This window comes from Pseudomonas sp. NBRC 111138 (genome assembly GCF_001320835.1).
Lineage (GTDB): Bacteria > Pseudomonadota > Gammaproteobacteria > Pseudomonadales > Pseudomonadaceae > Aquipseudomonas > Aquipseudomonas paracarnis.
On the sequence record NZ_BCBO01000031.1, the window covers coordinates 1 to 57671 of the forward strand.

49 protein-coding genes and 2 tRNA genes (1 of these 51 running past the window's edge) are annotated in these 57671 nt (G+C 59.3%); 18 read left to right on the forward strand and 33 right to left on the reverse strand.

Annotation, left to right across the window (positions count from 1 at the left end):
• Positions 1 to 7 precede the first annotated feature (7 nt).
• The 9 genes from msrQ to mrcB form a co-directional block, all read right to left on the reverse strand.
• The gene (gene msrQ / locus APH41_RS05755) at positions 8 to 628 is read right to left on the reverse strand and encodes a protein-methionine-sulfoxide reductase heme-binding subunit MsrQ (RefSeq protein ID WP_034127029.1); all 621 of its coding nucleotides are present in this window, start codon (positions 626 to 628) and stop codon (positions 8 to 10) included.
• Positions 628 to 1641 (reverse strand): protein-methionine-sulfoxide reductase catalytic subunit MsrP, encoded by a 1014-nt coding sequence (gene msrP, locus APH41_RS05760; protein ID WP_054917937.1) that lies wholly within the window; start codon positions 1639 to 1641, stop codon positions 628 to 630. Before msrP ends, msrQ begins: the two co-directional genes overlap by 1 nt.
• Positions 1642 to 1704: 63 nt before the next feature.
• Positions 1705 to 2562, reverse strand: a complete 858-nt coding sequence (gene pssA, locus APH41_RS05765) for a CDP-diacylglycerol--serine O-phosphatidyltransferase (RefSeq protein WP_014719927.1) — start codon at positions 2560 to 2562, stop codon at positions 1705 to 1707.
• A gap of 144 nt (positions 2563 to 2706) precedes the next feature.
• Positions 2707 to 3723 (reverse strand): ketol-acid reductoisomerase, encoded by a 1017-nt coding sequence (gene ilvC / locus APH41_RS05770; protein ID WP_054917939.1) that lies wholly within the window; start codon positions 3721 to 3723, stop codon positions 2707 to 2709.
• A gap of 46 nt (positions 3724 to 3769) precedes the next feature.
• The gene (ilvN, locus tag APH41_RS05775; RefSeq protein ID WP_003176102.1) at positions 3770 to 4261 is read right to left on the reverse strand and encodes an acetolactate synthase small subunit; all 492 of its coding nucleotides are present in this window, start codon (positions 4259 to 4261) and stop codon (positions 3770 to 3772) included.
• A 2-nt stretch (positions 4262 to 4263) separates the two neighbouring features.
• Positions 4264 to 5988, reverse strand: a complete 1725-nt coding sequence (locus APH41_RS05780; RefSeq protein ID WP_014719928.1) for an acetolactate synthase 3 large subunit — start codon at positions 5986 to 5988, stop codon at positions 4264 to 4266.
• 432 nt (positions 5989 to 6420) lie between these two features.
• Positions 6421 to 6750: a YqcC family protein gene (locus APH41_RS05785; RefSeq protein WP_034127027.1), complete on the reverse strand. Its 330-nt coding sequence runs from the start codon at positions 6748 to 6750 to the stop codon at positions 6421 to 6423.
• A complete protein-coding gene (locus tag APH41_RS05790) occupies positions 6750 to 7484 on the reverse strand; it encodes a M48 family metallopeptidase (RefSeq protein WP_054917942.1) in 735 nt (244 codons plus the stop codon). Before APH41_RS05790 ends, APH41_RS05785 begins: the two co-directional genes overlap by 1 nt.
• A 16-nt stretch (positions 7485 to 7500) precedes the next feature.
• A complete protein-coding gene (mrcB, locus tag APH41_RS05795; protein WP_054917944.1) occupies positions 7501 to 9825 on the reverse strand; it encodes a penicillin-binding protein 1B in 2325 nt (774 codons plus the stop codon).
• 118 nt (positions 9826 to 9943) lie between these two features.
• On the opposite strand from mrcB, the gene APH41_RS05800 reads away from it, so the two are divergent.
• The 3 genes from APH41_RS05800 to APH41_RS05810 all read left to right on the forward strand — a co-directional run bounded on the left by APH41_RS05800 (position 9944) and on the right by APH41_RS05810 (position 12414).
• Positions 9944 to 11500: a bifunctional aminoglycoside phosphotransferase/ATP-binding protein gene (locus tag APH41_RS05800; RefSeq protein WP_054917947.1), complete on the forward strand. Its 1557-nt coding sequence runs from the start codon at positions 9944 to 9946 to the stop codon at positions 11498 to 11500.
• A 92-nt stretch (positions 11501 to 11592) separates the two neighbouring features.
• Positions 11593 to 11937, forward strand: coding sequence for a pentapeptide repeat-containing protein (locus APH41_RS05805; RefSeq protein ID WP_034127023.1), 345 nt, complete (start codon positions 11593 to 11595; stop codon positions 11935 to 11937).
• 204 nt (positions 11938 to 12141) lie between these two features.
• On the forward strand, positions 12142 to 12414 hold the full coding sequence (locus tag APH41_RS05810) for a TfoX/Sxy family protein (RefSeq protein WP_003194139.1): 273 nt from the start codon (positions 12142 to 12144) through the stop codon (positions 12412 to 12414).
• Between the two features lie 243 nt (positions 12415 to 12657).
• On the opposite strand, the gene APH41_RS05815 is transcribed toward APH41_RS05810, so the two are convergent.
• From APH41_RS05815 to APH41_RS05825, 3 genes are read right to left on the reverse strand one after another with little or no spacing between them, the layout of a single operon-like run.
• Positions 12658 to 13425, reverse strand: coding sequence for a heme ABC transporter ATP-binding protein (locus APH41_RS05815; RefSeq protein WP_054917949.1), 768 nt, complete (start codon positions 13423 to 13425; stop codon positions 12658 to 12660).
• Positions 13425 to 14462, reverse strand: a complete 1038-nt coding sequence (locus tag APH41_RS05820; RefSeq protein ID WP_054917951.1) for an iron ABC transporter permease — start codon at positions 14460 to 14462, stop codon at positions 13425 to 13427. The genes APH41_RS05815 and APH41_RS05820 overlap by 1 nt, the downstream gene beginning before the upstream one ends.
• Complete coding sequence (locus APH41_RS05825; protein WP_054917953.1) at positions 14459 to 15337, reverse strand: hemin ABC transporter substrate-binding protein; 879 nt, start codon at positions 15335 to 15337, stop codon at positions 14459 to 14461. The genes APH41_RS05820 and APH41_RS05825 overlap by 4 nt, the downstream gene beginning before the upstream one ends.
• A gap of 156 nt (positions 15338 to 15493) precedes the next feature.
• On the opposite strand from APH41_RS05825, the gene APH41_RS05830 reads away from it, so the two are divergent.
• Positions 15494 to 15811, forward strand: coding sequence for a Rieske (2Fe-2S) protein (locus APH41_RS05830; protein WP_054917955.1), 318 nt, complete (start codon positions 15494 to 15496; stop codon positions 15809 to 15811).
• On the opposite strand, the gene sfsA is transcribed toward APH41_RS05830, so the two are convergent.
• Together sfsA and APH41_RS05840 are read right to left on the reverse strand one after the other, a co-directional pair.
• Positions 15808 to 16521: a DNA/RNA nuclease SfsA gene (gene sfsA / locus APH41_RS05835; protein WP_014719939.1), complete on the reverse strand. Its 714-nt coding sequence runs from the start codon at positions 16519 to 16521 to the stop codon at positions 15808 to 15810. The two genes, APH41_RS05830 and sfsA, sit on opposite strands and share 4 nt — an antisense overlap.
• On the reverse strand, positions 16521 to 17693 hold the full coding sequence (locus APH41_RS05840) for a pyridoxal phosphate-dependent aminotransferase (protein ID WP_054898029.1): 1173 nt from the start codon (positions 17691 to 17693) through the stop codon (positions 16521 to 16523). The genes sfsA and APH41_RS05840 overlap by 1 nt, the downstream gene beginning before the upstream one ends.
• A 320-nt stretch (positions 17694 to 18013) precedes the next feature.
• Between APH41_RS05840 and dksA the strand changes: the two genes are divergently transcribed.
• The 13 genes from dksA (at position 18014) to APH41_RS05905 (ending at position 36713) form a co-directional block, all read left to right on the forward strand.
• Entirely contained in the window at positions 18014 to 18457 is a 444-nt protein-coding gene (gene dksA / locus APH41_RS05845) for an RNA polymerase-binding protein DksA (RefSeq protein ID WP_003194150.1), read from the forward strand.
• Between the two features lie 83 nt (positions 18458 to 18540).
• Entirely contained in the window at positions 18541 to 19428 is an 888-nt protein-coding gene (gene gluQRS / locus APH41_RS05850; protein WP_054917957.1) for a tRNA glutamyl-Q(34) synthetase GluQRS, read from the forward strand.
• A 62-nt stretch (positions 19429 to 19490) separates the two neighbouring features.
• Positions 19491 to 19667 (forward strand): hypothetical protein, encoded by a 177-nt coding sequence (locus tag APH41_RS28725; RefSeq protein WP_003176118.1) that lies wholly within the window; start codon positions 19491 to 19493, stop codon positions 19665 to 19667.
• Positions 19651 to 22605, forward strand: coding sequence for a sensor histidine kinase (locus tag APH41_RS05860; RefSeq protein WP_177333552.1), 2955 nt, complete (start codon positions 19651 to 19653; stop codon positions 22603 to 22605). Before APH41_RS28725 ends, APH41_RS05860 begins: the two co-directional genes overlap by 17 nt.
• A gap of 22 nt (positions 22606 to 22627) precedes the next feature.
• A complete protein-coding gene (locus APH41_RS05865) occupies positions 22628 to 24064 on the forward strand; it encodes a sigma-54 dependent transcriptional regulator (RefSeq protein WP_054917962.1) in 1437 nt (478 codons plus the stop codon).
• Positions 24065 to 24759: 695 nt separating this feature from the next.
• Positions 24760 to 26163 (forward strand): polynucleotide adenylyltransferase PcnB, encoded by a 1404-nt coding sequence (locus tag APH41_RS05870; RefSeq protein WP_003194157.1) that lies wholly within the window; start codon positions 24760 to 24762, stop codon positions 26161 to 26163.
• 2 nt (positions 26164 to 26165) lie between these two features.
• Positions 26166 to 26651 (forward strand): 2-amino-4-hydroxy-6-hydroxymethyldihydropteridine diphosphokinase, encoded by a 486-nt coding sequence (folK, locus tag APH41_RS05875; protein WP_054917964.1) that lies wholly within the window; start codon positions 26166 to 26168, stop codon positions 26649 to 26651.
• 362 nt (positions 26652 to 27013) lie between these two features.
• Complete coding sequence (gene panB / locus APH41_RS05880) at positions 27014 to 27814, forward strand: 3-methyl-2-oxobutanoate hydroxymethyltransferase (protein WP_034127012.1); 801 nt, start codon at positions 27014 to 27016, stop codon at positions 27812 to 27814.
• Positions 27811 to 28662, forward strand: a complete 852-nt coding sequence (gene panC, locus APH41_RS05885) for a pantoate--beta-alanine ligase (RefSeq protein WP_014719945.1) — start codon at positions 27811 to 27813, stop codon at positions 28660 to 28662. Before panB ends, panC begins: the two co-directional genes overlap by 4 nt.
• 224 nt (positions 28663 to 28886) lie before the next feature.
• Positions 28887 to 30551, forward strand: a complete 1665-nt coding sequence (gene pgi / locus APH41_RS05890; protein ID WP_054917966.1) for a glucose-6-phosphate isomerase — start codon at positions 28887 to 28889, stop codon at positions 30549 to 30551.
• A 105-nt stretch (positions 30552 to 30656) separates the two neighbouring features.
• A complete protein-coding gene (acs, locus tag APH41_RS05895) occupies positions 30657 to 32594 on the forward strand; it encodes an acetate--CoA ligase (protein WP_054917969.1) in 1938 nt (645 codons plus the stop codon).
• Between the two features lie 92 nt (positions 32595 to 32686).
• Complete coding sequence (locus tag APH41_RS05900) at positions 32687 to 33703, forward strand: class I SAM-dependent rRNA methyltransferase (protein ID WP_054917971.1); 1017 nt, start codon at positions 32687 to 32689, stop codon at positions 33701 to 33703.
• Positions 33704 to 33791: 88 nt separating this feature from the next.
• Positions 33792 to 36713 carry a DUF748 domain-containing protein gene (locus APH41_RS05905; RefSeq protein ID WP_054917974.1) on the forward strand — a complete coding sequence of 974 codons (2922 nt, stop codon included), beginning with the start codon at positions 33792 to 33794 and terminating at the stop codon, positions 36711 to 36713.
• A 284-nt stretch (positions 36714 to 36997) separates the two neighbouring features.
• Here the strand turns inward: APH41_RS05905 and APH41_RS05910 are convergent, their stop codons facing one another.
• From APH41_RS05910 to rlmE, 16 genes are all read right to left on the reverse strand, one after another.
• Positions 36998 to 37618 (reverse strand): BON domain-containing protein, encoded by a 621-nt coding sequence (locus tag APH41_RS05910; RefSeq protein WP_054898021.1) that lies wholly within the window; start codon positions 37616 to 37618, stop codon positions 36998 to 37000.
• 294 nt (positions 37619 to 37912) lie between these two features.
• Positions 37913 to 40018 carry a polyribonucleotide nucleotidyltransferase gene (gene pnp, locus APH41_RS05915; protein ID WP_003194180.1) on the reverse strand — a complete coding sequence of 702 codons (2106 nt, stop codon included), beginning with the start codon at positions 40016 to 40018 and terminating at the stop codon, positions 37913 to 37915.
• A 195-nt stretch (positions 40019 to 40213) separates the two neighbouring features.
• Entirely contained in the window at positions 40214 to 40483 is a 270-nt protein-coding gene (rpsO, locus tag APH41_RS05920; RefSeq protein ID WP_003177875.1) for a 30S ribosomal protein S15, read from the reverse strand.
• Positions 40484 to 40598: 115 nt separating this feature from the next.
• The gene (truB, locus tag APH41_RS05925) at positions 40599 to 41516 is read right to left on the reverse strand and encodes a tRNA pseudouridine(55) synthase TruB (RefSeq protein ID WP_003176136.1); all 918 of its coding nucleotides are present in this window, start codon (positions 41514 to 41516) and stop codon (positions 40599 to 40601) included.
• A gap of 3 nt (positions 41517 to 41519) precedes the next feature.
• Positions 41520 to 41915, reverse strand: a complete 396-nt coding sequence (rbfA, locus tag APH41_RS05930) for a 30S ribosome-binding factor RbfA (RefSeq protein ID WP_003176137.1) — start codon at positions 41913 to 41915, stop codon at positions 41520 to 41522.
• Positions 41916 to 42074: 159 nt separating this feature from the next.
• Positions 42075 to 44591, reverse strand: coding sequence for a translation initiation factor IF-2 (gene infB, locus APH41_RS05935; RefSeq protein WP_003194185.1), 2517 nt, complete (start codon positions 44589 to 44591; stop codon positions 42075 to 42077).
• 27 nt (positions 44592 to 44618) lie between these two features.
• The gene (gene nusA, locus APH41_RS05940) at positions 44619 to 46100 is read right to left on the reverse strand and encodes a transcription termination factor NusA (protein ID WP_003194187.1); all 1482 of its coding nucleotides are present in this window, start codon (positions 46098 to 46100) and stop codon (positions 44619 to 44621) included.
• 47 nt (positions 46101 to 46147) lie between these two features.
• Positions 46148 to 46606 carry a ribosome maturation factor RimP gene (gene rimP, locus APH41_RS05945; protein WP_032873230.1) on the reverse strand — a complete coding sequence of 153 codons (459 nt, stop codon included), beginning with the start codon at positions 46604 to 46606 and terminating at the stop codon, positions 46148 to 46150.
• 140 nt (positions 46607 to 46746) lie between these two features.
• Positions 46747 to 46823: transfer RNA gene (locus tag APH41_RS05950), tRNA-Met, on the reverse strand.
• A gap of 96 nt (positions 46824 to 46919) precedes the next feature.
• Positions 46920 to 47005 (reverse strand) — tRNA-Leu (locus tag APH41_RS05955).
• Positions 47006 to 47027: 22 nt separating this feature from the next.
• Positions 47028 to 47411, reverse strand: a complete 384-nt coding sequence (gene secG / locus APH41_RS27920; RefSeq protein ID WP_003194191.1) for a preprotein translocase subunit SecG — start codon at positions 47409 to 47411, stop codon at positions 47028 to 47030.
• A gap of 4 nt (positions 47412 to 47415) precedes the next feature.
• Positions 47416 to 48171, reverse strand: coding sequence for a triose-phosphate isomerase (gene tpiA / locus APH41_RS05960; protein ID WP_003194193.1), 756 nt, complete (start codon positions 48169 to 48171; stop codon positions 47416 to 47418).
• A gap of 66 nt (positions 48172 to 48237) precedes the next feature.
• Positions 48238 to 49575, reverse strand: coding sequence for a phosphoglucosamine mutase (glmM, locus tag APH41_RS05965; RefSeq protein ID WP_054917976.1), 1338 nt, complete (start codon positions 49573 to 49575; stop codon positions 48238 to 48240).
• Positions 49576 to 49591: 16 nt separating this feature from the next.
• The gene (folP, locus tag APH41_RS05970; protein ID WP_054917978.1) at positions 49592 to 50443 is read right to left on the reverse strand and encodes a dihydropteroate synthase; all 852 of its coding nucleotides are present in this window, start codon (positions 50441 to 50443) and stop codon (positions 49592 to 49594) included.
• An 8-nt stretch (positions 50444 to 50451) separates the two neighbouring features.
• Positions 50452 to 52362, reverse strand: a complete 1911-nt coding sequence (ftsH, locus tag APH41_RS05975) for an ATP-dependent zinc metalloprotease FtsH (protein WP_034127004.1) — start codon at positions 52360 to 52362, stop codon at positions 50452 to 50454.
• A 200-nt stretch (positions 52363 to 52562) separates the two neighbouring features.
• Positions 52563 to 53213: a 23S rRNA (uridine(2552)-2'-O)-methyltransferase RlmE gene (gene rlmE / locus APH41_RS05980; protein ID WP_014719954.1), complete on the reverse strand. Its 651-nt coding sequence runs from the start codon at positions 53211 to 53213 to the stop codon at positions 52563 to 52565.
• Positions 53214 to 53320: 107 nt separating this feature from the next.
• On the opposite strand from rlmE, the gene APH41_RS05985 reads away from it, so the two are divergent.
• Positions 53321 to 53629 (forward strand): YhbY family RNA-binding protein, encoded by a 309-nt coding sequence (locus tag APH41_RS05985; RefSeq protein WP_003176146.1) that lies wholly within the window; start codon positions 53321 to 53323, stop codon positions 53627 to 53629.
• A 9-nt stretch (positions 53630 to 53638) separates the two neighbouring features.
• Here the strand turns inward: APH41_RS05985 and APH41_RS05990 are convergent, their stop codons facing one another.
• The 3 genes in view from APH41_RS05990 to carB are tightly spaced (at most 28 nt apart) and all read right to left on the reverse strand, a layout consistent with a single transcriptional unit that may run on beyond the window.
• Positions 53639 to 54043 (reverse strand): hypothetical protein, encoded by a 405-nt coding sequence (locus APH41_RS05990; RefSeq protein ID WP_054898019.1) that lies wholly within the window; start codon positions 54041 to 54043, stop codon positions 53639 to 53641.
• 28 nt (positions 54044 to 54071) lie between these two features.
• Positions 54072 to 54548 carry a transcription elongation factor GreA gene (gene greA / locus APH41_RS05995; RefSeq protein ID WP_032873232.1) on the reverse strand — a complete coding sequence of 159 codons (477 nt, stop codon included), beginning with the start codon at positions 54546 to 54548 and terminating at the stop codon, positions 54072 to 54074.
• Between the two features lie 2 nt (positions 54549 to 54550).
• Positions 54551 to 57671, reverse strand: partial view of a carbamoyl-phosphate synthase large subunit gene (carB, locus tag APH41_RS06000; protein WP_003194205.1) — the 3' portion only. The gene runs 101 nt beyond the window's last position; only the last 3121 of its 3222 coding nucleotides appear in the window; its start codon lies beyond the right edge, outside the window; the stop codon is at positions 54551 to 54553.

Sequence of the window (57671 nt, forward strand, 5' to 3'; positions counted from 1 at the left end):
GGCTTAATTACGCTTTTGTGGCAGAAGGCGCTTTTTTAGCAATAAGGCGAGGGATTCGACGCATTACCGGCGGCACCCGCATCAACAGAAGTAGCGCACCTATAGAAGCGTAGATAGCCCACTCCTTCAGATCCGCCCGCACTATCCATAGCATGTGCAGCAAACCGAGCCCAAGAATCACATAGACCAGACGATGCAGCTTCTTCCAGCGACTACCCAACCGACGCTGGCTATAGCGGTTCGACGTAACGGCCAACATAAGGAGAGCAACAAACCCCAGCGCCCCCACAATGATGTAGGGCCGCTTGCTCAACTCTACGCCGAGCTGCGACCAATCCAGCCCCAGGACAAACACACAATAGGCCGCCAGGTGCAGCACAACATAAGCAAAGCACCACAGCCCCAACTGTCGTCGCACTGCTATCCACCCCGCCCAACCGCTCAACTTCTGCAGCGGCGTCATAGCAAGCGTGATCAGCAATAAAATGAGCGTCCCCAAACCCAGGCGATCAACGAGCACCTTGCCTGGATCTGGCCCCAGCGCAGAACTCCATGCTTCATACAGCCAGAGCAATGGCCACACTGCTGCGGCTACAAACACGCCGATGCGCCAGATGGGATAGCGCATCAGTAGTTCTTCCGCAGATCGAGGCCTGTATATAAAGAAGCGACCTCATCCGAATAGCCATTGAACATCTGCGTCTCGCGCACATTCGGACTAAACAGGCCGCTCGGCAGACGGCGCTCCCGCGCCTGGGTCCAGCGCGGGTGATCGACCGTAGGATTCACATTCGCATAAAACCCATACTCATCAGATGCAATACTCTGCCAGGTCGTTTTCGGCTGCTCACTGACCAGACTGATACGCACGATGGACTTCACACTCTTGAAGCCATACTTCCACGGCACCACCAAGCGCAACGGTGCACCGTTCTGGTTAGGCAACTCCCGCCCGTACATGCCCACAGCGAGGATCGCCAACGGATTCATCGCCTCATCCAGGCGCAGCCCTTCCACATAAGGCCAATCGATCAAGCCGAAACTTGAGCGTTGCCCAGGCATGCTCTTGGGATCCTGAAGGGTTTCAAAACGGATGTACTTGGCTTTGGAGGTTGGCTCGACCTGCTTGAGCAACGCCGAGATGGGAAAGCCTATCCACGGAATCACCATGGACCATGCCTCGACGCAACGCAGGCGGTAGATGCGCTCTTCCAGCGCATAGGGTTTCATGAAGTCCTCCAGGGCATAGCGCCCAGGTTTTGCGACTTCACCATCAATCACCACACTCCAGGGCTGCGTCTTGAGCGAGCCCGCATTCGTTGCCGGGTCGCCCTTGCCTGTCCCGAACTCATAGAAGTTGTTGTAGTGAGTTGCATCCTTGAATGGCGTGATGGCCTCATCTTTGACCGTCACCGACTGCCACTTCGCATTCGGAAGTTTTTCCGTAAACCAGTTGGGCGCACTGCCCGGCTCGACGTCGGCATACCGCGAAGCATCGCCGGCACTGGCCCAACGCGGCAAGCTGCTGGCGGCAACACCGGCAAGCGCACCACCGAGCAGGCTGCGGCGAGAGAGATAGAAAGATTCAGGCGTGACATCCGATTCGTGACAATCGGACGCTTTGGGTAATTTGATTAACATGGTAACTCCGCAGCGTTGGAGAACTGATGCACCAATAGACTGCGGAGTATGGGGGAAATTACATTAAGACAATGTTTTGTCCCGACGCAGACGCAACAAGTACTGAATCGGGCCAGAAGCCGCATAGGCCAGGAACGCCAGCAGCAGGATACGCGGTGGATCACTGAACACGACCGCGAACACCAGCACCACCACAAGGATGGCCACGAAAGGCACGCGCCCCTTGAGGTCAAATTCCTTGAAGCTGTTGTACTTGATGTTGCTGACCATCAGCATGCCGGCCGCTGCCACCATCAGGGCAACCAGGAACGACATCTTCGATCCCTGAATCCCGTAGTCACTGAACGCCCATACAATCCCCGCGACAACACCCGCCGCTGCCGGGCTGGCAAGGCCGATGAAGTAGCGCTTGTCGGCAGTCCCTACCTGGGTGTTGAAGCGCGCCAGGCGCAAAGCGGCACCCGCGACATAGATGAAGGCAACCATCCAGCCGACCTTGCCCATGTCACCCAATGCCCAGGCAAACGCCAGCAGTGCGGGGGCAACACCAAAGGCAACCATGTCCGACAACGAGTCGTACTCGGCGCCAAAAGCACTTTGAGTATTGGTCATACGCGCCACGCGACCATCCAGGCCGTCGAGCACCATGGCCACGAAAATTGCGATAGCAGCAAAGCCAAAGTATTTGCTGGCACTCGCCGCATCACCCGCCGCCAGCGCGCTCTGGGCACTCATGGAGTTGATGATGGAGTAGAAGCCGGCGAACAGATTCGCCGTGGTGAACAGGTTGGGCAGCAGATAGATGCCACGATGCCGGACCTTGCGGCCTTCGGCGTCATGCCCTTCTTCGACATGTTCATCAATCGGCAGCATGCTTTCGGCGTCGGAAGCCTGGTTTGGCTCTTCGGGACGTTCGCTCATGGACTTTACCTTGCAACGGTGTGAAAAAATTCGACAGATACTTGCAGCGAGTGTTCGCCTGCAAACGATGCAGCTTTATACCAGAACCAACCCCTCAAACGAAAAAACGCGGCCTAAGCCGCGTTTTCCCTTGATGCGTACGACTTAGTTCTTGGCTTTGTCGACGATCTTGTTGGCACCGATCCACGGCATCATGGAGCGCAGTTGCTCGCCGATGACTTCGATACCGTGAGCGGCGTTATTACGACGCTTGGCGGTCATCGAAGGGTAGCCGGTAGCGCCTTCGCTGATGAACATTTTGGCGTATTCGCCGTCCTGAATACGTTTCAGGGCGTTGCGCATGGCCTGACGGGACTCGGCGTTGATCACTTCCGGACCGGTCACGTACTCGCCGTACTCGGCGTTGTTGGAGATCGAGTAGTTCATGTTGGCGATACCGCCTTCGTACATGAGGTCAACGATCAGCTTGAGTTCGTGCAGGCATTCGAAGTAGGCCATTTCCGGCGCGTAGCCAGCTTCAACCAGGGTTTCGAAACCAGCTTTTACCAGCTCAACGGTACCGCCGCACAGAACGGCTTGTTCGCCGAACAGGTCGGTTTCGGTCTCGTCCTTGAACGTGGTTTCGATGATGCCGGTACGACCGCCACCCACGCCAGCAGCGTAGGACAGTGCAACGTTCTTGGCATTGCCCGACGCATCCTGGTAGATCGCGATCAGGTCAGGGATACCGCCGCCTTTGATGAACTCGGAACGCACGGTGTGGCCCGGTGCTTTCGGCGCGATCATGATCACGTCGAGGTCAGCGCGCGGCACGACCTGGTTGTAGTGAATCGCGAAGCCGTGGGAGAAGGCCAGGGTAGCGCCCTTCTTGATGTTCGGCTCGATTTCGTTCTTGTACAGCGAGGACTGGAACTCGTCCGGGGTCAGGATCATGACCAGGTCGGCAGCCGCAACAGCAGAAGCAACGTCGGTCACTTTCAGGCCATGGGCTTCAGCCTTGGCGACAGTGGCCGAGCCTTTACGCAGGCCAACGGTCACGTCAACGCCGGAATCTTTCAGGTTGCACGCTTGAGCGTGACCCTGGGAACCGTAGCCGATGATGGCGACTTTCTTGCCCTGGATGATCGACAGGTCACAATCTTTATCGTAATAAACTTTCATGAGGTTCCTCTATATATCCAGGCCGTAAGGCCATTCGCTAATTGGGTTAGATGCTGAGTACTTTGTCGCCACGGGCAATCCCGGTGACACCACTGCGTACGGTTTCCAGAATCGAGGCCGTCCCGATCGACTGGATGAAGCTGTCCAGTTTGTCGCTGGTACCGGTCAGTTGAACGGTATAAACGCTGGCGCTCACATCGACGATCTGCCCGCGATAAATATCGGTAGTGCGCTTGATCTCGGCACGCTGGGCGCCAGTGGCCTTGACCTTGACCAGCATCAGTTCGCGCTCGATGTGAGCGCTTTCCGACAGGTCGACCAGCTTGACCACTTCGATCAGCTTGTTGAGGTTCTTGGTGATCTGCTCGATCACCTCATCGTGGCCTACGGTGGTCAACGTCAGGCGCGACAGGGTCGGGTCTTCGGTCGGGGCCACGGTCAGGCTTTCGATGTTGTAGTTGCGTTGCGAAAACAGGCCGACAACACGAGACAGAGCGCCGGGTTCGTTCTCCAGAAGCAGGGAGATAATATGCCGCATGATTAAGTACGCTCCGTCTTGTTCAGCCACATGTCGCGCATAGAGCCGTCTTTGATCTGCATCGGGTAGACGTGCTCGCTGGTATCCACCTGAATATCGATGAACACCAGGCGGTCCTTCATGGCGAACGCTTCTTCCATCTTCGGCTTCAGATCTTTCAAATCAGTGATGCGAATGCCGACGTGGCCATAGGCTTCAACCAACTTGATGAAATCCGGCAACGATTCCATGTAGGAATGGGAGTGACGGCTACCGTAGCTCATGTCCTGCCATTGACGAACCATGCCGAGCACGCCGTTGTTCAAGCAGACGATCTTCACGGGAAGACCGTATTGCAGGCACGTCGACAGCTCCTGGATGTTCATCTGGATGCTGCCTTCGCCGGTGACGCAGGCAACGTCGGCATCCGGGAAGCTCAGTTTCACCCCCATGGCCGCAGGGAAACCAAAGCCCATCGTGCCGAGGCCACCGGAGTTGATCCAGCGGTTAGGCTTGTCGAACTTGTAGTACTGCGCCGCGAACATCTGGTGCTGGCCCACGTCGGAGGTCACAAAGGCGTCGCCCTTGGTCACTTCGCACAGGGTTTCGATCACGGTTTGTGGCTTGATGATGCTGCCGTCGCCCTTGTCATAAGGGAACAGGCCACGATCACCGCGCCATTCGTCGATCTGCTTCCACCAGCTGGCAACGGACTCCTTGTTCGGCGTTTCGCCGATGTCCTTGAGTGCAGCGACCATTTCGGTCAGTACACTTTCTACAGGCCCCACGATTGGCACATCGGCCTTGATGGTCTTGGAGATGGACGCCGGGTCGATGTCGATGTGGATGATCTTGGCATTCGGGCAGAATTTGCTCGCGCCGTTGATCACTCGGTCATCGAACCGCGCGCCCACGGCGAGGATCACATCGGCGTGGTGCATGGTGAGGTTGGCGGTGTAGCTGCCGTGCATGCCGAGCATGCCGACAAACTGACGGTCCGAACCCGGGAATGCGCCGAGGCCCATCAGGGTGTTGGTCACCGGCAGGTTGAGCAGCTTGGCCAGTTCGGTGAGTGGCGCGGAACCGCCGCCCAGAATCACGCCACCGCCGGAGTACAACACGGGGCGCTTGGCCGCCAGGAGCATTTCTGCCGCCTTGCGGATCTGCCCCGAGTGCCCACGGACGGCCGGACTGTAGGAACGCAGCTTGGCTTTCTTGGGAAAAACGTATTCGAATTTTTCGGCCGGGTTGGTCATGTCTTTCGGGATATCGACCACCACAGGGCCCGGGCGACCGGACTGTGCGAGGTAAAACGCCTTTTTCATGACTTCCGGGATTTCCGACGCGTGCTTGATCATGAAGCTGTGTTTCACGATCGGGCGGGAAATACCGATCATGTCGGTTTCCTGGAAAGCGTCGGTGCCGACCATGGTGCTAGGCACCTGGCCAGAGATGATCACCATCGGGATGGAGTCCATATACGCAGTCGCGATGCCGGTGATGGCATTGGTTGCGCCTGGGCCGGAGGTTACCAGTACCACGCCGGCTTTACCGGTGGCACGGGCGTAACCGTCAGCCATATGGGTCGCGGCCTGTTCGTGGCGAACCAGGATGTGGGTAACAGCCGGTTCCTTGAACAGTGCGTCGTAGACATGCAGCAGAGCACCACCTGGGTACCCGTAGATATAGTCGACGCCTTCGTCACGCAAAAAGCGGACGAGCATCTCACCGCCAGATAAAAGCTCCACGTTGTTCACCTCTAAAACGCCAGAATACCGTCCGTTAAAAAACCGACGGGTCTTAATAGGTTTACTTCTCAACAGAGCATGAGCGACGGTGGTCGCCGACTACGTCAGCACTGACTGAGCAAGTATTGGGATCGTCCCAAGTGTTGCGGGCTTTTCCCACCCAGCGCGAGGTAACGCGTTGCGGGTGTTACAGGTCGGCGCGGATGTGCGCCTCATGATCTGCTGAGCGGGCCTGCTTCTGGCAGTCCCGATACAGCGGACTTTGGATTCTTCTGTTTCACGCCCTTCAAGTCAAGCAATAATTGCGCTTTTTTCCAACTAAGCGCATGAGAACGCAGAAGAAAGGGCTTTGAGGAGGGATAAAACTCGCCTGAATGTCGTCAAGCGGTAGAAATGTGCGCAAGACTGCCGGAAAAACCGGCAGTCAGGCAATTAACGAGCGTCGGCGATCAATTGATCGAACTTTTTCAGCGCGTTACGCAAGCCGAGGCTCTCCCGCGGCCGGTCGGCGTAGACCATCTCGGCCATTTCCAGGATCCCCGACGCATTCGGCAAGGGCAGGTCCTGTTCCAGGATCTGCTTCATACGCGCGAGGAAGATCCACTGCAGCCATTGGTGGAAATCAAGAGTATCGACGGAAAAGGGTTCGACGCTGCTGAGGGCTTCAACACCGGGGGATACTTCATCCCACCAGCCCTGCACGCGCAGTTCGCGCTCGATCAGCAATAACTGCTCGGCAATCGCGGGAAAACGCGCATCCATCAGAGGCTGACCTTGGCTTTTTGCCGCGCCTGGGCGGCACCCGCTGCATCGCCCTGGGCGGCACGCGCATCCCCGATCAAGGCCCACAGGCTGGCTTGCAGGTCTGGGCGCCCATTGGCCAGGCTCAGGCCACGGCGAGCGAATTGCTCCGCCTGGGGCGCATCGCCCTGGGCCATGCGCACCTGGGCCAGGCGATAGAGCACTTGTGGCTCACGCGGCGCCACGCGCTGGGCACGTTCAAGGCTCGACGAGGCGCCATTCAAATCGCCACCCGCCTGCTGCTGCTGAGCGGTGGTGAGCAACGCCAGCACCGGGCCATCGAGTTGTTCGTCCGCCGATAACCCGCCCGCACTGGACGATGAGGGAATACCGCTCGGCGTCGAAGGCATGTTGTAGGTGCCCTGATTGACCGGCGCGGTTTGAATCGGCGTGGAGTTCACCGGCCCGGAAGTGCTCGGGCCTGGGGTCCATGGCTCGGCACTGATAGGCGCCGAGGTTGCAGCCCCACTGCCGGGCACCATCACTACGACGCCGGAATCCTGGGGAATTGCCTGGGTTGCAGCTTGGGCTGGCCGTTTGACCACGGTCTGACGGAAGCCGCCATTGGCCGAAATGCGGTCGTTATTGGAAACGGACGTGCTTGAGTCCACCACAGGGATAGAGCCGCGCTGCACGCTGGAGCAACCGCCGAGCAAAGCCAGAGCCGTAATTGCTGGAATCCACAACTTGTTCACTTGAAACCCTCTTTGCTTAATTCATCCAGCCCTTGACCCAATCCATCACCGAATCCGCGTCAGCAGGAGCACTGCCACCGCACGCAGGGCCGGGTGGTGGTTCGCTGCCGCGAATATACGGCATCTGCACCGCGCCCGGACAGTTGGCATCGGAGCCTTGGCCGGTGTGCGGATCAATCCAGGCCTGCACAATATTGTCCGGCTGCGGCATGTTGAGCGGCAACGGGTCAGCCTTGCGCATGAAACTAGTCCATACCTGCAGCGCGCCGGTGGCACCGGTGAACGGCGTCTTGCCATTGTCGTCGCGCCCCAGCCATACCACGGCCAGTACATCCTGGCCGAAACCTGCGAACCAGCTGTCGCGGGAGTCGTTACTGGTACCGGTCTTGCCCGCCAGGGTCAGGTTCGACGGCAGCACGCTGTAGACCGAACGCCCCGTACCCTCGCGCATCACGCGCTGCATGGCGTTCTGGATCAGGTAGATGGAGCCCGCGTCGAAGCGCTGCTGAATCTGGAACGGGTAACGCTTGAGCGGTTCGCCATCGGCGGTCAGCACACTGCGAATACCGCGCATCGGCGTATTGAAGCCACCATTGGCCAGGGTCTGGTACATGGTGGTCACTTCCATCGGCGTCATGGCCGCAGCGCCCAGGAGCATGGACGGGAACGCCGGGAATTCGCGTTCGACTCCCAGTCGCGCCAGAGTCTTCAGCACGTTCGGCACACCCACTTCAAGCCCCAGACGCGAGGTCGAGATGTTGTAGGAATGCGCCAATCCTTGATACAGGAACACCGTGCCATGGGAACGGCGGTCGAAGTTCTTGGGCGTCCATACCTGGCCATCCGCGCCTTTGATCGACAGCGGGTCATCGGACAGCCAACTGGTCAGCGTGTACTTGCTGGGTTTTTCCAGTGCAGTGAGATAAACCGCAGGCTTGACCAGCGAGCCAATCGGCCGCACGGCATCCAGTGCGCGGTTGAAACCGGCGAAACTGGCCTGGCGGCTGCCGATCATGGCCTGGACCTCCCCGGTTTCCGGATTGGTCACGACCATGGCGGCCTCGACTTCATCCGAGCCCTTACGGCCAGTCAGGCGCTTGAAGGTGTCGTTGACCGACGCTTCGGCCTTCATCTGCAGGATGGGGTCGAAGCTGGTGAAGATCCGCAGCCCCTCTTCGGTCAAGTCTTCGTCGCGGTAGTCTTCGCGCAGTTGGCGCTTGACCAGGTCGATAAAGCCCGGGAACGAGCTATCCGCCAGCTTGCCGCGGGTTGTCACACCCAGTGGCATTTTTTTCGCAGCGGCCACTTGTTCAGCGGTGGCCACACCCTGCTGCTCCAGTACATCGAGCACCAGGTTGCGACGTTCAAGCGCACGCTCCGGGTTGCGGCGCGGGTTGTAATAGGACGGCCCCTTGACCATCCCCACCAGCAACGCAACCTGATGCAATTTCAATTCGGACAACGGCTGCCCGAAGAAGAACTGGCTGGCCAGGCCAAAACCGTGCACGGCGCGCTGGCCATCCTGACCGACGAATACCTCGTTGAGGTAAGCCTCGAGGATTTCCTGCTTGCTGTAATGCAGCTCCAGCAACATCGCCATCATGGCTTCGGTGAGTTTACGGGTCAGGCTGCGTTCGTTGGTCAGGTAGAAGTTCTTGACCAGTTGCTGGGTCAGCGTACTGCCGCCCTGGGTCATCTTGCCGCCGGACGTGTTGACCCAGATAGCACGGGCGATCGACTTCGGCGACACACCCCAGTGGCTATAGAAATCGCGGTCTTCGACAGCGACCAGGGTTTCGAGCAGATACGGCGGTACCTGATCGAGCTTGATCAGGATGCGATCTTCAAGATTTTTCGGGTAAATACCGCCGATCAGCAACGGTTCAAGACGCACCACCGGCAGCTTGGAGCCATTGAGCGACGACAGCTCAGCCACATAGTCGCCAGAGAAACGCACGCGCACCGGCTGGGCTTTTTCCAGGCCTTCGTAGAACTGGAAGCCACGGGTGTTCAGGTCGACGGTATTACCGCTGACCGCCGCAGCGCCAGGGCCATTGCTCACGGGTTCGCGGCGGTAGCCCAGCGCATCGAGCTCGGTAAGGAAGTCATCCTTGCTCAGCTTCTGGCCGGAGAACAGCTCCAGCGGGCGTGCATACACCTTGGCCGGAATCGTCCAGCGCTTGCCGGAGAATTTTTCCTGCACCACGGCATCGAGGTACACCGCAAGGCCGGCGACCGCCACAAGGCCCACCAGGCCAAGCTTGATCACCCAGCCCAGCCAAGGGCGCGGGCCGCGGGAAGGAGGTTTTTTACGGGAACGGGGAGATCGGGTTCGAGTCATGGCGGCGGATTATACGCACTTTATTGATGATCAACATGAGCCGGACAGCGGTTTGCACGACTGGCATCAGCAGCCATAATGCCCCCCATGATTTTCCCCCGACTTTGAAGGATCGCCCGTGAGCCAGACCCTGATCGCTGCCCTGCAAAACCCGGCCTTGTACCCTCATCCGGTTGACGCGTTTCAAGTCATCGAGACCCATATTTCCTGGGTAATACTGACGGGCCCCTATGCATATAAGCTGAAGAAACCGATGAACTTCGGCTTCCTGGACTTCACCAATCTGGACGACCGCGGGCATTTCTGCCACGAGGAACTGCGCCTCAACCAGCGCCTGACCGAAGATTTGTATCTTGAAGTGTTGCCGATTACCGGCACTGCCGAGGCGCCGCAACTGGGTGGCGATGGCCCGGCCATCGAGTACGCGCTGAAAATGCGCCAGTTCCCGCAAAGCCAGATGCTCAGCACCCTGCAAGCCAACGGCGAACTGACCAGCGCGCACATCGATGAGATGGCCAAGCAGATTGCGCAATTCCACCTCAGCGCCCCCAAAGTCCCGCAAGATCACCCCGCCGGCACGCCGGAAGAGGTGATGGCTCCGGTACGCCAGAACTTTGACCAGATCCGCCCGTTCCTCAGCGACAAGGCCGACCTGACTCAGCTGGAGGCTCTGCAAGCCTGGGCTGAAAGCAGCTTCGAACGCCTCAAGCCTTTGCTTGCGCAGCGCAAGCTCGATGGCTATACCCGCGAATGCCACGGCGACATTCACCTGGGCAACGCCACGCTGATTGATGGCCGCGTGGTGATCTTCGACTGCATCGAGTTCAACGAGCCTTTCCGCTTTACCGACGTGTACGCCGACACCGCTTTTTTGGCGATGGACCTGGAAGATCGTGGCCTGAAATGCCTGGCACGGCGCTTCATAAGTCAGTATCTGGAATTGACCGGCGACTACCAGGGCCTGGAGCTCCTGAACTTCTATAAAGCCTACCGTGCATTGGTGCGCGCCAAGGTCGCGCTGTTCAGCATGCCGAGCGAAGCCAACCCGGTGCAACGCGCTACCACCCTGCGCCAGTACCGCAACTACGCCAACCTGGCGGAAAACTACAGCACTATCCCTTCGCGCTTCCTGGCAATCACCCATGGCGTTTCAGCCGTGGGCAAGAGCCACGTGGCCATGCGCCTGGTCGAAGCCCTGGGCGCGGTACGCCTGCGTTCGGATGTAGAGCGCAAGCGCCTGTTTGGCGAACAACAGGTAGAGAACACCCTGCAGGCCGGTATCTACAATCAGGACGCCAGCGCTGCCACCTACGCACGCCTGAACGAGATTGCCGACACCGTGCTGCGCGCCGGCTACCCGGTGGTGCTGGATGCCACTTTCCTGAAACGCGCACAGCGTGAGGCCGCCGCTCAGGTTGCCGAAGCCACTGGGGCGCCGTTCCTGATCCTCGACTGCAACGCCCCGCAAGCCGTTATCACCAGTTGGCTGGCACAACGCCAGGCGGATAAAAACGATCCGTCTGACGCCACACTGGCCGTTATCGAAGAACAACAAGCCAGTCGTGACCCGCTGACGGCCGAGGAGCTGCTGCTCAGCAAGCGTGTGGAGACCAATGAAAGCGGGACGCTCGACGCGTTGGTCGGGCATATCCGTCAACACCTGCCGGGCCTGTAAGAAATATTTCTTGGTCGCGTCGTCGTCTTCGGCGCGCGACCCAGCGATAGTGGCACTATAATGGCTCTATAACGCCAACCAGAGTCGCGATCATGAGTCAGCCAAAGCTTCTTGATACCCCGCTCTACGCCTTCCTGCACAAGGACGACATCCGCGGCTTCAACCAGGAGCGCCCTGAAAATGGCCCCATCGACATGCGCGGTGGCGACTTTCGAGGGCTGGACCTGCGCGACCTGAACGCCACCGGTATTGACTTCACCGACGCCTATTTTCGCTCTGCCGACCTGCGCGGCCTGGACTTGCGTGGCTGCTCACTGGAAGGCGCCAGCCTGGCCCATGCGCAGATTTCGGGTGCTTATTTCCCGCCCGAACTCACGGCTGACGAAATACTCATGTCGGTCAATTTCGGCACTCGCCTGCGCTACCGCACCAAGTAACCCCACACACCGAGTACCGGCCAGCCCCCCTGCCTGCCGGGCACTTTGCGCCTGCCTGCGAGCAAGCGCCGTCGCGCCATCCTTATAAGCTTTTCAGCCCTTTCTGACCAAAGAACCACGCTTTTCCTACTGAGCGCTACACTCATTTTCAGGCTGCCTGGTCACGACACCCACCGCACCATTCGGCCAACGCAAGGAGGCTTGATGAACGATGAGCTGCAACACCTGAAAAACCTTGGCAAGACGTCAGCGCAGTGGCTGCATGCGGTGGGCATCCACAGCGCGTCCGACTTGCGCCGGCTAGGGGCGGTCGATGCCTACCGAGCCGTGCGCACGCGCGGGTTTCGAGCTTCGAAGGTTCTGCTGTATGCCATTGAAGGGGCATTGATGGATGTGCACTGGAACGACATACCCACGGAGCGCAAGGAGGCCTTGAACCGTCAGTTGGAAGCGATTTCAGTACATCAGAAGAACTAGAGCGGCACTCAAACCCAGTGTTGATGGGCATTGCAAACGAGCGTTTGAGAAAACTGGATGAAGCAGAAAAACAAATGTTGACTCTCAAATGAGAATCGTTATGATTATCACAACTGGTCGCGAGATCAGCCGATAACTGAAAGACCATTGGTTCGGACTCTCAGATTATCTCCTCATCAGGCTAATCACGGTTATTTGACCCGGCTCTTGCCGGGTCTTTTTTTGCCCGCGAATTAACCGGCCTTAACGCGCAATGATCAACGGATGCCCGCGCTCCGGATGCGGCTGTACCAACACATCCAGACCGAATACAGCCTTCAGTGGCTCTGGTTGCAGGACTTTAGAGGGCGTATCCAACGCGTGGGGGCGGCCGTTTTCCAGCAACAGGATCCGGTCGCAGTAGCGCGCCGCCAGGTTCAAATCATGCAGGATGACCAGCACCGCAGCGCCTCTGTCGGCAAAATGTCGGATAGCTTGCAAGGTTGTGTGTTGGTGCAGAGGGTCGAGCATTGATGTGGGCTCATCCAGCAGCAACGTCTGCCCTGCCTCACCCGGCCATAACTGCGCCAATACCCGTGCCAGGTGCACACGCTGCCGCTCGCCACCCGACAAATCCAGGTAACTGCGGCCACTCAGATGGCCTACATCAGCAGCCTGCAGCGCGGCGTTGATGATTTCGTCGTCGCGCACTCGCCCGGTCTGATGAGGCAAGCGGCCCATGCCCACCACCTCTTCGACACGAAAGGCAAAGTCCAGGGTGGAGGATTGTGGCAGCACCGCCAGGCGCTGAGCACGTTGCACACCTGTCATGTGCTTGAGCGCCTGCTGATCCAGCCACACCTTGCCCTGATCCGGCTGCAGCTCCCCGCACAGCGCCCCAAGCAAGGTACTTTTACCGGCGCCATTGGGGCCCAGCACGCCCAGCACTTCGCCCGGCAATAGGTCCAAGGTGACATCGGCCAGCACGGTCTTACCACCGCGCCGGATCTGCAACGCTTCTACCCGCAACATCAGGCGCGCCCTCGTAATAATAAATAGAGGAAAAACGGCGCACCGATAAACGCAGTGACAATACCGATCGGCAGCTCCGCCGGCGCCAACGCCAGACGCGCCACCAAATCAGCAAACAACAGCAGGCTCGCACCCGCCAGCACTGAAGCCGGCAACAATACCCGATGGTCCGGGCCCGCCAGCAGCCGCACCAGATGTGGCACCACCAACCCGACAAAACCAATCATGCCCGCCGCTGCTACTGCGGCGCCAACGCCCAGGGCCGTGCAGAACACCAACTCGCGCTTGAGCCCCTCGACATCAATACCCAGATGGTTGGCCTCGGACTCACCCAGCAACAACGCGTTCAGCGCCTTGGCCCGGCGCGGTAACCACAGCGCCACCCCTGCACTCACCAGCAGCAAGGGCCACAACCTTGAATAACTTGCGCCATTGAGGCTGCCCAGGTTCCAGAACGTGAGGGTGCGCAAGGTGGCATCGTCCGCCAGATAGGTAAACAGGCCTACGGTGGAACTGGCCAGGGCCGTCAGCGCGATACCGGCAAGCAACATCGTCGCGACATTGGTCTGGCCATTGCGACGCCCCAGGCGATAGACCAGTGCCGTGACGCCCAGGCCACCGAGGAAGGCGCACAGCGACAACAGGTACGGCCCGAAAGCATCCGGCAGCCCGCCAAATAGCGAGCCACCGACAATCGCCACCGCCGCTCCCAGCGCGGCACCGCTGGATACCCCTACCAAGCCAGGGTCGGCCAGCGGGTTGCGGAACAACCCCTGCATCGCCACGCCCGACAACGCCAGCACACCGCCGACCGCCATCCCCAACAGGGTTCGCGGCAGGCGAATCTGCCCCAGGATCAACTCGGCCTGCTCCAACCCCTGGGCCTCAATCGGTAAGCCCATCAGCCTTAACGCAGCCCTGAGGGTGTCCACTAACGGCAGGCTGACCGGCCCCAGTGCCAATGAGAGCCAGATCGCCAATACATACAGCAGCGACAGCCCGATAAACAGCGTTTTTGGCTTAACCAGAGTGGTCATGGAGCAGGCTTAGGCTGGGACGGATAAAAACCGGCAGACAGTTTCTCCAGGCTTTGCGGCAATCGGGGCCCAAGGCCGCCTACCAGCAAGGTCGGATCCAGTTCGAAGACACGGCCACTCTTGGCTGCCGGCGTAGAGGCAAGGATCGGATTTTCCTTGAACAAGGCTGCGCGCGCCGCGTCACCGGTCAAGGCGCGATCGGCAAATACCAGCACCTCAGGGCTCAACCCTGCCAGCGATTCGACGGAAAACGGCTTGTATCCCACATGCGTGGCGAGATTACGCCCCCCAGCCTGCTGCAACATCCAATCAGCGGCGGTGTCCTTGCCCGCGATCAGCGGCTTGCCACCGGCATGGCCGAGCAGCAACAGCACGCCTGGAGCCTTTTGCGTGGCCTGGGCCTTGGCCACCCAATTTTTTTGCTGTACCAACGCATGCTCATACCCGGCAAACAAGGCATTAGCCTGGGCCTCACTGCCGAGCAGTTTCCCCAAGTGTGCAAGGTTGCCTTTGAGCGTGGGCAAATCCGGCTGGGCCGAGAACATCTCCACCTGCACCCCGGCACTGCGAATCTGCGCCAGCACCGGCGGTGGCCCCATTTCCTCCGTGCCCACAAGGATTTGCGGGCGCAGGCTGAGAATGCCTTCGGCCGACAACTGCCGCTGGTAACCAATGCTCGGCAAGGCCTTGAGCGAGGCGGGATGCTGAGTGGTGGTATCCACCCCGACCAACTTCGCTTCACCGCCCATGGCCACCACCCATTCCGATAGCGCCCCGCCGGCACTGACCCAGCGTTGCGGCAGTTCAGAGGCGTGCGCCCCAGTGTTGATCAGCAGTGAGGCAACAAGCGCAATAGCGCTGGTACTCAGGCGCATAACAGGGTTTCCTTCCTAGGGCAGGGCCACTCAAGCACTCATTGATGTGACAGATAACCCCTGCCAGGCATCGTATTGAGCACCCAGTCAGCTGACGGGCGAAGCGGGCATTTGATAATTGTTTGCATTTGAACGTCAAGGCACTTAAGGATTGAAATGAAGCTTCTCTGCACCTCAGGCGACCTCGCCCCCAACAGCAGCCGCGGTTTTGATATCGATGGCCACAGGCTGTTGGCGGTGCGTCGGGACGGCATTGCGTACTTCTATCTCAACCGCTGCCCTCATCGCGGCATCCCGCTGGAATGGCAACCTGATCGCTTCCTCGACGACAGCGCCAGCCTGATCCAATGCGCCACCCATGGCGCATTGTTCCTGATTGAAAGCGGCGAGTGCATCGCCGGGCCCTGCGCAGGCCAACACCTCACGGCCCTGCCCGGCCGTGAAGACGAACAGGGATTGTGGGTCGATCTCTAGTCGCCCAGCAGCACCTTCAACCGACGCTCGACGTAAATCTCCTGCGGCGTGACCCGTACGCCGTAGGCGAGCACCTCCACACCTGCAGCCTTGGCCTCACGTAGCGCCGCCGCATAACCGGCGTCGATTTCCACAGCCGGGCGGACCGCGTCGATCCCCGACAGGTTCACGCAATACAACTGCACCGCCCGTATACCGTCGCGAGCCAGATGAGCCAGCTCACGCAAGTGCTTGGCACCGCGCTGCGTCACCGCATCGGGGAAAGCCGCCACTGAGCTGCCATCAAAGCCCAGGGTGACGCTTTTGACCTCGACAAACGCAGCGCCTTGGGGGTAATCCAGGCGAAAGTCGATGCGGCTTTTCTCCTGGCCATAAGGCACCTCACGCTTCAACGCGGTAAAGCCGTTGAGTTCAGTGATCACACCGGCCAGCAGGGCTTCTTCCACCAATTGATTGGCACGCGCGGTGTTGACGCACGCCAGCCGGCCCTGGGGCGTTTCGGCAATTTCCCACGTGCCCGGCAGCTTGCGCTTGGGGTCAGTGGAACGGCTGAACCAGACCTGGCCACCTTCGACCATGCAGTTGAGCATCGAACCGGTGTTAGGGCAGTGAATGGTGAGCAACTCGCCGGTAACGGTTTCGATATCGGTGAGAAAGCGCTTGTAGCGGCGGATCAGCCGCCCTTCTTCAAGAGGAGGATTAAAACGCATCAGCCTTGCCAACTCCGCAAACCACGGGCAATCCGCTCCACCGCTTCTTGCAGCCGATCAAGGTTTTGCGTGTAGGCAAAACGCACATGGTGCCCCGCCTGGTAGCGACCGAAATCCAACCCGGGCGTAAAGGCCACATGTTCGGTTTCGAGGAAATGCCGGCAAAACGCGAAGGCATCGCCGCCGAACGCGCTGATATCGGCATACAGATAAAAAGCACCTTCGGGCTCCACGGCGATACCGAACCCCAGCTCACGCAGGGCCGGCAGCAGGAAGTCACGGCGGCGACCAAATTCGGCACGGCGCTGCTCCAGAATCTCCAGGGTTTGCGGGGTGAAACAGGCCAAGGCGGCATGCTGGGCCATGCTTGGCGCACTGATGTAGAGGTTCTGCGCCAATTTCTCCAGTTCACCCACCGCTTCAGGGGGGGCCACCAGCCAACCGAGGCGCCAGCCGGTCATGCCGAAATACTTCGAAAAACTATTCAGGACAAAGGCGTCATCATCGACTTCCAGCACGCTGGCGGCGTCGGTGCCGTAGGTGAGTCCGTGATAAATCTCGTCGACCACCAGGTGACCGTTGCGCGCCTTGATGGCGCCCGACAGCCCAGCCAACTCGTCCCGGGTGAGGATCGTGCCGGTGGGGTTGGCGGGCGATGCCACCAATGCACCGACACTGTCCTGGTCCCAATGCCTGGCCACCAGATCGGCGGTCAACTGGTAGCGTACGTCTGGGCCGACCGGCACCAACTGCGCCGCGCCTTCCACAAGGCGCAGGAAGTGCCGGTTGCAGGGGTAGCCTGGGTCCGCCAGCAGCCAATGCTTACCCGGATCCACCAGCAAACTGCTGGCCAGCAATAACGCGCCGGAGCCACCGGGGGTGACCAGAATGCGCTGCGGGTCGATGCTCAATCCGTAGCGTTGCTGGTAGAAACCACTGATGGCCTCGCGCAACTCGGGCAAGCCGCGGGCGGCGGTGTAGCGCGTTTTACCGTTTGCCAACGCCGCTTGGCCGGCCTGTATGATCGGCTCGGCGGTGGTGAAGTCCGGCTCGCCGATTTCCAGGTGGATCACGTCGTGACCGGCTGCCTGCAGCTCATTGGCACGCGCCAGTAACGCCATGACATGAAAAGGTTCGATGGCGCGACTACGCGCACTGTAGGGCTGAGCCATTAGCCTTCCTTAGACGGTGAGGACAAAATCTGGATTCTACCGAACCCTCACGGTAAAACATGCTCTATTGCCTGATTGGGGCTGCAAGTGCACCCTGCGCGCGCTCGTAAAACAGCTAAAATCAACATTCGAGGCGATACATACCCAGTCATGGCGGGCTGCTGCGGTTTGCAACCCCTTTGCCTTGGGCCTCGACAACCGGGAGTAGCGCACCCTGAATCTATCTGGTAAGTTCGCCCGCTTGCAGCCGCAGGGCCGGCAGGTGTCGGTGACGTTGCAATCCTGCGCAATGGATTAGAAGAGTGAGAGGCGGTCTATTCATGTCCACCCAAGCAAAGCAACAGCAGACTCAAGGCCTCGGCGGCTTCGAACCCTATGTCGAAAAAAAGGGCGAGGAGTACATGGGCGAGCCCATGCGCGAGCACTTCACCAAGATCCTCAACAAGTGGAAACAGGACTTGATGCAGGAAGTCGACCGTACGGTTGACCATATGAAGGATGAAGCGGCCAACTTCCCTGACCCGGCCGATCGCGCCAGCCAGGAAGAAGAGTTCGCCCTCGAACTGCGCGCCCGCGATCGCGAGCGCAAGTTGATCAAGAAGATCGACAAGACCCTGCAACTGATCAAAGACGAAGAATACGGCTGGTGTGAATCCTGCGGCGTCGAAATCGGTATTCGCCGACTGGAAGCCCGTCCAACCGCGGACCTGTGCGTAGACTGCAAGACCTTGGCTGAAATCAAGGAAAAACAGGTCGGCAAGTAACTTTGCCGAGCTGAACGAATGGAGCGTGCGAACGCTCCATTTTTGTTTCTGGCGTTTACCGGTTATGCAGTAGTATCCGGGCCATGACAGCCTCTACCTATATTGGGCGTTTCGCCCCCACACCCAGCGGCCATTTGCACTTCGGTTCCCTGGTTGCCGCCCTCGCCTCCTACCTCGATGCACGCGCCCACCACGGCCGTTGGTTGATGCGCATGGAAGACCTTGACCCTCCCCGTGAAGAGCCCGGCGCTCAGGCGGCGATCCTGCATGCGCTGGAAAGCTATGGCTTTGAATGGGATGGCGAACTGGTTCGCCAGAGCGAGCGGCATGATGCCTACGCTAAAGTGCTCAACGACCTGTTCAACCACGGCCTGGCCTACGCCTGCACCTGCTCGCGCAAGCAATTGGAGCCCTACAACGGGATTTACCCAGGCTTGTGCCGCAATGCCGGCCACGAACAGCAGGATGCCGCGATCCGCCTGCGCGTGCCCGAGTTGGAATATCACTTTGTCGACCGCGTCCAGGGCGAGTTCCGGCAACATCTGGGGCGCGGTGCCGGCGACTTCATCATTCGTCGGCGCGATGGCCTCTACGCCTACCAACTGGCGGTGGTGCTCGACGACGCCTGGCAAGGTGTAACCGATATCGTACGCGGCGCCGACCTGCTCGACTCCACGCCGCGCCAGCTTTACTTGCAAGAACTGCTCGGCCTGCGCCAACCCCGTTACTTGCACGTGCCGCTGATCGTGCAGCCAGACGGCAACAAGCTGGGCAAGTCCTACCGCTCTCCACCGTTGACAGCCGACCAGGCCACGCCTTTGCTGCTCAGAGCGCTGCGTGCCCTTGGCCAACAGCCCGACGCGCAGTTGCAGTACGCCAGCCCACGAGAACTGCTGGATTGGGGCATTGCACACTGGGACGCCACCCGCATCCCGCGCACACTGACCCTGGCCGAAGCGCAATTGAGTTGAAGGCGCTTGCAGGTTGCCCATCATCCGTTAACATCGCGGCAGATTTTTAATCAGAGGCCAACATGTACATCTATCGTTTGGTCCTGCTGCTGGTCGTCGGGATCTACCTGTTCTCCCCCGCCATCATGGATTGGTGGATCGACGCCACGGGCGCCTGGTATCGCCCTTATCTGCTATGGCTGATCCTGATCGTCGTGACCTTCATCCTGCAGAGCCAAAAAGATGCCGATGAGCTTTAGTCTCGCCCAGATGCTGCTGATCAGCGCCGCCTACCTGGCTGCGTTATTCGGCGTGGCCTGGATCAGTGAGCGCGGAATGATTCCGCGGGCGATCATTCGCCATCCGTTGACCTACACCTTGTCCCTGGGCGTCTACGCCAGTGCCTGGGCGTTCTACGGCACGGTGGGGCTGGCCTATCAGTACGGCTACGGCTTTCTCTCCAGTTACCTGGGGGTGTCCGGCGCGTTCCTGTTGGCGCCGGTGCTACTGTATCCGATCCTGAAAATCACCCGGACTTACCAGCTGTCCTCCCTGGCAGACCTGTTCGCCTTTCGCTTTCGCAGCACCTGGGCCGGCGCGCTGACCACGATCTTCATGTTGATCGGCGTGCTGCCGTTGCTGGCCCTGCAGATCCAGGCGGTGGCTGACTCCATCAGCATCCTGACCCGCGAGCCCGTGCAACATCGGGTTGCCCTGGCGTTCTGCGCGCTGATCACCTTGTTCACCATCTTCTTTGGCTCTCGCCATATCGCCACCCGCGAGAAACACCAGGGCCTGGTGTTTGCGATTGCCTTTGAGTCGGTCATCAAGCTGATCGCCATCGGCGGTGTCGGTCTTTATGCGCTCTACGGCGTGTTCGACGGCCCCCAACAGCTGGAGCTGTGGCTGCTGCAAAACCAGACCGCCCTCGCCGCCTTGCATACGCCCTTGCAGGAAGGCCCATGGCGTACGCTGCTGCTGGTGTTCTTCGCCTCGGCGATCGTGATGCCGCACATGTACCACATGACCTTCACCGAGAACCTCAACCCGCGCTCGTTGGTCAGCGCCAGCTGGGGCTTGCCGCTGTTCCTGTTGCTGATGAGCCTGGCGGTGCCGCTGATCCTGTGGGCCGGCCTGAAACTGGGGGCCACCACCAACCCTGAGTATTTCACCCTGGGCATCGGTATTGCCGCCAACAGCCCGGCTCTGGCGCTGCTGGCCTATGTCGGGGGGTTGTCGGCCGCCAGCGGGTTGATCATCGTCACCACCCTGGCACTCTCGGGCATGGCGCTCAATCACTTGGTACTGCCGCTGTACCAGCCGCCGGCCGAGGGCAATATCTACCGTTGGTTGAAATGGACCCGACGCGCGCTGATCGTCGCGATCATCATGGCCGGCTACGCGTTTTATCTGCTGCTGGGCGCCGGGCAAGACCTGGCCAACCTCGGCATCGTCGCGTTTGTCGCCACGTTGCAATTTCTGCCGGGCGTGTTGTCGGTGCTGTACTGGCCGACCGCCAATCGCCGTGGCTTCATTGCAGGGCTGCTGGCCGGGATCCTGGTGTGGACCGTGACCATGCTGCTACCGCTGGTCGGCAACTTGCAGGGCTTCTATATCCCCTTGCTGAACATGATTTACGTGCTGGACGACACCAGTTGGCACATGGCTGCAATCGCCTCGCTGGCCGCCAACGTACTGATGTTCACCCTGATCTCGCTGTTCACCAACGCCAGCGCCGAAGAAACCAGCGCCGCCGAAGCCTGCGCGGTGGATAACGTGCGCCGCCCGCAACGCCGCGAACTGCATGCGGCCTCGCCCCAAGAGTTCGCCACACAACTGGCCAAGCCCCTGGGTGCCAAGGCCGCACAAAAGGAAGTCGAACAGGCGCTGCGCGACCTCTACCTGCCATTTGACGAGCGCCGCCCCTATGCCCTGCGCCGCCTGCGTGACCGTATCGAAGCCAACCTGTCCGGGTTGATGGGGCCGAGCGTGTCCCAGGACATGGTGGAAACCTTCTTGCCCTACAAGGCCGGTGGCGAAAACTACGTCACCGAAGACATCCACTTCATCGAAAGCCGGCTGGAGGATTACCACTCGCGCCTCACGGGCCTGGCGGCCGAACTCGATGCCCTGCGCCGTTACCACCGCCAGACTCTGCAGGAACTGCCGATGGGCGTGTGTTCCCTGGCCAAGGACCAGGAAATCCTGATGTGGAACAAGGCCATGGAAGAACTCACCGGCATCGCCGCCCAGCGGGTGGTGGGTTCGCGCCTCAATACCCTGGGCGATCCCTGGAAAGAGCTGCTGCAGGGTTTCATCAACCTGCCAGACGAGCACTTGCACAAACAGCACTTGGCCCTCGACGGCCAGACCCGCTGGCTCAACTTGCACAAAGCGGCCATCGACGAACCTCTGGCGCCGGGTAACAGCGGCCTGGTGCTGCTGGTAGAAGATTTGACCGATACACAGATGCTCGAAGACAAGCTGGTGCACTCCGAACGCCTGGCCAGCATTGGGCGCCTGGCGGCCGGCGTTGCTCATGAAATCGGTAACCCGATCACCGGTATCGCCTGCCTGGCGCAAAACCTGCGGGAAGAGCGTGAAGAAGACGGGGAAATCACCGAAATCAGCGGGCAAATCCTTGAACAGACCAAGCGGGTTTCACGCATCGTCCAGTCGTTGATGAGCTTTGCCCACTCCGGCGCCCATCAGAATCAGGACGAAGCGGTGTGCCTGGCCGAAGTGGCCCAGGATGCCATTGGGCTGTTGGCCTTGAACCGGCGCAATTTCGAAGTACAGTTCTTTAACCTGTGCGATCCGGAGCATTGGGTCGATGGCGACTCACAACGCCTGGCCCAGGTGCTGATCAACCTGCTGTCCAACGCCCGCGACGCGTCGCCGGCCGGCAGTGCTGTACGCGTCAAGAGCGAGGCTTTCGAGCACACGGTCGACCTGATCGTGGAAGACGAAGGCAGCGGCATTCCACAGAACATCATGGACCGATTGTTCGAACCCTTCTTCACCACCAAGGACCCCGGTGAAGGTACCGGTCTGGGCCTTGCACTGGTCTATTCCATCGTTGAAGAGCATTATGGACAAATCACCATCGACAGCCCGGCTGACACACAAAGCCAACGCGGCACCCGTATCCGGGTGACCTTGCCGCGTCATGTCGAAGCGACGTCCGCTGTGAACTGAGACCGTCGAGAGAATTGAATCAATGCCGCACATTTTGATCGTCGAAGACGAAACCATTATCCGCTCTGCCTTGCGTCGCCTGCTTGAACGTAATCAGTACCAGGTCAGCGAAGCCGGCTCGGTGCAGGAAGCCCAAGAGCGATTCAGCATTCCCACGTTCGACCTGATTGTCAGTGACCTGCGCCTGCCAGGCGCCCCGGGCACCGAGCTGATCAAGCTGGGCCAGGGCACCCCGGTGCTGATCATGACCAGCTACGCCAGCCTGCGCTCGGCGGTGGACTCGATGAAGATGGGCGCGGTGGATTACATCGCCAAGCCCTTCGATCACGACGAAATGCTCCAGGCCGTGGCCCGCATCCTGCGTGACCGTGTGTCGGCCAGCATTGCGCCTGCCGAGCCACGCCCCACCGGCAAGACCAGCGGCGCCGAAAAACCAGGCGCCAACAACAGCAATGGCGAGATCGGCATCATCGGCTCCTGCCCTCCGATGCAGGACTTGTACAGCAAGATCCGCAAGGTGGCGCCAACCGACTCCAATGTATTGATCCAGGGCGAGTCGGGCACCGGCAAAGAGCTGGTGGCCCGCGCCCTGCACAACCTGTCCAAGCGCGCCAAGGCGCCGATGATCTCGGTGAACTGCGCGGCGATCCCCGAATCCCTGATCGAGTCCGAGCTGTTCGGCCACGAGAAAGGTGCGTTCACTGGCGCCAGCGCCGGGCGTGCGGGCCTGGTGGAGGCCGCGGACGGCGGCACCTTGTTCCTTGATGAAATTGGCGAGCTGCCCCTGGAAGCCCAAGCGCGTTTGCTGCGCGTGCTGCAGGAAGGCGAAATTCGTCGCGTGGGTTCGGTGCAATCGCAGAAGGTCGATGTTCGATTGATCGCGGCGACACACCGAGACCTGAAGAGCCTGGCCAAGATCGGCCAGTTCCGTGAGGACTTGTATTACCGCCTGCATGTCATCGCGCTCAAATTGCCGGCCCTGCGCGAGCGCGGCGCCGACGTCAACGAAATCGCCAACGCGTTCCTGTTGCGTCAAGGCGCACGCATTGACCGCACCGACCTGAAGTTTGCCGCGGACGCCGAGCAGGCGATCCGTCACTACTCGTGGCCAGGGAACGTGCGTGAGCTGGAGAACGCCGTCGAGCGCGCCGTGATTCTGTCGGAGAGCCCGGAGATTTCTGCCGAGTTGCTGGGCATCGACATCGAGCTCAGCGACCTGGATGACGACGACTTCATCGGCCTGGCCCCGCAGCAGGGCGGCGGTAGCAATACCAGCCATGAGCCGACGGAAGATTTGTCACTGGAAGACTACTTCCAGCACTTCGTGCTCGAGCATCAGGACCATATGACCGAGACCGAACTGGCCCGCAAACTGGGTGTAAGTCGCAAGTGTTTGTGGGAACGGCGTCAGCGCCTGGGCATTCCACGGCGCAAGACCGGGGTGGCCAGCGAAAGCTGAGAGCGCAGCCCCACAGGTAACACCTGCTGATGTGAAAAAACTGTTACCGCTGAATTTTCACGTAACAAAAGCCGGGGCTTACGGTAACGAAGCCCCGGCTTTTTTTTGGCCCTCAATCTGGCGAAACCAGCCCAAACCCCCGGTTTTGCTGGACGGCGCAAAAGTTGGCACGCACCCTGCTATATGCTTAGTACAAAAACAATAACAAGCTTTGTACAAGACAATAAAAATAAGACGAATCGACTCACGCATAACAAAAACAACACGGCGGAGGCGCAGCTAACTGATTCTTTTGGAGAGGCGTTGCATTTGGGGCTTGCCCCGCAACCAGGCCGAGAACAACAAAAACTGCCCTAAGGCAGAGCCTGAACTGGTTGGATCGTAGATCAGCAACACAGCGACCAAAGCAATCCGTTTGCTCTTGGCTCCCGATTGGGAGTGTCATGAAGGAAGCTTCGTGGCGAGGGCGATCAACAAAAACAAGAAGCCCGACATCAATAATAAAAATAGAGCACGCAACTACTTCTGGGGGAGCTTCGGCTCCCCTTGTAGTTTCCGGGATTTGACCTTCAAACGCTTATGGCGCAATGCCTTTAGCTTGTTCCTACACCATCCCCTGACTAAATGCTAGAATCCCCGCCCATCATGCGGTCATTCTTCGTTATGGCCGAACATTCCTTCAAACAGTGCATCCCATGCTGAAGAAGTTGTTCCAGTCATTCCGTTCTCCCTTGCGTCGAACGCAACACAAACGCAGCACGCCTGAAGTGCTCAATAGCAGCCAGCATTCGCTGCAGCGCGCTCAATTCAGCCGTTATGCAGTGAACATCGTCGAACGTTTGCAGAACGCCGGCTACCAGGCCTACCTGGTGGGTGGTTGCGTACGCGACATGCTGCTCAACATCACGCCCAAGGATTTCGACGTCGCCACCAGCGCCACGCCTGAACAAGTGCGCGCCGAGTTTCGTAATGCACGAATCATCGGCCGGCGCTTCAAGCTGGTGCATATCCACTTTGGTCGCGAAATCATCGAGGTCGCAACGTTCCGCGCCGGTCACCCGCAAAACGATGAAGAGGAGGACACTAACCAGTCTTCCCGCAACGAGAGCGGGCGCATCCTGCGCGATAACGTGTATGGCACCCTGGAAGAGGACGCGCAACGTCGCGACTTCACCATCAACGCCTTGTATTACGACCCGGTCAGCGAGCGCATCCTCGATTACGCCAACGGCGTACACGACATTCGCAACAACCTGATCCGGCTGATCGGCGATCCTACGCAGCGCTACCAGGAAGACCCGGTGCGCATGCTGCGTGCCGTGCGATTCGCCGCCAAGCTCAACTTCGGCATCGAAAAACACACCGCCGCGCCGATTCGCGAACTGGCGCCGATGCTGCGGGAAATCCCCTCGGCACGCCTGTTTGAGGAAGTGCTCAAGCTGTTCCTTTCGGGCTACGCCGCCGACACCTTTGAAATGCTGGTGGACCTGCAGTTGTTCGACCCCCTGTTCCCGGCCAGCGCCGAGGCCTTGGAGTACAACCCGACGTACACCCACACCTTGATCAGCGAAGCCTTGATCAACACCGACCTGCGCATCAAGCAGAACAAACCGGTGACCCCGGCGTTCCTGTTTGCCGCCTTGTTGTGGCCGGCCCTGCCCAAACGCGTACTGCGCCTGCAGGACCGTGGCATGCCGCCGATCCCGGCCATGCAGGAAGCGGCTCACGAGCTGATCGCCGAACAGTGCCAACGCATCGCCATCCCCAAACGTTTCACCATGCCGATCCGCGAAATCTGGGACATGCAGGAGCGCCTGCCACGCCGCAGCGGCAAGCGCGCCGATCTGTTGCTGGACAACCCGCGCTTCCGTGCCGGCTACGACTTCCTGCTGCTACGCGAAAGCGCGGGCGAGCAGACCGATGGCCTGGGCGAATGGTGGACCGATTATCAGGACGCCAATGACAGCCAGCGCCGCGAAATGATTCGTGAACTGGGCAGCAAAGGTGATAGCGCCGGCGAAGGCCCGAAAAAGCGTCGCCGCAGCGGCACCAAGCGTAAACGCAGCAGTGCCGATGCCTCGGGCGCTGCGGGCGAATAAACGTGGAACGTATCTACATCGGCATGGGCAGCAACCTGGCTGCCCCGGAGCAACAATTGCGCAGCGCGATCGAGGCGCTGGCGCAATTGCCTGGCACTCAGCTCGCCGGTGTGTCCGCCTTCTATCAAAGCGATTCACTGCTGCCCGGCCAGCCGCCCTACACCAACGCCGTTGCGGCGCTGGACAGTCACCTGCCGCCATTGGACCTGCTCGATGCGCTGCAAGCCATCGAAAACGATCAGGGCCGCGAACGCCTGGAACGCTGGGGCCCGCGCACCTTGGACCTGGATATCCTGCTGTTCGGTGATCGCCTGATCGATGAGCCGCGCCTCAAGGTGCCGCACTACCAGATGCATCTGCGCGCGTTTGTGCTGTATCCGTTGGCTGAGTTGGCGCCAGCCGACCTGCAGCTGCCTGACGGCCAGCGTTTGAGCGACCTGCTCACCGCCTGCCCGTTCGTCGGCCTGGAACGCCTCCCTCAAGAATGACCCGGTCAATGTGGGAGCTGACTTGCCTGCGATGCAAGCGACCCGGTGTATCAGCCACACCGAGGTGATGCCATCGCAGGCAAGCCAGCTCCCACATTGGATTCAGTGCGGCCAAAACCCGTGCTCAACTTGCTGAATCGCGTCAGTAACAGCGGTAACACCGCCATCGTAACAATGCGGTAACACATCCAATTGACTTCCCGTGTCCTCCTCACGACTATAGGCGTCCCGCTGCCGCCAACCCGGCGCGACAGGGCGCAATCCAGGCCTTATAAGCACTGCTTTCAAGACAGTGCGCCTGTATAAACGAAGACTCACGCGCGTTACTCGCTGTTTCCAAGCGCCTGAACGAGGACCCTTTCATGCCAGACATTACCCTGACCACCTTGCAGAGCCTCAAGCTCAAAGGTGAAAAAATCACCATGCTGACCTGCTATGACGCCACCTTCGCCCACGCCAGCTGCCAGGCTGGCGTCGAAGTGCTGCTGGTGGGCGACTCCCTGGGCATGGTTCTTCAAGGGAATGACAGCACGCTGCCTGTGACCACCGATGAACTCGCCTACCACACCGCCAGCGTCAAGCGTGGCAACGATGGCGCCTTTATCATCGCGGACCTGCCGTTCATGGGTTACGCCACCCTTGAGCAAACCTTCCTGAACGCCGGAAAGCTGATGCAGGCCGGCGCGCACATGATCAAAGTCGAAGGAGCCGTGTGGCTGGCCGAGTCGATCCGGCTGCTGGCCGAGCGCGGCGTGCCAGTGTGCGCGCACATGGGCCTGACACCGCAGTCGGTGAATATCCTCGGTGGCTACAAGGTTCAGGGCCGCAATGAAGCCCAGGCCCGCCAGATGCGCGCCGATGCCATCGCCCTGGAACAGGCCGGTGCAGCGATGATTCTGCTGGAGTGCGTGCCTAGCGAACTGGCTGCCGAAATCACCCAGGCCGTCAAAGTGCCCGTGATCGGGATTGGCGCCGGTTCCGCCACCGACGGCCAGGTGCTGGTCCTGCACGACATGCTCGGCCTGTCGATCACCGGCCACGTGCCCAAGTTCGTGAAGAACTTCATGGCTGGCCAGGACAGCATCCACGCCGCCCTGAGCGCCTACGTCAGCGAAGTCAAAAACGTGACGTTCCCAGGCGTTGAACACGGATTCTCGGCATGAACACCGTTAAAACCGTCCGCGAACTGCGGGCTGCCGTAACCCACGCCCGTAGCGCCGGCAAGCGCATCGGCTTTGTACCCACCATGGGCAACCTGCACAGCGGCCACGCCACCCTGGTGACCAAGGCCGCGCAGCAAGCGGATTTCGTGGTGGCGAGCATTTTCGTCAACCCGCTGCAATTCGGTGCTGGCGAAGACCTGGACAAATACCCGCGCACGTTGGCCGCCGACCAGGAAAAACTCCTGCAGGCGGGCTGCAACCTGCTGTTCGCGCCCACGGTCGAGGAAATGTACCCCGATGGCATGAACGGCCAGACCCGCGTCAGCGTGCCTCAGCTGTCCGAAGGCTTGTGCGGCGCCAGCCGCCCAGGGCACTTTGAAGGGGTGGCCACGGTGGTCAGCAAGCTGTTCAACATGGTCCAGCCGGACATGGCCGTATTTGGCCAGAAGGACTACCAGCAGTTGGCGGTGATCCGCGCCATGGTCCGCGACCTGAACATGCCGATCCAGATCATCGGCGAGCCTACCGTGCGCGCCGAGGACGGCCTCGCGCTGTCATCACGCAACGGTTACCTCACCGAGGAGCAACGTGCGGTCGCGCCAGTGCTGTACCGCGCGCTCAGCCAGATCGCCACGGCCATCCAGGGCGGCGATCATGATTTTGCCAGGCTTCGCGCCGAGCACATTCAGCAGATTGAAGCCGCAGGGCTGCGCATGGACTACCTGGAAGTGCGCCAAGGCGTACATCTGCGCCCGGCCACGGCTGAAGATCGTGATGTGGTGATCCTGGTCGCCGCTTATCTGGGGGCAACACGCCTCATCGATAACCTGCACCTGAACCTCGCCTGACCCCCGCTTTACCCTCAACCTGTTGCCCCGACGGCTGTGCCGGTATAAAAAAGTACCGGCCACAGCGCAGACAAAGCCAAGACATATCCACACGCTAGGTTTAATGTAACTGCCCTGCGCTATGGTTAGCGCTGTCTGGAACCCAATCCTTGCGATAAGACTGGATGTTCCGGGCTTTGAAGTGTCCTAAAGGCAGTCCCCGTAATAAAAGGAAACCCGCAGCGATGGCGTACTACCGCACCCCTCATGACGTTACCGCGCTGCCCGCCTGGCAAGCGCTTGTTCAACATCGCCAAGCCATGCAGGATTTCAGCATGCGCGACGCGTTCAATGCCGATCCTCAGCGTTTTTCCCAGTTCACCTTGAGCAGCTGCGGACTTTTCCTCGATTACTCGAAAAACCTGATCACCAGCGAAACCCGCGACCTGTTGGTGGGCCTGGCCAAGGAAGTCAATCTCAAGGCGGCGATCGACGCGCAGTACGCTGGCGAACCGGTCAACTCCTCCGAGGGCCGCCCTGCCCTGCACACCGCCCTGCGCCGCCCGGTGGGCGACAAGCTGTCGGTCAACGGCGTGAACATCATGCCGGACGTGCACAAGGTGCTGAACCAGATCACTGACCTGGTCGGCCGTATCCACGACGGCCTGTGGCGCGGCTACACCGAGAAGCCGATCACCGACGTGGTGAACATCGGTATCGGTGGCTCATTCCTCGGCCCGGAACTGGTCTCCGAGGCCTTGCTGTCCTACGCCCATAAAGGTGTGCGTTGCCACTACCTGGCGAACATCGACGGCAGCGAGTTCCACGAACTGACCATGAAGCTGCGCGCCGAGACCACGCTGTTTATCGTCTCGTCCAAATCCTTCAACACCCTGGAAACCCTGAAAAACGCCCAGGCCGCCCGCGCCTGGTACCTGGCCCAGGGGGGCTCGGAAGCCGAGCTGTATCGCCACTTCATCGCCGTCTCGAGCAACAATGCCGCGGCCGTGGCTTTCGGTATTCGCGAAGAAAACATCTTCCCAATGTGGGACTGGGTCGGTGGGCGCTACTCGCTGTGGTCTGCCATCGGCTTGCCAATTGCCCTGGCTATCGGCATGTCCAACTTCAAGGAACTGCTGTCGGGTGCCTACACCATGGACCAGCACTTCCTGAACGCGCCGTTCGAAGCCAACATGCCCGTGCTGCTGGGCTTGCTGGGGGTGTGGTACGGCAACTTCTGGGGTGCGCAGAGCCATGCGATCCTGCCGTACGACCATTACCTGCGTAACATCACCAAGCATTTGCAGCAGTTGGACATGGAATCCAATGGCAAGAGCGTGCGCCAGGACGGCACGCCAGTGTCCACCGATACCGGCCCGGTGATCTGGGGCGGCGTAGGCTGCAACGGCCAGCACGCTTACCACCAGTTGCTGCACCAAGGGACTCAACTGATCCCGGCCGACTTCATCGTGCCGATCGTCAGCTTCAACCCGGTCTCTGATCATCACCAGTGGCTGTACGCCAACTGCCTGTCCCAAAGCCAGGCGCTGATGCTCGGTAAGACCCGCAGCGAGGCCGAAACCGAGCTGCGTGAGAAGGGCCTGCCGGAAGCCGAAGTACAGAAGCTGGCACCGCACAAGGTGATCCCGGGTAACCGTCCGAGCAACACCCTGGTGGTCGAGCGCATCAGCCCGCGCCGCCTGGGCGCACTGGTGGCTATGTATGAACACAAGGTGTTCGTGCAGAGCGTGGTGTGGGGCATCAACGCCTTCGACCAATGGGGCGTTGAACTGGGCAAGGAGCTGGGCAAAGGCGTGTACAACCGCCTGACCGGCGCCGAAGAAACCTTGGCCGAAGATGCGTCGACCCAGGGCCTGATCAACTACTTCCGCGGTCGTCACCGCGGCTGAAGCCGTTCATTCAAGGTCAACGTGCGTTTGGACGTTGGCCTTGAACCCTCCCGTCCCAGGGTGCATCTTTATGACTTGTCGCAAAAACAAGAATAAGGAGCGCTCATGTTCGATATCAGCACCTTTCCCACCGCCGATGCCGTCCGCCGGGCTGCGCAACTCAGTCAAGAGGACTACCAGCGCCTCTATCGCCAATCCATCGACCAGCCAGACACCTTCTGGGCCGAACAGGCCAAGGGCTTTCTCGACTGGATAAAACCTTGGCACATCGTCCAACAGTCAGACATCCACACCGGTGCCGCCCAATGGTTTGCCGGCGGTCAATTGAACGTCAGCTACAACTGCATTGACCGGCACCTGGCGCAACGCGCCGATCAGCCGGCCTTCATCTGGGAAGGCGACGATCCGTCAAAATCCTGCACGATTACTTACCGTCAACTGCACCAAAACGTCAGCCGCCTGGCCAATGTGTTGAAAAGCCGTGGCGTGAACAAAGGTGATCGCGTTTGCATCTACATGCCGATGATCCCCGAGGCGGCCTTCGCCATGCTGGCCTGCACGCGAATTGGCGCAGTGCACTCGGTGGTGTTTGGTGGTTTCTCTCCTGACGCCCTGCGCGACCGCATCCTCGACGCTGATTGCCGCACCGTGATCACCGCCGACGAGGGCGTACGCGGTGGCAAGCCCGTGGCGTTGAAACAGAATGTCGACAAAGCCCTGGCCAGTTGCCCGAATGTCAGCACGGTACTGGTGGTGGAGCGCACCGGGGCGAGCGTGAATTGGCACGAGGGCCGCGACCTCAAGTACCAAGCTGCCCTGGACACCGCCAGCGACAACTGCCCACCCGAGCCGATGGACGCTGAAGACCCGCTGTTCATCCTCTATACCTCCGGCAGCACCGGCAAACCCAAAGGCGTGTTGCACACCACCGCTGGCTACCTGCTGCAAGCGGCGATGACCTTCAAGTACGTGCTCGATTACCAAGAAGGCGAAGTGTTCTGGTGCACCGCCGACGTGGGCTGGGTCACCGGCCACAGCTATATCGTCTACGGCCCGCTGGCCAATGGCGCCACCTCGCTGATGTTCGAAGGCGTGCCGAGTTATCCGGACAGTTCGCGCTTCTGGCAGGTCATCGATAAACATCAGGTGAATATTTTCTATACCGCGCCCACCGCCCTGCGCGCCCTGATGCGAGAAGGCCACGGCCCGCTGCAGAGTACATCCCGCGCCAGCCTGCGCCTGCTGGGCAGCGTAGGTGAGCCGATCAACCCGGAAGCCTGGGACTGGTATTTCAACGCCGTCGGCGAACAGCGCTGCCCGATTGTCGATACCTGGTGGCAGACCGAAACCGGCGGCATCATGCTCAGCCCGCTGGTCAGTGCCCAGCGCATCAAACCGGGCTGCGCGACACAGCCCATGTTCGGCGTACAACCGGTGTTGCTTGATGAACAGGGCAAGGAAATCAGCGGCGCCGGCAGCGGTGTACTCGCCATCAAATCAAGCTGGCCGGGGCAGATTCGCAGCGTCTACGGCGACCCGCAGCGCATGATCGACACCTACTTCAAGCCCTACCCCGGCTACTACTTCACCGGGGATGGCGCACGGCGCGATGAAGACGGCGACTACTGGATCACCGGGCGGATCGACGATGTGATCAACGTCTCGGGCCATCGCATCGGCACCGCTGAAGTGGAGAGCGCCCTGGTGCTGCATGATCAGGTCGCCGAAGCCGCCGTGGTGGGCTACCCCCACGACGTCAAGGGCCAGGGTATCTACGCTTTTGTCACCCCCATGAATGGCGTCGAACCCAGCGACGCGTTGAAAAAGCACCTGTTGGAATTGGTCAGCAAGGAGATTGGCAGCTTCGCCAAACCGGAATTGATCCAATGGGCCCCTGCCCTGCCGAAAACCCGCTCCGGCAAGATCATGCGGCGCATCTTGCGCAAAATCGCCTGTAACGAACTGGACAGCCTGGGCGACACCTCGACCCTGGCAGACCCCAGCGTGGTGGACGGTTTGATCGACAAACGCCTCAACCGATAGCGCCAGGATTATCCCCGGCCTGTGCAGGCCGGGGTTAGCTGTTAAACTTCGCGCCCCATTTTTCTTATTCATCTACCAGCAAGGCGCGCTCCATGACTCCCTTGAATCAGGCGCTGCGCGCCGCCCTCGATCACCGCCAAGACCTGATCAACACGCTGCACGCCCAGGGTACGGACTGCTATCGGCTGTTTCACGGCAGCCAGGAAGGCGCCGGCGGCTTGACCATCGACCGCTACGGCCCGCAATTGCTGGTACAAAGCTTCCACCAGTCCCTGGAAACGGCAGACCTGCTGGACCTGCACCAACTGATCAACCAATACATGGGCCTGGAATTGTTGCTGGTGTACAACGACCGTGCCCGCGGCAACTCGCGCATCGACCGCGAAGACACGGTGTACCGTGCGGAGCCTGGCGCCTTGGAAGACCTGGTCGGCCACGAGTGGGGCCTCAACTACCGTGTGCGCGGGCGCCACGCCGGGCAAGACCCACTGCTGTTCCTCGACCTGCGCAACACCCGGGGCTGGGTCAAGGACCACAGCGCCGGCAAAAGCGTGCTGAACCTGTTCGCCTATACCTGCGGTGTAGGTTTGAGCGCGGCAGCGGGCGGCGCACGCGAGGTGTGCAACCTGGACTTTGCCGAGGGCAACCTGGCAGTGGGGCGTGAAAACGGCCAGCTCAACCCGCAGTTGCCGAGCATGGAATTTGTACAGTCCGATTACTTCCCGGCCATTCGCCAACTGGCGGGCCTGCCCATCACCCAGCGGCGCGGGCAGAAGCTGCCGAGCTATCCGCGCCTGGAGCAACGCCAGTACGACCTGGTACTGCTCGATCCTCCCGCCTGGGCCAAGAGCGCCTTCGGCACGGTCGATTTGTTGCGCGACTATCAAAGCCTGTTCAAACCCGCACTGCTGGCCACCGCCGACAATGGCGTGCTGATTTGCTGCAACAACCTGGCAAAGGTCAGCATGGAAGACTGGCGTGAGCAGGTGCTGCGCTGCGCAGAAAAAGCCGGGCGCCCGGTGCGCGAATGGCAGGTTATGACACCTGGAGCCGACTTTCCCTCCAGAGACCAACAACCTCCGCTGAAGACGCTGATCCTGCATTTGTAGGAAGTTTCCCAGCGCCCACGGTTCTTCGGAACCGAATTCCCGTGCCATACTCCAAGGCACTCTCGTTCGACATAGATGGCGTTCACCCATGCCCAAAGGATTGATCCGCGCCGTAGGCGCCTTGTTGACCGCCCTTGCTTTGTACAGCTTGCTGGGCTTTCTGATATTACCCGGCATCGCCCTTCGCATTGCCAACCAACAGTTGGCCAATTACGCCACGGTGCCGTCGCGAATCGAGCGCATCGAACTCAACCCCTTCAGCCTGGAACTGACGCTGTGGGGCCTGAAGATCGGTGAGCCAGGCAAAGAGCAAGTAGGTTTCGAACGCCTCTACGCCAACCTGCAGATCGACAGCCTCTGGACCCGCGCCCTGCACCTGGCCGATGTGCAACTGGACAAGCCCAAGACCGAACTGCTGTTCGACAAGTCCGGCCAACTGAACCTGGCGCAGTTGTTCAAACTGCCACCGAGCGAGCCAACCCCGGACGATCCCGATGCCAAGCCGTTCCCACTGCGTATCGACAGCATCAAGCTGGCGGGCGGTAACCTGCACTTCCAGGACCTGCGCCCCAGCGAGCCCATCGAATTCCTCTACGACGAACTCGACTTCGAGCTGAAAAACCTCAGCACCTTGCCTGACGACAATGCCGACATGACGCTGGTCGCCGCCGGCCCCGAAGGTGGCCAGATCGACTGGAAAGGCAACTTCAGCCTGGTACCGATCACCTCCGAAGGCACCTTGAAGGTGACCGACGGCAAGATGAAAGCCTGGTGGCCGTATGTACGTGACGCCCTGCCACTGGTGCTGGAAGACGGGGTGCTCAACTTCAGCACTGACTACAAATTCAGCCTGGCCAAAGAAACCGAGCTGAACCTGACCAACACCGCCGCCAGCATCGCCCCCTTTGCTATAAAGGCTCCCGATGGCCGGCCACTGGCACGCCTGGAACGCCTGGACGTCAGCGAAACCACGGTAGACCTGGCCAAGCAGCAGGTCATTGTCGGCAAGATCCGCAGCAACAAGCTGGAAACCTGGGCCGCCCGTGAGGCCGATGGTCAACTGGATTGGCAGAAGCTGTTCGCCAGCCAACCGAGCAAACCGGCCAAGACTCCGGAACCAACCGCTGCCGACGCGCCGTCGGCGCAACCGGCGGTCCCGAGCAAGCCGTGGCAAGTGCTGCTCAAGGACGTGCAACTGCGTAACTATCAGGTGCACCTGGCCGACCGCCAGGCTAAACCTGCAGTCGCGCTGGAACTGGGCCCGTTGAATGTCGACGTACAGAACTTCGACAGCCTCAACCAGAGCCCCTTCGCCTTGAAGGTCGACACCGGCCTGGGCAAGCAAGGCAAGATCCAGGCAACCGGCGAAGTTAACCTCAACCCGGTCAGCGCCAAGCTGAAAGTGAACACCCAGGACATCGACCTGCGGGTCGCCCAGGCCTATATCAGCCCGTTTATTCGCCTGGAATTGCGCAGCGGCATGCTCGGCAGCAACCTGGACGTAAACCTCAAAAGCACCGAGCCACTGGCCCTTCAGGTCACCGGCCGCGCCCAGGTTGACCAGTTGCATACCCTGGACACCCTGAAGACCCGCGACTTCCTCAAGTGGCAGCGCCTGGTGCTAGAGGGCGTGAACTACCAGCACGGCCAAAGCCTGTCGATCGACAAGGTCAACCTGTTGCAGCCGTATGCGCGCTTCATGATCAACGAAGATCGCACCACTAACATCGACGACCTGCTGATTCCGCAGCCGGCCGACAGCGGCAGCAAGTCGGCAGCCAAACCTGCCGCTAGTAACGACAAGCCCCTGGGCATTCATATCGGGCAGATCGCGATCAACGACGGTTCGGCCAACTTTGCCGACTTCAGCCTCACCCCCAACTTTGCCACCGCGATTCAACAGCTCAACGGCCAGATTGGCACCATCGACAGTCGCCAGGCCAAACCGGCCAGCGTCGATATCAAGGGCAAGGTGGACCGTTACGCGCCAGTGACGATCAAAGGCAGCGTGAACCCGTTTGATCCGATGGCCGCGCTGGACATCGCCACCAGCTTCAAGCGTGTCGAGCTCACCAACCTGACGCCTTACTCAGGTAAATTCGCAGGCTTCCGCATCCGCAAGGGCCGCCTGAATCTCGATCTGCACTACGTGATCACCAAAGGCCAATTGAAGGCTGAAAACAAAGTGGTGGTCGAGCAACTGCAGTTGGGTGAAAAAGTCGACAGCTCTGATGCCGTCGACTTACCGATTCGCCTGGCCGTCGCCCTGCTCAAGGACTCCGACGGCAAGATCTCCATCGAACTGCCGGTAAGCGGCGACCTGAACAACCCGCAATTCAGCGTGATGCCGATTGTGTGGCAAACCCTGCGCAACCTAGTGGTGCGCGCGGCAACCGCGCCCTTCAAGTTCATTGGCGGGCTGGTCACTGGTGGCGGCTCTGAAGACTTGGGCAATGTGTCGTTCGCCGCTGGCTCCAGTGAACTGAACAAAGACACCGAAGGCGCTCTGAACACCCTGGCCAAGGCGCTGAAAGAGCGCCCTGCCCTGCGCCTGGAAATTGAAGGCACAGCCGCCGCCAGCAGCGACGGGCCGTTCCTGGCCGCACAGCGACTGGAACGTGAATACCAATACAACTATTACAAGATCCTCCAGCGCCGTGGCGACAAAGTGCCAGCCCAGGCCTCGTTGCTTGAGGTACCGGAGAAGGAAAAAGCACCATTGCTGGAAGGCATCTACCGCACCCGCCTCAAACAGCAACCCCCGGCCGAATGGAAAGACCTGGGCAGCGATGAGCGCTCGGCGAAGCTCAAGGACGGTGTGATCAAGTTCTGGAGTGGCAGTGACGTGCTACTGCGCCAGTTGGGGCAGGACCGAGCCAGCACGATCAAGGATTACCTGGTGGAAAAGGGCCAGTTGGAAGATGACCGCGTGTACTTCATCGATGCGCAGCTGGGGCAGGCCGAGAAAGATGGCCGAGTGATCACTCCAATGCACCTGGACGCTGAGTAACTTCTAAGCACCGCCCATCCTAATGTGGGAGCTGGCTTGCCTGCGATAGCATCACCTCGGTGCAACTGAATGACCGAGGTGCCAGCATCGCAGGCAAGCCAGCTCCCACATTTTTTTGGCCTGATCATTCTGTTTCAGCCTGAAATAGAACAGGCCCCGACACAAGTGCCGGGGCCTGTAATGACCACATCCGTGTGGCCGGTCGCATGAACTCCAGAGGTGCGTCAGGTGGATATCTAACTCACCCTAAGCCGCCGCTATTCAGTTCAAACGAAACGTCAGCGTTACTCTGCTTTCAGGCCGTCGGCCGATACAGCTTTAACGCCTTTGATTTTCTTGGTGATCGCTACAGCCGTTTCTTTCTGCGAAGCGGTCACAGCGGTAGGCGACGACAGGGATACAACACCTTTGTTGGTTTCAACCTTGATGTCGGTGCCAGGAATGCCTTTTTCAGTTACCAAGTCAGCCTTCACTTTGGTAGTGATCCAGGTATCGCTGGTGGTCTCTTTAGCGTCGTGGGCAGCGCCTTTGGTTTTGTCGATGCCGTCAGCTTTGGTAGCGCCGCCAGCCAGCAGGCCGTCAGCAGAAACAGCAGTCACACCTTTGATTTTCTTGGTGATCCCTACAGCCATTTCTTTCTGCGAATCCGAGATAGCTACGTCGGAGGACAGGGAAACCACACCTTTGTTGGTCTCAACCTTGATGTCCGAACCTGGAATGCCTTTTTCGGTCAGCAGGTCAGCTTTGACTTTAGTGGTGATCCAAGTATCCGAAACGCTTTCCTTAGCCTTGGTCGCTTCACCCGCCGCCAAAGTCATAGGGGCTTGGGAAGTCTGAGCAAAGGCTACGTTAGCACCCATGGCCAGGGTCAGAGCGGTAGCAGTAGCGAGAGCGAACTTCTTCATACGAGTAACTCCTGTTTTATTAAAAGTCTGCAGGCGTAAACCTTCATGCTGCAGCGCTACCAGGGATATTGCAGGCAGTGTGCCAACTCGCCGAACGGATTAAATTCCTTAATAAACAACGAGTTATGAAATCTATGAATTTTCGAAATCGTGCAACTTGCATGAAGCCCGTCGTGCCTGCATGCAAGTTGCGGCTTTTGGGCGACGCTAAACAGCTGATTCTGCTTCATTTTCTCGCGCCCATAAAAAAAGGACTCCGAGGAGTCCTTTTTTCAGCGTGAAGCCTGCGGGTGATTAAACGCCCGAAGCCTTGGCTGCTGCTACGTCCTTGATGGACAGCTTGATACGGCCGCGGTTGTCCACGTCCAGTACCAGCACTTCCACTTCCTGGCCTTCTTTCAGAATGTCGGTCACTTTCTCAACACGAGCATCGCTCAGCATGGAGATGTGAACCAGACCGTCTTTGCCCGGGAGGATGTTGACGAACGCGCCGAAGTCGACGATGCGCTCAACCTTACCAACGTAGATCTTGCCGATCTCGGCCTCAGCGGTGATACCCAAGACGCGCTGGCGTGCTGCTTCAGCCGCTTCCTTGGTTTCGCCGAAGATCTTGATCGAACCGTCGTCTTCGATGTCGATCGAAGCCTTGGTTTCTTCACAGATCGCACGGATGGTCGCGCCGCCTTTACCGATGACATCACGGATTTTGTCGGTGTCGATTTTCATCGCGATCATGGTCGGAGCATTTTCCGACAGTTCGGTGCGGGACTGACCAATGATCTGGTTCATCTGGCCGAGGATGTTCAGGCGCGCTTCCAGGGCTTGGCCCAGGGCGATTTCCATGATCTCTTCGGTGATGCCTTTGATCTTGATGTCCATCTGCAGCGCGGTCACACCTTTGGCGGTACCGGCTACTTTGAAGTCCATGTCGCCCAGGTGGTCTTCGTCACCCAGGATGTCGGTCAGGATGGCGAACTTCTCGCCTTCTTTAACCAGGCCCATGGCGATACCGGCAACCGGTGCCTTCATTGGCACACCGGCGTCCATCAGAGCCAGGGAAGCACCGCAGACCGAAGCCATGGAGCTGGAACCGTTGGACTCGGTGATTTCCGATACAACACGGATGGTGTACGGGAACACGTCAGCGGCAGGCAGCATGGCCTGAACCGAACGACGGGCCAGACGGCCGTGACCGATTTCGCGACGACCTGCACCGCCCATACGACCACACTCGCCCACCGAGAACGGAGGGAAGTTGTAGTGCAGCATGAAGGGGTCTTTTTTCTCGCCTTCCAGGGTGTCCAGCAGTTGTGCGTCACGGGCAGTACCCAGGGTCGCAACGACCAAGGCCTGGGTTTCGCCACGGGTGAACAGCGCCGAACCGTGAGTTTTCGGCAGAACGCCGACTTCGATGTTCAGCGGACGCACGGTGCGGGTGTCGCGACCGTCGATACGTGGCTTGCCGTTAACGATGTTTTCGCGAACGGTGCGGTATTCGATCTCACCGAAAGCAGCTTTGACTTCGCTGGAGGAAGGCTGGCCTTCTTCACCGGACAGCTTGGCCACGACCTGGTCCTTCAGCTCACCCAGGCGAGCATAACGGTCGGCCTTGACGGTGATGGTGTAGGCGTCGGAGATGGCAGCGCCGAACTCGGAGCGGATAGCGCCCAGCAATTCGGTGGCTTCCGGGGCAGCAGCCCAGGTCCAGGTCGGCTTGGCAGCTTCGGCAGCCAATTCTTTAACCGCGTTGATCACAACCTGGAACTCGTCGTGAGCAAACAGTACGGCACCCAGCATCTGGTCTTCGGTCAGCTCTTTGGCTTCCGATTCAACCATCAATACGGCTTCGGACGTACCGGCAACGACCATGTCCAGGCTCGAGGCTTTCTGTTGCTCGTAAGTCGGGTTCAACAGGTAGCCGGTGCTTTCGTGGAACGCAACGCGGGCAGCGCCGATCGGGCCATCGAAAGGAATACCGGAGATGGCCAGGGCAGCCGAGGTACCGATCATCGCAGCGATGTCCGGATCGGTCTTCTTGCTGGTGGAAACGACGGTGCAGACAACCTGCACTTCGTTCATGAAGCCTTCTGGGAACAGCGGACGGATCGGACGGTCGATCAGTCGGGAAGTCAGGGTTTCTTTCTCGGAAGGACGGCCTTCGCGCTTGAAGAAACCGCCAGGGATCTTACCGGCAGCGTAAGTCTTTTCCTGGTAGTGAACGGACAGAGGGAAGAAGCCCTTGCTCGGGTCAGCGGTCTTGGCGCCAACAACGGTCACCAGTACGGTCACGTCGTCGTCAACGGTAACCAGCACTGCGCCGGAGGCTTGACGGGCGATACGGCCTGTCTCGAGGGTAACGGTCGACTGACCGAACTGGAATTTTTTGATAACCGGGTTCACGGTGTCCTACCTTCTTTGTGGCTCTTGGGGGAACTTGTCTTCTTGCGAAATTCTTGGGCAATGCCGGGAATCGGCCCGACGCTCGTCCAGGGTAAAACGTGTATCCAGATAAAACTTGAGGCTGGGAGCCTACCACGGGCCACCGGGAATCCCGATGACACGCGGCAGACAACCAACCTCTAGCGCAATCGCTTATTAGCGACGCAGACCCAGGCGACCGATCAGAGTCTGATAACGACCCAGATCCTTGCCTTTCAGGTAGTCCAGCAGCTTACGGCGCTGGTTTACCATGCGGATCAGACCACGACGGGAGTGGTGGTCTTTACCGTTGGCCTTGAAGTGACCTTGCAGTTTGTTGATGTTGTGGGTCAGCAGTGCAACTTGCACTTCTGGCGAACCAGTGTCACCAACAGCTTGCTGATAGTCAGCTACGATTTGTGCTTTTTCTTGAACGTCGAGAGCCATGAGGCAATCCTTTTTTCAGGAAACCACCCAAAGGGCAGTTTCAACAGGCCAGGGACAAATCCCTGTATCTAAAAATGAGTGTTGACCATGCCTGTTAACAGCCACACTCGTTCGGTCATTCTGACCGAATCAGCCGACGCGGCGCGATGCGCCCGTCTTCGCTCACTTCACCGATACCGATAAAGCGACCGTTATGATCCTGTACTCGCACCATGCCGAACTTCGGGGCATCCGGGGCGCGTACCGGCTGGCCGTTGAGCCAGTAGAACGCGCTGTGCTCCGAAAAGTGCAGCAATGGCCAATCGAGCAAACCGCTGTCCGATGGCATCAGGAAGCGATCAACCGCTTCATTGCCGCCCTCGGCGTGCACCGCTTCCAACTCTTCCAGCGTGACCGTCTGGGCCAAGGTGAAAGGTCCGGCCTGGGTGCGTCGCAGTTCTGCAACGTACGCGCCACAGCCAAGTTGCTCACCAATATCTTCCACCAGGGTACGGATATAGGTGCCTTTGCTGCAGTCCACGGCCAAACGGGCAGTGTCGCCTTCACAAGCGAGCAATTCCAAGCGCGCAATAGTAACAGAACGCGGTTCGCGCTCCACTACTTCGCCCGCACGTGCCAGCTTGTAAAGTGGCTGGCCATCGCGCTTGAGTGCCGAGTACATCGGCGGTATCTGACTGATTTGCCCACGAAAAGCGGGTAAGGCAGCTTCGATATCCGCACGACCAACGGTCACGTCGCGAACCTGCAAAACATCACCTTCGGCATCCGCCGTGGTGGTGGTCTTGCCCAGTTGCATCAGGGTTTCGTAACCCTTGTCGGAATCAAGCAGGTATTGCGAAAACTTGGTGGCCTCGCCAAAGCACAGCGGCAATACACCGGTGGCCAATGGATCAAGGCTGCCGGTATGCCCGGCCTTCTCGGCATTGAGCAGCCAGCGCACCTTCTGCAACGCGGCATTGGAGGTAAAGCCAATGGGTTTGTCGAGCAGAATGATGCCACTGACGTTGCGACGGATACGTTTGACCTGAGCCACCGCTTACTCCTTGGCGTCTTCAGGTGTGGACGGATGCTGGCTGTCTTCAGCCACGGCGCGTTCGATCAGTGCCGACAGGTGCGCGCCACGCACGACGCTTTCGTCGTAGTGGAAGTGCAACTGCGGAACGCTGCGCAGCTTCATTTCACGGGCCAACTGCATCCGCAGGAAACCTGCGGCGGAGTTGAGCACCTTGATGCTTTGCGCGATTTCTTCGCTGTTGTCCTGCCCCATCACGGTGATGAAGATCTTGGCGTGACCCACGTCACGGCTCACTTCAACAGCGGTAATGGTGACCAGGCCAACGCGTGGGTCTTTGACTTCGCGGCGGATCAGTTGGGCCAGCTCACGCTGCATCTGATCGCCGATACGCTGGGTACGGCTGTATTCTTTTGCCATGTCTTGTTACCTGTTACTGCCACACGGTGAAACCCGTGGGGTCTGAAAGCGGCAAACGCCCGGCCTGACAAAAGCCAGACCGGGCGTTGCGTTTAGAGTCCTGACGCTGCGCGGGGCATCTGCATGCCCACACGCTGCGCGGCTCCTGAAGTGCGCGAGTTAGAGGCTGCGAGCAACCTGAACCTTCTCGAAGACTTCGATCTTGTCGCCGACCTTGACGTCGTTGTAGCTCTTGACGCCGATACCGCATTCCATGCCGGCACGTACTTCGGCAGCGTCATCCTTGAAGCGGCGCAGGGATTCCAGCTCGCCTTCGAAGATAACGATGTCTTCACGCAGTACACGGATTGGACGGTTACGGTACACAGTGCCTTCAACCACCATGCAGCCGGCGATCGCACCGAATTTCGGCGAGCGGAACACGTCACGCACCTCGGCGATACCCAGGATGTTCTCCCGGACGTCGCTGCCAAGCATACCGGTAAGGGCTTTCTTGACGTCTTCGATGATGTCGTAGATGACGTTGTAGTAACGCATGTCCAGGCCTTCCTGCTCGACGATCTTGCGAGCGCCAGCATCGGCACGCACGTTGAAGCCGAACAGTACAGCGTTGGAAGCCAGTGCCAGGTTGGCGTCGGATTCGGTGATACCACCGACACCGCCACCGACAACGCGCACTTGCACTTCGTCGTTACCCAGGCCGTTCAAGGCGCCGTTCAACGCTTCGAGGGAACCGCGGACGTCGGATTTGAGGACGATGTTAAGCGTCTTCTTCTCTTCCTGGCCCATGTTCTCGAAGATGTTTTCCAGCTTGCCGGCGTGAGCACGGGCCAGCTTGACCTCGCGGAACTTGCCTTGACGGAACAGAGCCACTTCACGGGCTTTCTTCTCATCAGCCACTACGCTCATCTCGTCGCCAGCGTCCGGCGTACCGTCCAGGCCGAGAATCTCGACTGGGATAGCAGGGCCTGCTTCCTTGATTGGCTTGCCGTTCTCGTCGAGCATGGCACGTACACGGCCGTAGTTCGAACCGACCAGTACCATGTCGCCTTGGCGCAGGGTACCGTCTTGGACCAGCACGGTGGCAACCGGGCCACGGCCCTTGTCGAGACGGGACTCCACCACGACGCCACGGCCAGGAGCCGATGGAGTAGCGGTCAGTTCCAGGACCTCGGCTTGCAACAGGACCGCTTCGAGCAGTTCGTCAACGCCGGTACCCATTTTCGCCGAGACCGATACGAATGGCGTCTCGCCACCCCATTCCTCGGACGTCACGCCGTGAACCGACAGTTCGCTACGGATGCGATCGAGATCGGCGCCCGGCTTGTCGATTTTGTTCACGGCAACGACCAGAGGAACACCGGCAGCCTTGGCGTGCTGGACAGCTTCAATGGTCTGCGGCATTACGCCGTCGTCCGCTGCAACCACCAGGATCACGATGTCGGTCGCCTTGGCACCACGGGCACGCATTGCGGTAAACGCGGCGTGACCTGGGGTGTCGAGGAAGGTGACCATGCCGCGCTCGGTTTCAACGTGGTATGCACCGATGTGCTGGGTAATACCACCGGCTTCGCCTGCGGCAACCTTGGCACGACGGATGTAGTCGAGCAGGGAAGTCTTACCGTGGTCAACGTGGCCCATTACGGTCACGACCGGCGCACGGGAAACCGCTTCACCTTCAAACTTCAGGGACTCGGCCAGGGAATCTTCCAGGGCGGTGTCGCTGACCAGGGTCACTTTGTGGCCCAGCTCTTCAGCAACCAACTGGGCAGTTTCCTGGTCCAGTACCTGGTTGATGGTGGCCGGAGTGCCCAGCTTGAACATGAACTTGATGATTTCAGCAGCCTTGACCGACATCTGCTGGGCCAGATCGCCCACAGTGATGGTCTCGCCGATCTTCACTTCACGCACGACAGGGCCGGTTGGGCTCTGGAAACCGTGGGCGTTGCGCTTCTTCAGCTTGGCCTTGCCGCGACCACCACGACGGAAGCCATCGCTTTCTTCGTCGGTGGTACGTGGGGCAACGCGTGGCGCAGGCGCTTTCTCTTTGACCGAGGCGCGGTGCGGAGCGTTTTTACGCTCGCCATCGCCACCGCCACCGCGACGATTGTTGTCGTCAGCACGTGGTTTGTCCGGACGACGAGGCTCGTCGCGCTTGCGGGCGTCTGCTGCAGGAGCAGGTGCGGCGGCAGCCGGGGCAGCCTCACGCACAGCTTCAACAGGGGCGGCGACCGCATCAGTGGCAGCAGGTTGCGCAGCAGCAGGCTGGCGACGCGCTTCTTCTTCGGCGCGACGCTTGGCTTCTTCTTCAGCCTTCTGACGTGCAGCATTTTCTACTGCGCGACGTTCTTCCAGCTCGCGTTTGCGCTCGGCTTCGATTTCTTCCGGGCTGCGCTGTACGAAGACTTTCTTCTTGCGTACTTCAACGCTGATGCTCTTGCTACCTGCAACCCGCAGGGTGCTGGTGGTTTTGCGCTGCAATGTAATCTTGCGCGGTTCTTCCACTTTCGCCTTGTGGCTGCTCTTCAAGTGAGTCAGCAAAGACTGCTTCTCACTATCGCTCACACCTTCATCGGCGGCGGTGTGCGGCAGACCTGCCTCACGCATCTGCTGCAACAGGCGCTCTACCGGTGTTTTGACCTCATCGGCCAGTTGTTTCACCGTGACTTGCGTCATGCACTTCTCTCCTCAGGCCGCGCCTAATTACTCGAACCAATGGGCTCGGGCGGCCATGATCAACTTGCCGGCACGATCTTCGTCAATGCCGTCGATGTCGAGCAGATCGTCAATAGACTGCTCGGCCAGGTCTTCGCGGGTAATTACGCCGCGCACCGCCAGTTCCATCGCCAAATCCTTGTCCATACCCTCAAGCGAGAGCAGGTCTTCGGCCGGATGGGCGTCTGCCAGCTTTTCCTCAGTAGCGATGGCTTTAGTCAACAAACGATCCTTGGCCCGAGCGCGGAGCTCGTTGACGATATCCTCGTCAAAGCCGTCGATGTTGAGCATTTCTTCCAACGGTACGTAGGCAATCTCTTCCAGGCTGGTGAAGCCTTCATCTACCAGCACCTGTGCCAGTTCTTCATCGACTTCCAACTCTTCGATGAAGTTGCGCAGGATGTCACCGGTTTCAGCTTGCTGCTTAGCCTGGATGTCCGATTCGGTCATCACGTTCAGGGTCCAGCCGGTCAGTTGGCTGGCCAGACGCACGTTCTGACCACCACGACCAATGGCCTGAGCCAGATTGTCTGCGCCAACGGCGATGTCCATTGCATGGGCATCTTCGTCAACGATAATTGCCGCCACTTCAGCTGGCGACATGGCGTTGATCACGAACTGCGCCGGGTTATCGTCCCACAGGACGATGTCCACACGCTCACCGCCCAATTCGCCCGACACTGCCTGGACGCGCGAACCGCGCATCCCGATGCAAGCGCCTTGCGGGTCGATGCGTTTGTCCTTGGAGCGGACCGCGATCTTGGCACGCGAACCCGGGTCACGGGACGCAGCCATCACTTCGATCAGGCCTTCGGCGATTTCCGGCACTTCGATACGGAACAGCTCGATCAGCATTTCCGGCGCGGTACGCGACAGGATCAACTGCGGGCCGCGGTTCTCGGTGCGGATTTCCTTGAGCAGCGCACGCAGACGCACGCCGACACGGAAGGTTTCGCGAGAGATGATGTCTTCGCGGGCCAGCAACGCTTCGGCGTTGTTGCCCAGGTCGACGATCACGTTGTCGCGGGTAACTTTTTTCACGGTGCCAGAGATGATTTCACCCAGGCGTTCGCGATAGGCGTCAACGACTTGAGCGCGCTCGGCTTCGCGAACCTTCTGCACAATGACCTGCTTGGCGGTCTGTGCAGCAATACGGCCGAATTCGATCGACTCGATCTTTTCTTCGACAACATCGCCAACCTGGGCGCCCGGATGCGTTTGCGCAACCTTGCTTGGCCAGGTTTCGATGGCCGGATCATCAAGATCGTCCTCTTCGACCACCGTCCAGCGACGGAAAGTCTCATAGGCACCGGTGTGGCGGTTGATTTCCACACGCAGATCTACTTCGTCTTCAAAACGTTTCTTGGTAGCAGTGGCCAGGGCCAGCTCCAACGCTTCAAAAATCACGCTTGCCGGTACACCCTTTTCATTGGATACCGACTCAACAACCAGCAGTACTTCTTTGCTCATCGTACGCCTCGCCTTTCGCAAGCCATTGGATCCGCGGGATCCGCGTCTCAGTCAAAACTGGGAATAATGTTGGCCTTGTCGATCATATCGATCGGCAACAGGAACTCGTGGTCTTCTACCTGCACCACGACATCCTGCTCTTCTACACCGCGCAGAAGGCCCTGAAAGTTGCGTCGCCCTTCAAAGGGGGAGCGCAGCTTGATCTTCACTTGTTCACCGGCATATTTAGCAAACTGCTCGATAGTGAACAGTGGGCGTTCCATGCCTGGCGAGGAAACTTCAAGGGTGTATTCAACGGAGATTGGATCTTCAACATCCAGCACACCGCTGATCTGACGGCTGACAATGGCACAATCGTCCACCAGCACGCCGCCCTCTTTATCGATATAAACGCGCAACATTGAGTGGCGACCTTGAGCCGAAAACTCAATACCCCAGCATTCATAGCCTAGGGCCACGACCACCGGGGCCAACAAGGCCTGCAACTCTTCTAGCTTGCTCGACACCTGAACCCCCTCGTGCATGTATGTGCATGCTGTGCAAAATAAAAAAATGGGCGAAACGCCCATCCTTGAAACGCCGTCGAACAGCGGCGTTGAAAGTGTCCAGCTAACAAAAAGCCCCTTAAAAGGGGCTCCGCTAAAACTGGTTGCGGGGGCCGGATTTGAACCGACGACCTTCGGGTTATGAGCCCGACGAGCTACCAGACTGCTCCACCCCGCGACAAAGCTGGGGCGGAAGTATACGACCGATCCCTTACAGGGTCAATGTAACCTTCCACCTACAAGAAAGCCCGCAACAGCGGGCTCTCCTGATAATTGGTACCGAGAAGGGGACTCGAACCCCTACACCCTATGGGCACAACCACCTCAAGGTTGCGTGTCTACCAATTCCACCACCTCGGCAATACAGCGTTTACAACCCTTCCTACTTCTGCTCTTGAGCTGGAGGTACGTCAGTCGCTGGAGTAGCCGACTTTTGCTCTTGAAGCACCGGGACATCATCAGAAGCCGGTTTTGCTTTTGGAACTTCCAACACTGCTGGGTTTGGCAAACCTACTTGAGTCAGCACATGAGCTTTCTCTTTAGCAAAGTAACCTAACCCTAAGCTGGTTATGAAGAAACCTGCGGCAAGTATAGCAGTAAACTTACTAAGAAAGGTAGAGGAACCTTGGCTTCCGAACACAGTATTTGAAGCACCTGCACCGAAAGACGCACCAGCATCCGCACCTTTACCCTGTTGCAACAGAACCAGAGCAACTACGCTCAGGGCAGCCAACAGATGAAAAACGACTACGACTGTTTCCAGCATTTTTTCAGTTTCCCGCGGCGCGACAGATCGCACCGAACTCATCTGCATTCAGGGAAGCTCCACCAATGAGCCCCCCATCGATATCCGGCATGCCGAACAGTTCGACCGCATTGGCCGCCTTCACGCTGCCGCCGTATAGAAGCCGCACACCTTGTGCGACTTCAGAATTCTCTGCCGCCAACTGCGCGCGGATGGCTGCGTGCACATCCTGCGCCTGTTGCGGTGTAGCAGTCAGCCCGGTGCCAATGGCCCAGACCGGCTCGTAAGCAATAACTGCCTTTGCAAATGCACCAACACCCAGCTCCTCGATGATGCTGCCCAGCTGACGCGAGACAACTTCAAGAGTCTTGCCCGATTCGCGCTGCTCAAGGGTCTCCCCTATGCACAACACCGGAATCAAGCCACAAGCCTGTGCTGCGGCGAACTTGCGGTTGAGCGTCCCATCCCGCTCGCCCATCATCTGGCGACGCTCGGAGTGCCCGACAAGCACATAGGAACAACCCGCATCAACCAGCTGACTCGGCGAAATCTCGCCGGTCAACGCACCTTGCATCGGCTCTACCGCAGAGTTCTGCGCGCCGACCTGAATCGACTTGCCCTTCAAGCCATCAACCACTTGGTTGATATGCAAGCAAGGCGGGAACACCGCGACGTCAACACCGCTAGGCAAGGCCAAGTGACGAAGGCCGTTGATCAGCTCAGCGACACTGGCGCGGGTACCGTGCATCTTCCAGTTACCAGCTACCATAGTGCGACGCATGCTGTACCCCGTCGGTCAAAGTGGGCGCAGATGTTACCCAACCACACCATCACTGGCAAGCCGAATTCAGGCGCAAACTTCAGTTACCAGTTTTGCCAGGTCTTCGGCATGGCCGCGAACCTGTGTTTCGTCCTCGCCTTCGACCATCACACGCACCAGCGGCTCTGTGCCGGATTTGCGCAGCAGCACGCGTCCGCGCCCCGCCATTGCCTGGGTCACACGCTCGCAAGCCTCTTTGACAGCAGGGTGCTCGATGGGGTTTTCACCACCGGCAAAACGCACATTGAGCAGCACTTGCGGACACTTGCGCAGGGCTTGGCGCGCCTGGGCCAGGCTCTCCTCGCGGCGACGCAGGGCCAACAGCACCTGTAGCGCGGCGATGATAGCGTCACCCGTGGTGGTGTGCTGGAAGCAGACCACATGCCCGGAATTCTCGCCACCAACCAACCAGTTACGTTCCAGCAGTTCGGCGATCACATAGCGGTCACCGACATTGGCGCGAATAAAGGGAATCCCCAGTTCTGCCAATGCCAATTCCAGCCCGAGATTACTCATCAGAGTGCCGACCACGCCACCTTGCAGCTTGTTACGCTCATGCAGGTCACGGGCAATGATGAACAACAGGTCATCACCATCCACGATCATGCCGGTGTGATCCACCATCAGGACACGGTCGCCATCGCCGTCAAAAGCGATGCCCAGGTCCGCATGCTCAGCCAGCACAGCAGCCTGCAGCTGCTCCATGTGGGTGGAACCGCAATTGTCGTTGATGTTCAAGCCGTTGGGCTGAGCCGACAGCACGGTGACCTGTGCGCCCAACTCCTTGAAGACGCTCGGCGCCACCTTGTAGGTCGCCCCATGAGCGCAATCGACAACAATCTTCAAGCCTGCGAAATTGGTGCTGCTCGGAACGCTGCTTTTACAGAATTCGATATAGCGACCTGACGCGTCGTTAATGCGCGACACCTTGCCCAGCTTGCTCGACTCAACCACCGTCATCGGCGCATCCAGCAGCTCCTCGATCATCAACTCGATCTCGTCAGGCAGCTTGGTGCCCTGCCCCGAGAAAAACTTGATGCCGTTGTCATCATGAGGATTGTGGGAGGCGCTGATCACAATACCGGCTTCGGCGTGAAAGGTACGCGTGAGGTAAGCGATTGCCGGCGTGGGCATGGGGCCCAGCAGCATCACATCAGCCCCGGCGGCGGACAACCCGGCCTCCAGCGCAGACTCAAACATGTAGCCCGAAATACGGGTGTCCTTGCCCACCAGGATGCGACACGCGCCCATGCTGCGGAACGCCATGCCTGCCGCCCAACCCAGCTTGAGCATGAAATCAGGGGTGATCGGGAATTCGCCGACCCGACCACGAATGCCGTCGGTGCCAAAATATTTTTTAGTCATAAGTACTCCATCATTCTTATTCGGCTGATTCTACAGCAGCGAGCATGCGCACCACATCGACCGTTTCGACGACATCATGCACACGCAAAATACGTGCGCCCTTGGTCACGGCAAGCGCCGCAAGCGCCAAGCCGCCATACAGGCGTTCGCCGACCGGGCGATTAAGGGCGAGCCCTATCATGCTCTTGCGCGACACACCGACCAACAGCGGGCGACCAAGGGCGTGCAGCGCTTCCATGTGTTTGAACAGGCTTAGATTGTGCTGCAGGGTCTTGGCAAAGCCAAACCCCGGATCGAGGATGATCTGCTCAGGCGCAATACCCACAGCCACACATTGGGCAATCCTCTCAGCAAGAAACCCACTCACCTCGCCGACCAGATCGTCGTAGTGCGGATTGTCCTGCATGTTGCCGGGCTCACCCAGCATATGCATCAGACAGACGGGCAGGCCCGTTGCGGCGGCCGCATCAAGGGCTCCATCACGCTGCAGCGAACGCACATCATTGATCAACCCAGCCCCCAGCCGCGCGGTTTCGCGCATCACTGCCGGGGTGGAGGTGTCTACCGAGATGATGACATCCAGCTCACGGGCAATACGTTCGACCACGGGCGCCACCCGCTCCAGCTCCTCCAAAGGAGAAACAACGCGGGCGCCGGGGCGGGTCGATTCCCCACCCACATCAATCAGCGTCGCACCGGCAGCCACCATCGCCTCGGCATGACGCAACGCGGCATCCAACTGGCTGAAGCGGCCACCATCGGAAAAGGAGTCAGGGGTTACATTGAGGATGCCCATGACATGCGTCCGGGCCAAATCAAGAACCCGGTTGCCGCAAGGCAACCGGGTAGAGGACAAAGCAGAAGTCATTTCAAACCTTAGTGATCAGCTGCCGGGCCGCCGATAGGCGTTTCAGGGCGCTCATTCTGCACCACAGGCGGAGTGCCTGAAGTACCCGAACCACCTTCCCAGTCGCGCGGCTCACGCGGCGTACGGCCCGACATGATGTCGTCGATCTGGTCGGCATCGATGGTTTCGTACTTCATCAACGCATCAGCCATGGCGTCCAGCTTGTCACGGTTGTCAGTCAGGATCTGCTTGGCCGTGCCGTAGCACTGGTCAATGATGCTGCGAACCTCGGAGTCGATCAGCTTGGCTGTCTCACCCGAGAAGCTGGCGCTTTGCCCACCGCCGCCACGACCCAGGAAAACTTCGCCTTCTTCTTCGGCGTACATCAATGGGCCGAGTTTTTCCGACAAGCCCCACTTGGTCACCATGTTTCGTGCGATCTGGCTGGCACGCATGATGTCATTGGAGGCACCAGTGGTCACACCGTCGAAGCCAAGGGTCATTTCTTCAGCAATACGGCCACCATACAGCGAGCAGATCTGGCTGATCAGCGCACGCTTGGAGAGGCTGTAACGATCCTCTTCCGGCAGGAACATCGTCACGCCCAGTGCCCGACCACGGGGAATGATCGACACTTTGTAGACGGGGTCATGCTCTGGCACAACGCGACCTACAATGGCGTGGCCGGCCTCGTGATAAGCGGTGTTCTGCTTCTCTTTCTCGGACATGACCATGGATTTGCGCTCGGCGCCCATCATGATCTTGTCTTTCGCCAATTCGAACTCTTTCATCTCAACGATGCGCTTGCCAGTACGGGCAGCGAACAGCGAAGCCTCGTTCACCAGGTTCGCCAAATCAGCACCGGAGAAACCGGGAGTACCACGGGCGATCACAGCCGGAGCTACGTCGTCACCCATTGGCACCTTGCGCATGTGCACTTTCAGGATCTGCTCACGACCGCGGATATCCGGCAGGCCGACCACAACCTGGCGGTCGAAACGGCCCGGACGCAGCAACGCAGGGTCCAGCACGTCCGGACGGTTGGTTGCGGCGATGACGATAATGCCGTCATTCATCTCGAAACCATCCATCTCTACCAGCAACTGGTTGAGGGTCTGCTCACGCTCATCGTGACCGCCACCCATGCCAGCGCCACGATGGCGACCAACGGCATCGATTTCGTCGATAAAGATGATGCATGGCGCGTGCTTCTTGGCCTGCTCGAACATATCGCGAACGCGGCTGGCGCCGACGCCGACAAACATCTCGACGAAGTCAGAACCGGAAATCGTGAAGAAAGGCACCTTGGCTTCGCCGGCAATCGCCTTGGCCAGCAAGGTTTTACCGGTACCCGGCGGGCCCACCATCAGCACACCGCGAGGAATACGGCCACCCAGGCGCTGGAACTTGCCCGGATCACGCAGGAACTCGACCAACTCGCCGACTTCTTCCTTGGCTTCGTCGCAACCTGCAACGTCAGCCAGGGTGGTCTTCACCTGATCTTCGGAGAGCAGGCGCGCCTTGCTCTTGCCGAAGCTCATCGGCCCGCCCTTGCCTCCCGCACCACCTTGCATCTGGCGCATGAAGAACATGAACACGGCGATAATCACCAGGATCGGGAAGCTGGCCACCAGGAGCTGGGTCCAGATGCTTTGCTGTTCAGGCTGCTTGCCTTCCACAATGACCTTGTTATCCACCAGGTCACCGATGAGACCGTTGTCCTGAATGGCTGGACGAATGGTCTTGAAGCTGTCGCCATCGTTGCGCTTACCGGTAATCACGTAGCCATCAACCGCTACGCGCTCGACCTTGCCATCCTTAACTTGCTGGATGAAGTCGGAATAGTTGAGGGTCTGCGGCTCGTTAGGGCTGGAGAAGTTGTTCATCACCGTCACCAGGACAGCCGCGATGATCAACCACAGGATCAGATTCTTTGCCATATCGTTCAATTAACTACCCTCTGAAGCAAGCTCCGCTACTGGCGCGCGCTTCGCATGATATTCACCGGCCTAACTTACTACATTACCTACAACTCTGGCAGGCGCCGTCTGTAACCCTTTGTGAAACTTTGACTACGCAATATTCGTAAAGCTTCGTGACGAAAGCGATATAAAAAAACCTATCGCCCTCCTCGAGTTTCTCAAAAACGCTCTTCGCTTGCAGCGCCTTCGACGCCGCGGAAGCCACGGCACAGCAGATACTGCTCCCTGGACCGGTCACGGGAAGAGTCCGGCTTGCGCGTCTGCACCTTGTCGAACAACTTGCGAATGTTCTTGTGGTACTCGTCGAAACCTTCGCCCTGGAACACCTTCACCAGGAAATCGCCACCCGGACGCAACACCCGACCCGCCAAATCCAGCGCCAGTTCACACAGGAACATGGCACGCGGCATATCAACAGCCGGTAATCCACTCATATTGGGGGCCATGTCGGAAATCACAAGGTCTACCTGCGAATTTCCCACAGCCTCCAGGATCTCGGCCAATACTTTGTCCTCGGTAAAATCGCCGTGAACAAAGGTCACGTCCGGGATGCTGTCCATCTCGAGGATGTCCGAAGCGATCAATCGGCCTTGCCCACCAATCAGACGACTGGTCACCTGGGACCAGCCACCGGGGGCCGCGCCGAGATCAATAACGCTCATGCCTGGACGAATCAATTTGTCCTTGTCCTGGATCTCCAGCAGCTTGTAGCTGGCCCGGGAACGGTAGCCGTCCTTTTGCGCCTTTTTGACGTAAGGATCATTGAAATGTTCTTGTAGCCACTTAAGGCTGGTTTTGGAACGGGCCACGGGCCACCTCGAAAAAATAAAACGGGTCGTGATTAACTGGGCGGTCCCGGACTCGCTCGGGTAAACTGGCCGCCGCTTTTTACAAGATCAGACGCAGGGGTCAGATTATGCCGCTCACTCAAGAGCAGAAGAAACAGTACAAATCCATTGGCCACCATCTGAAACCAGTTCTGATTGTGGCAGACAACGGTTTGACTGAGGGTGTGCTAGCCGAATTCGAGCGCGCACTGAACGATCACGAACTGATCAAGATCAAGGTCAACATCCTTGATCGCGAAGCGCGCCTGGCTGCCGTTGCAGAACTGTGCAAGGTCGGCAAAGCGGACCTGGTTCAGGTCATCGGCAAGATGGCGCTGCTGTATCGCAAGAACTTCAGCGTCAACAAGCAACTGTCGAACGTTCATCGCTTCAAATGATGAAAAGGGTCAAGGGCGTGCTTCGCGCGCCCCGCCACTCCATCCCGGCGCAGGCTGCGCAACCAGCACCAAGCCAGAGAACCCTAGCACAAGATAGCTGAACAACTGCCAGCGCAACGCTTGCGGCAGCCACACATGCACCATACAAAACATTGCGCATGCATACAGCGCCATCAACAGCAGTTGCCCGCGAATATCCCGCCACAAACTCTTCAAGCCTTCGGCCGTGATCAGCACCAACGCCTGAAGCATCACGCACGCCGCCGCAAAACCCACCAGCAACGCACTCAGCAATCCGTCGATCTCATCGATCAGCAGCGGCGCCAGGCCAATCAGGCCCAACGCCGGCAACACGCCAATATGTAACAGCCATAGGCCACCCACCCAAAGCATCTGAGAGAGCTGCCAAAGCATGGCGCCCGCACGCAGCGGGCGCCGCCTTTCAGATGTGACGAACTTCGACAATCTCGTACTCAATGACGCCGCTCGGCGTTTTCACGGCAACCACGTCGCCTTCTTCCTTGGCAATCAAGGCGCGAGCAATCGGTGAGCCGACAGAGATCTTGCCTTGCTTGAAGTCAGCCTCATCCTCACCCACGATCTGGTAGGTCACGCTTTCGTCGGTCTCGACGTTGGCGATTTCCACGGTCGTGCCGAAAATCACCTTGCCGGTATGCGGAATGGTGGTGACATCGATGATCACCGCGTTCTGCATACGGCCCTCGATGTCACGAATCCGCGCCTCGACCATACCCTGCTGCTCGCGAGCAGCGTGGTATTCGGCGTTTTCCTTCAAGTCACCCAGTTCGCGGGCCGTACCGATGTCCTGGCTCAGCTTTGGACGTACGACCTTGGTCAGATGGGCGTGCTCCTCTTCCAGGGCGCGCGCGCCCTGAACGGTCATCGGGTATTTGGTTATGCTCATGCCTTCAATCCTGCGTGTAGATCCTGCAAGCGACGCACGGTCTTTTCCGGACCGAACTTCAGCGCTTCACAGATAGCTTCGCCAGCAGCAATGGTAGTGGTGCAGTAAATCTTGTGCTGCAAGGCATTACGACGAATGGAATAGGAGTCCGCGATCGACTGGCGACCTTCGGTGGTGTTGATGATCAGGGTGACTTCGTCATTCTTGATCATGTCGACCACATGCGGACGGCCTTCCGTCACCTTGTTCACGCGACGTACTTTCAGGCCGGCAGCTTCGATCAGCTTGGCGGTCCCGGCGGTAGCCACGACTTCAAAACCCAAGTTGATCAGATCGCGGGCGACCCCTGCAACCAGTGGCTTGTCGTCATCACGTACGCTGATAAACGCAGTACCGCCGGTCGGCAGCACTTCGCTGGCACCCATCTGGGCCTTGGCGAACGCTTCACCGAAGGTATCGCCCACGCCCATCACTTCACCGGTGGACTTCATCTCCGGGCCCAGGATCGGGTCCACCCCAGGGAATTTGGCGAACGGGAACACCGCCTCTTTCACACTGTAGAAGTTCGGAATGATTTCCTTGGTAAAGCCGATTTCCTTCAGGGTCTTACCGGCCATCACACGCGCAGCGATCATGGCAAGGGACACACCGATGCACTTGGACACGAACGGTACGGTACGCGAAGCACGCGGGTTGACTTCGATGACGTAGATGTCTTCGCCTTGTAGCGCCAACTGTACGTTCATCAGGCCGACCACACCCAGTTCCAGGGCCATTTTCTTGACCTGTTCGCGCATCTCGTCTTGGATGTGCGCCGGCAGCGAGTACGGCGGCAGCGAGCACGCGGAGTCACCGGAGTGAACGCCGGCTTGTTCGATGTGCTGCATGATGGCGCCGATCACGACGTCAGTACCGTCGCAGACCGCGTCCACGTCCATTTCAATGGCGCAGTTGAGGAAGTGGTCCAGCAGCACCGGGCTGTCGTTGGAGACTTTCACCGCATCACGCAGGTAGCGCTTGAGTTCTTCTTCTTCGTAGACGATTTCCATCGCCCGGCCGCCCAGTACGTAGGACGGACGCACCACCAGCGGGTAGCCGATCTTGCTGGCCGCACGGATGGCTTCGTCTTCGCTGCGCACGGTGGCGTTCGGCGGCTGACGCAGGTTCAGGCGCTCAACCATCTGCTGGAAGCGCTCACGGTCTTCGGCACGGTCGATAGCGTCCGGGCTGGTACCGATGATCGGTACGCCGGCAGCTTCCAGGGCACGCGCCAGTTTCAACGGGGTCTGGCCGCCGTACTGGACGATCACGCCTTTAGGCTTCTCGACGCGGCAGATTTCCAATACATCTTCCAGCGTTACCGGCTCGAAGTACAAGCGGTCGGAAGTGTCGTAGTCAGTGGAAACCGTTTCAGGGTTGCAGTTGACCATAATGGTCTCGTACCCGTCTTCGCGCAGGGCGAGGGCGGCGTGTACGCAGCAGTAGTCGAACTCGATGCCCTGGCCGATACGGTTCGGACCGCCACCCAGGATGATGATCTTGTCGCGGCCCGTCGGCGCGGCTTCGCACTCTTCCTCATAGGTGGAGTACATGTAGGCCGTGTCGGTGGCGAATTCTGCGGCGCAGGTATCAACGCGCTTGTAGACCGGGAAAATATCCAGCTTGTGGCGATGAGTGCGCAGGTTCTTCTCGGTCACACCCAGCAGCTTGGCCAGACGCTGGTCGGAGAAGCCTTTGCGCTTGAGGCGGAACATCAGGTCGCGGTCGATAGACGACAGACCCAGCGTCTTGACCTTCTCTTCTTCCTTGATCAGATCTTCGATCTGCACCAGGAACCACGGGTCGATCATGTTCATGCCGAAGATATCTTCGACGCTCAGGCCGGCACGGAAGGCGTCAGCCACGTACCAGATACGCTCGGCGCCCGGCACGGTCAGCTCGCGCTTGAGGATGCTCATGCTTTCCGGGTTGCTCAGGTCGAGCTTCTCGTCCAGGCCGCAAACACCGACTTCCAGGCCGCGCAGAGCTTTCTGCAGGGATTCCTGGAACGTGCGGCCGATGGCCATGACTTCACCGACCGACTTCATCTGGGTGGTCAGGCGCGCATCCGCCTTGGCGAATTTTTCGAAGGCAAAGCGCGGCAGCTTGGTCACAACGTAGTCGATAGACGGCTCGAAAGACGCCGGCATAGCGCCGCCGGTGATTTCGTTTTGCAGCTCGTCCAAGGTGTAGCCGATAGCCAGCTTAGCGGCGATACGCGCAATCGGGAAACCGGTCGCTTTCGAGGCCAGCGCCGAAGAACGCGATACACGTGGGTTCATCTCGATCACGACCATGCGGCCGGTGTCCGGGCAGATGCCGAACTGAACGTTGGAACCGCCGGTTTCAACGCCGATCTCGCGCAGTACCGCCAGGGAGGCGTTACGCAGGATCTGGTATTCCTTGTCGGTCAGGGTCTGTGCCGGAGCCACGGTGATCGAGTCACCGGTGTGCACGCCCATCGGGTCGAAGTTTTCGATGGAGCAGACGATGATGCAGTTGTCCTTCTTATCGCGGACCACCTCCATCTCGTATTCTTTCCAGCCGATCAGCGACTCGTCGATCAGCAGCTCTTTGGTCGGCGACAGATCCAGGCCACGGGCGCAGATTTCTTCGAACTCTTCACGGTTGTAAGCGATACCGCCGCCGGTGCCGCCCATGGTGAACGACGGACGGATGATGCATGGGAAGCCCAGGGTCTCGAGGACCGCGTTGGCCTCTTCCATGCTGTGGGCGATACCGGAACGCGGGCACGCCAGGCCGATGGACTTCATGGCCTTGTCGAAACGCGAACGGTCTTCAGCCTTGTCGATGGTGTCGGCATTGGCGCCGATCATCTCTACGCCGAACTTTTCCAGGACGCCTTCGCGCTCTAGGTCCAAGGCGCAGTTCAGAGCGGTCTGGCCACCCATGGTTGGCAGCAGCGCGTCCGGACGCTCTTTTTCGATGATCTTGGCAACGGTCTGCCACTTGATCGGCTCGATGTAGGTGGCGTCGGCCATGGCCGGGTCGGTCATGATGGTGGCCGGGTTGGAGTTCACCAGGATGACGCGGTAGCCCTCCTCGCGCAGGGCTTTA

Excerpts from the sequence above, each read along its gene's own strand:
- glmM (WP_054917976.1), bottom strand. The coding sequence starts at position 49,575 with ATGACTAAAAAATATTTTGGCACCGACGGCATTCGTGGTCGGGTCGGC.
- folP (WP_054917978.1), bottom strand. The coding sequence starts at position 50,443 with ATGACTTCTGCTTTGTCCTCTACCCGGTTGCCTTGCGGCAACCGGGTT.
- panC (WP_014719945.1), top strand. The coding sequence starts at position 27,811 with ATGAACACCGTTAAAACCGTCCGCGAACTGCGGGCTGCCGTAACCCAC.
- secG (WP_003194191.1), bottom strand. The coding sequence starts at position 47,411 with ATGCTGGAAACAGTCGTAGTCGTTTTTCATCTGTTGGCTGCCCTGAGC.
- rbfA (WP_003176137.1), bottom strand. The coding sequence starts at position 41,915 with ATGGCAAAAGAATACAGCCGTACCCAGCGTATCGGCGATCAGATGCAG.
- APH41_RS05985 (WP_003176146.1), top strand. The coding sequence starts at position 53,321 with ATGCCGCTCACTCAAGAGCAGAAGAAACAGTACAAATCCATTGGCCAC.
- APH41_RS05785 (WP_034127027.1), bottom strand. The coding sequence starts at position 6,750 with ATGGATGCGCGTTTTCCCGCGATTGCCGAGCAGTTATTGCTGATCGAG.
- nusA (WP_003194187.1), bottom strand. The coding sequence starts at position 46,100 with ATGAGCAAAGAAGTACTGCTGGTTGTTGAGTCGGTATCCAATGAAAAG.
- APH41_RS05830 (WP_054917955.1), top strand. The coding sequence starts at position 15,494 with ATGAAGCTTCTCTGCACCTCAGGCGACCTCGCCCCCAACAGCAGCCGC.
- msrQ (WP_034127029.1), bottom strand. The coding sequence starts at position 628 with ATGCGCTATCCCATCTGGCGCATCGGCGTGTTTGTAGCCGCAGCAGTG.
- panB (WP_034127012.1), top strand. The coding sequence starts at position 27,014 with ATGCCAGACATTACCCTGACCACCTTGCAGAGCCTCAAGCTCAAAGGT.
- rpsO (WP_003177875.1), bottom strand. The coding sequence starts at position 40,483 with ATGGCTCTCGACGTTCAAGAAAAAGCACAAATCGTAGCTGACTATCAG.
- APH41_RS05990 (WP_054898019.1), bottom strand. The coding sequence starts at position 54,043 with ATGCTTTGGCAGCTCTCTCAGATGCTTTGGGTGGGTGGCCTATGGCTG.
- mrcB (WP_054917944.1), bottom strand. The coding sequence starts at position 9,825 with ATGACTCGAACCCGATCTCCCCGTTCCCGTAAAAAACCTCCTTCCCGC.
- pssA (WP_014719927.1), bottom strand. The coding sequence starts at position 2,562 with ATGAGCGAACGTCCCGAAGAGCCAAACCAGGCTTCCGACGCCGAAAGC.
- tpiA (WP_003194193.1), bottom strand. The coding sequence starts at position 48,171 with ATGCGTCGCACTATGGTAGCTGGTAACTGGAAGATGCACGGTACCCGC.
- acs (WP_054917969.1), top strand. The coding sequence starts at position 30,657 with ATGTTCGATATCAGCACCTTTCCCACCGCCGATGCCGTCCGCCGGGCT.
- APH41_RS05905 (WP_054917974.1), top strand. The coding sequence starts at position 33,792 with ATGCCCAAAGGATTGATCCGCGCCGTAGGCGCCTTGTTGACCGCCCTT.
- APH41_RS05900 (WP_054917971.1), top strand. The coding sequence starts at position 32,687 with ATGACTCCCTTGAATCAGGCGCTGCGCGCCGCCCTCGATCACCGCCAA.
- msrP (WP_054917937.1), bottom strand. The coding sequence starts at position 1,641 with ATGTTAATCAAATTACCCAAAGCGTCCGATTGTCACGAATCGGATGTC.
- infB (WP_003194185.1), bottom strand. The coding sequence starts at position 44,591 with ATGACGCAAGTCACGGTGAAACAACTGGCCGATGAGGTCAAAACACCG.
- APH41_RS05865 (WP_054917962.1), top strand. The coding sequence starts at position 22,628 with ATGCCGCACATTTTGATCGTCGAAGACGAAACCATTATCCGCTCTGCC.
- APH41_RS28725 (WP_003176118.1), top strand. The coding sequence starts at position 19,491 with ATGTACATCTATCGTTTGGTCCTGCTGCTGGTCGTCGGGATCTACCTG.
- ilvC (WP_054917939.1), bottom strand. The coding sequence starts at position 3,723 with ATGAAAGTTTATTACGATAAAGATTGTGACCTGTCGATCATCCAGGGC.
- APH41_RS05910 (WP_054898021.1), bottom strand. The coding sequence starts at position 37,618 with ATGAAGAAGTTCGCTCTCGCTACTGCTACCGCTCTGACCCTGGCCATG.
- APH41_RS05815 (WP_054917949.1), bottom strand. The coding sequence starts at position 13,425 with ATGTTGCGGGTAGAAGCGTTGCAGATCCGGCGCGGTGGTAAGACCGTG.
- APH41_RS05840 (WP_054898029.1), bottom strand. The coding sequence starts at position 17,693 with ATGGCTCAGCCCTACAGTGCGCGTAGTCGCGCCATCGAACCTTTTCAT.
- APH41_RS05805 (WP_034127023.1), top strand. The coding sequence starts at position 11,593 with ATGAGTCAGCCAAAGCTTCTTGATACCCCGCTCTACGCCTTCCTGCAC.
- sfsA (WP_014719939.1), bottom strand. The coding sequence starts at position 16,521 with ATGCGTTTTAATCCTCCTCTTGAAGAAGGGCGGCTGATCCGCCGCTAC.
- APH41_RS05820 (WP_054917951.1), bottom strand. The coding sequence starts at position 14,462 with ATGACCACTCTGGTTAAGCCAAAAACGCTGTTTATCGGGCTGTCGCTG.
- APH41_RS05870 (WP_003194157.1), top strand. The coding sequence starts at position 24,760 with ATGCTGAAGAAGTTGTTCCAGTCATTCCGTTCTCCCTTGCGTCGAACG.
- ftsH (WP_034127004.1), bottom strand. The coding sequence starts at position 52,362 with ATGGCAAAGAATCTGATCCTGTGGTTGATCATCGCGGCTGTCCTGGTG.
- dksA (WP_003194150.1), top strand. The coding sequence starts at position 18,014 with ATGTCCACCCAAGCAAAGCAACAGCAGACTCAAGGCCTCGGCGGCTTC.
- ilvN (WP_003176102.1), bottom strand. The coding sequence starts at position 4,261 with ATGCGGCATATTATCTCCCTGCTTCTGGAGAACGAACCCGGCGCTCTG.
- APH41_RS05810 (WP_003194139.1), top strand. The coding sequence starts at position 12,142 with ATGAACGATGAGCTGCAACACCTGAAAAACCTTGGCAAGACGTCAGCG.
- pgi (WP_054917966.1), top strand. The coding sequence starts at position 28,887 with ATGGCGTACTACCGCACCCCTCATGACGTTACCGCGCTGCCCGCCTGG.
- APH41_RS05860 (WP_177333552.1), top strand. The coding sequence starts at position 19,651 with ATGCCGATGAGCTTTAGTCTCGCCCAGATGCTGCTGATCAGCGCCGCC.
- APH41_RS05825 (WP_054917953.1), bottom strand. The coding sequence starts at position 15,337 with ATGCGCCTGAGTACCAGCGCTATTGCGCTTGTTGCCTCACTGCTGATC.
- gluQRS (WP_054917957.1), top strand. The coding sequence starts at position 18,541 with ATGACAGCCTCTACCTATATTGGGCGTTTCGCCCCCACACCCAGCGGC.